Origin of the sequence: Desulfitobacterium sp. THU1, from assembly GCF_038181555.1 — a bacterium.
Taxonomy (GTDB): domain Bacteria; phylum Bacillota; class Desulfitobacteriia; order Desulfitobacteriales; family Desulfitobacteriaceae; genus Desulfitobacterium.
In genome coordinates this window covers 57,672-99,423 of record NZ_JBBWUA010000011.1, presented here as the reverse complement: position 1 = coordinate 99,423, position 41,752 = coordinate 57,672, and the positions used below count along the sequence as shown (strand labels likewise).

Below are 41,752 nucleotides of genomic sequence, written 5' to 3'. Positions count from 1 at the left end.
TGAAGAGTGATATTTCCTCACTCCAACATGATGTTGTCTCTATGAAGGACGATATCTCTTCCATGAAGAGTGATATTTCCTCACTCCAACATGATGTTGTCTCTATGAAGGACGATATCTCTTCCATGAAGAGTGACATCTCCACGCTCCAACAAGATGTTGGCTCCATGAAGAACGATATCTCTACACTGCAAAAAGATGTTGGCGACTTACATACACAGGTCGCGAAGAATACGATTACATTGGAAAAAACCCAAAAAGATGTCAGAATCATGGCTGAGGTTCAAAAAGCTCATTATGAACAAAATCAGCGAGACCATCAGGAGATGCTCTCTACTGTTAACTCCAGAACAAATGTTATCGAATTAGCTATAAAATCCGTTTCCACTACACTAAGCGATGTTCAAGAAGAGAGTCAATCCCTGAACACTCTTCTTGGTCAACACACACTCTCTATAGAAACCATGAGGCGAAAATTAGCAAAGACACCTTGAGCAACGTAAAGTGCACCCCAAATGTTAGAAAAAATTCTAGCGTTCAAGGTGCACTTTTTAACGTCCTTCTTATATGGCTATCTGTAGCTCTTTAGTAGTACCCATCCGATCTTGAGCCTCGTTACTCATCTGATCTTGTGCCGTTTCTCATTGCTTCTTACTTCTTCGTTCCGGTATAGACGAAGACGGCATCGCGAAGGAACTCTGCTGCCCCGGGTTGCTTCACGTCATAATAAGCTGTGAATCTTGAATCATCCACATACATCTGGGCCAACCCCGCATGAGCTTCCTTGGAGTAGCTTGGCCAGGAGAAGGTGAGCCATTGACGATGGAGATCGGCTGTTTTTTGAGCCAGCTCTCCTGCAGGGTCCCCTGTCTTAAAGGCTTCATAGAGGGTCGATAACACTTCTTCACCAAGCTTAGTGAATTCATCATACTGCTCTTGGGACATGTTCATGAACTTCTCGTTGGACTTAGCTACGGTTTCTTCACCGTATTTTTCACGGATTTCCTGACCATATTTCTCTTCATTTTCTTCAATCATCTTACGCTTAAATCCTGCAAACTTTTCTTTGTCGGACATAGTGATTCTCCCTTCTTTTTGGGCAATGGTCTTCTCAACATTTTCGATGAGCTGATCCAATTGCTCTCGTTTTTCCAGAAGCTTCTCACGATGTTCACGCAGTGCCTTATCCCCATCAAAATCCGCTGTGTTTATGATATCTTTAATTCCTTCCAAGCTCATCCCCAACTCTCTGTAAAATAAAATCTGTTGTAAGCGGTCAACCTCGTGTTGCCCATAAATCCGATACCCTGAGGAAGCGATTCTAGCCGGCTTAAGAATCCCGATTTCATCATAGTATCTGAGGGTGCGCGAGCTGATTCCCGCCAGATGAGCTAACTTCTGCACTGTGTATTCCACGTGATCACCTCCTGACGAGATTAAGAATACACCTTGACGCAACGTCAAAGTAAAGAGGGGAAGTAACATTAATTTAAAGAATTTTTCATGAAGGTTCTTAGAAAGGTTTTACTAAATAAAGGTTTTTGAAGCTTTGTATATAAGGGATTTTGTATAAAGCTTTTCGATTTTCAGCTAATAATATCAAGCAATTGATCAAAGTGATCAATTGCGGCCACATAGTTTTCCACCGAACCAAAACCATAGCGAGCATAGATAAAGGGGATCTCGGCGACTTGCGCAGCCTTAGCATCTCCTAGGGTATCTCCCACATAAACGGGATTCTGGAGATGGTTTCGTTCCATAATGAGCTTTATATTCTCGCCCTTAGAAAGGCCTGTTCTGCCTGGATTCTCATAATCAATAAAATACTTCTCTAGCTTATGGGCAAAGAAAAATGATTCGATATAGCCATCTTGGCAATTACTGACGATAAAGAGCTTATGCCTATGTGCCAGTGCTTCGAGAGTTTCCTCCACATGAGGATACAACATCCCCCCGTGAGTCCTGATCGTCTCAAACTCTATTTCTCCGCCGCGATCCATGATCTGACACCGATCCTCCTCGGACAAGTTAGGAAACAGCTTTCTACCGATCTCGGGAATTTGCAGCCCCATGACACTTTTGATCTGGTCCATAGAAACTTCTTCAGATTCATGCCCCTGTGAGCGTGCATACTCTGCCAAGGTTTGATTCCAGGACAGGCATACGAGCTTTGTGGCATCCCATAGGGTCCCATCTAAATCAAAGATAACACTATCTACATTCGCCAACTTTTCCATCACTAATTCCCCTTATCTGAGAATTTGACCAGCCTCTGATCATAGAACCTTAATGATTTATCTAGCTTCTGATCATCGTACCTATTATGTTTAAGATTAACTAGTAAAGTTAAGATTGTACCCTTATTTTTATAAAATTTCACTGAGATCCGCCATGAAGGAATCTACAGCCTCCTCTTGTGTAGCCCAAGAAGTCACCAAGCGAATAGCGGTCTGCGTGCCCACTTTCCCCCAAATTTCAAAATGATACTTAACCTTAAGCTGCTCAACGATCTCGTCGGAGAAAATGGGGAATACCTGATTAGAGCTGGATTCGGCAAGAAATTCCACCCCTACTTCTTTCAATTCATCGCGCAGCTTATAAGCCATACGGTTAGCGTGATCTGCTATCTCAAAATACAAATTATCCCGAAAAAGCTCAAGGAACTGAATACCGATTACCCTTCCTTTCGCCAAAAGGGCACCCTTTTGCTTCATATGATAGCGGAAATCCGTTTTTAAGACTTCATTACACAGTACCAAGGCTTCCCCAAGGAGGGCCCCATTCTTGGTTCCACCAATATAAAAAGCATCGACTAGCTTAGGTAAATCTGCTAAGTCCAGATCGTTCCCTTCGGCGCATAAAGCCGAACCGAGTCTGGCTCCATCCATAAATAAGTAGAGGTTCTCTTCCCGGCAAAACTGACTAAGAGCTTGAAGCTCATTTTTAGTATATACAGTGCCCACCTCTGTAGTATTGGAGATGTACACCAGCTTAGGCTTGACCATATGTTCATCAGTGTGAGCAGTCAACACCTCTTGAATCAGGACCGGAGTCAGCTTGCAGTCCTTGCTCTCCGCGGTGAGCACTTTGTGGCCTGTGGCTTCGATGGCCCCCGTCTCATGGACAAAGATATGTCCGGTCTGCGCAGCAATGGCAGCCTCGTGAGGTCTCAAAAAGGCCGAAATCGCCACCAGATTGGCTTGGGTTCCTCCCGTAAGAAAGTGAATAGCCAAGTCCTCATTTCCCAACCGCTTACGCAAAAGTTCACTGGCCCCTTGGCAAAAGGAGTCCTCTCCATACCCTTGCTCTTGAACAAGGTTCGATTTCAGCAGAGCCTCGAGAATCCGCGGATGGGCTCCTTCACTATAGTCATTCTTAAAGCTGATCATCTATTATCCTCCACTTCGCAAATCAAATATCTCTTTAAAAAAACTAACAATTAACTTAAGTAATTAAACAGTAATTACACCAAGGGGTATCCGGCCTCCTCAAGGCGCTTGCTAATCCGGTTTTGATGTTCAAAGCTTTGCGTTTCTAAAGTCATATAGACACGGGCAGAACGCATGGGAACCGTTAAGTCATAACGGGCATGCTCGATGGTAATGATATTCGCTCGTTCTTGAGCAATAATTTCGAGGACTTTCTCCAGGTTACCGGGCTGATCAGGCAAGAGCATCTGGCAAACCATGGCCCGGCCTGAACGTCTGAGGCCTCGTTCGATAATCTGCGCCAGGAAATTTACATCGATATTGCCCCCACTCAGTATAAGCACCGCTTTCTGACCTTTTAGATCGACCTTATGTTGAAGGGCGGCCGCGACACTCACCGCTCCTGCTCCTTCGGCGAGGGTCTTCGTGCGTTCCATCAGCATAAGAATGGCTTGACTGATCTCTTCTTCTTCAACAGTCACGATAGCATCTACAACCTGACGCACGGTGGCAAAGGTTCGCTCTCCCGCCTTTTTGACGGCAATCCCGTCAGCCACAGTATTGGCCCGGGCCAAGAGCTCAGGCTTGCCAACCTCCAGCGCATGAAGCATACTAGCCGCTCCCGCTGCTTGGACTCCGATGATGCGCACATTGGGTTTAAGGGATTTTAAGGCTACACCTACACCGGCGATCAAGCCCCCGCCACCAATCGGAACGAGAACGGTATCCACCTCGGGCAATTGCTCAAAAATTTCTAAGCCAATCGTCCCTTGTCCCGCCATGACCTCCCAATCATCAAAGGCATGAATGAAGGTCGCACCGGTTTCTTGTTGGATTTCTACAGCCTTTTGATAAGCATCATCGAAGACTGCCCCGGAAAGAATGACCTTAGCGCCATACCCCTCTGTAGCAGAGACCTTGGCCAAGGGAGCATTTTCCGGCATGACGATGGTTGAGGCGATTCCTAAGCGCGAGGCTGCCATAGCCACCCCTTGGGCATGATTTCCTGCCGAAGCAGCCAAAACCCCTTTTTTCTTCTCGTCTTCAGAAAGCTTCAGGATTTTGTTCATCGCTCCGCGGGCTTTAAAAGAGCCGGTTTTCTGCAGGTTCTCCATCTTCAAGTAGATATGTGCCCCGGTCAGAGCACTCATGGTACTTGAATGATCCAGAACCGTTTGGTGAATATAAGGTTGGATAGCGTTCTGGGCTTCTTGGATTTTTGCTAAAGACAGTTCTGTAGACATACCAACGCTCCTTACTCATCGCAATTGCTAATTCATTTGATCATCTCATTGCTGATCTCAATCGCTAATCTTGACAACTTATTAAAAACTTAAATACACCTTTTTCTAAGCTTTAAACAGATCTTTTTCTGAACTCTATTTACATCTTTTCCTGAGCTTTAGTATATACCGAAAAAGCTTTCCCCACCCCAAGATAGCCGACTGAACATGAAAATAGGCATCCCACGAGGGAATGCCTAGATATAATTCTCTATAATGCTCGCTGAATCCTTTTTCTTCGCCATCAGCAGAGCTTTCGTATTAGATTACATTTTGAGACCACGTTTGGAGATCCCGAAGGGAGACCATGTCAAGAAACATTTGATGGATTTTGCGATCTTCATTTAATTCCGGGTGAAAGGAAAGACCGATTTGATTTTTATAACGAACAGCCACGATGTGTTCATTGACCTCACCGAGAACCTCCACCCCTGCTTTGACTGATTCGATATAGGGTGCGCGAATAAAGGTCATGGGAACCTTACCCAAATCCCCAACTACCTCTTCGGTATAAAAGCTCCCCAGCTGCCTTCCGTAAGCATTCCGCTTAACCGTTACCGGTAAGGTACCAAAGTGATGGGCCGAATCGTTGCTGAGCTCTTCAGCAAGAAGAATAAGTCCCGCACAGGTGCCTAATACAGGCAGACCCTCGACGATCTTCTCCTGCAGAGCTTCAAACATATCCAACTCCCGGAGCAATTTCCCTTGGGTGGTACTCTCCCCTCCCGGCAGAATCAGTCCGTCAAAATTTTGACGAGCATCATTGCCATTGCGGAGCTCTAGATAATCGACACCAAGTTCCTTGAGGATTTTCTCATGCTCGGCAAAGGCTCCTTGAACAGCCAATACTCCTACGATCATCTTACTTGCCTCGTTCAGCCATAAGCAGCTCGATTTCCTGCTCGTTGATTCCGACCATAGCTTCCCCTAAATCCTCGGACAGATCAGCCAACACCTTCGGATCCTGGTAATTCGTTACTGCTTTGACAATCGCTTGAGCTCTTCGAGCAGGATCTCCCGATTTAAAGATACCGGAACCTACAAAAACTCCCTCCGCTCCCAACTGCATCATTAAAGCTGCATCCGCAGGAGTCGCGATACCACCAGCAGCGAAATTGACCACCGGCAGACGACGATGCTCATGGACATAAAGCACCAACTCATAAGGTACTTGCAGCTCTTTTGCTTCTTGGAAAAGCTCATCTTCTCGCATGCCGACCACGCGGCTGATTTGACGATTGATCATGCGCATATGGCGAACAGCTTGAACTACGTCTCCGGTGCCAGGTTCACCCTTGGTCCGAATCATCGTAGCTCCTTCGTTAATTCTACGTAAGGCTTCCCCCAGATCTTTGGCCCCGCAAACAAAGGGAACCTTAAATCTGGTCTTATCAATGTGGTAGACATCATCAGCAGGGGAAAGCACTTCACTTTCATCAATATAATCAATTTCGATCGCCTCAAGAATCTGAGCCTCGACAAAGTGACCGATCCGACACTTGGCCATAACTGGAATAGAAACTGCATTTTGGATACCTTTTATCATCTTCGGATCACTCATCCGGGATACACCGCCAACAGCACGAATGTCAGCTGGGATCCGCTCTAGAGCCATCACCGCGCAGGCTCCTGCCGCCTCGGCAATCTTCGCTTGCTCTGGGGTGGTCACATCCATGATCACGCCGCCTTTGAGCATTTGGGCAAGCTCCTTGTTCAGGTCATATTGTTTGTTGTTTATAGTATTCATAACAAAACCTCACTTTACTTGTTCATTAGTTTCGAGTATACTCAAATCTGGCTATATTCAAAATAACCAATTCCTTATTTTTTTATACGACCAAATCGAAAAGGAGTCCTCAAGATGTTGACCTATTCTTTTGAAAATATAGGGTCAGAGAGCATGTATGAATATCTCTACCATTGCATCAAAAAGGATATATTGGAAAAAAAATTAAAGCCTGATGAAAAGCTCCCCTCCAAACGGGCCTTTGCCAAAAACCTTGGGGTGAGCATCATTACCATTGAGAACGCCTATGCTCAATTGGCCGCCGAAGGCTACATTTATACTCTGCCTAAGCGGGGATACTTTGTCGCCAATCTAGAGGGACAAACCCTTCATCCTCTTCGGGAAAGACCGCAGGAAGCACAAGGCCAGAAGCAAAAAAAAGAGCCAGCTTATTATGCTGACTTCGTCAGAAATTCCGTAGCTCCCGATTCTTTCCCCTTCTCGATCTGGACTAAGCTCCTGCGTGACGTGACCGATACGGAAAGCGAGGCTGCTCTCTTATCCGATACCTCGGTGGGCGGCGTCACGAAGCTAAGGCAAGCCCTTGCTGAACATCTTTACCAATTCCGCGGGCTATCTGTGGAGCCTGAGCAGATCATTGTCGGTGCCGGTACCCAATACCTCTACAGCGTCCTGATCCAGCTCTTAGGTAGAAATCGCATCTATGCCGTAGAAGACCCCGGCTATCCTCGGCTGATGAGAATCTATGAGAGCAATGATGTCAAATGTTATCCGATTGCTATGGATGCTTCCGGGGTTATGCCGGACGATGTCAAGAGCCGTGGCGCCCAGATTCTGCACATTACGCCCTCTCATCATTTCCCGACCGGAATCGTCATGCCCGTCAGTCGACGCTATGAGCTCTTAAGCTGGGCAGCCCAACAAAATGAGCACTACATTATTGAAGATGACTATGACTGCGAATTCCGCCTTTTCGGCAAACCCATCCCCACGCTGCAAAGTATCGATATCATGGAAAAAGTGATCTACATCAACACCTTCTCGAAAAGCCTAGCTCCCACCTTTCGGATCAGCTACATGGTTCTCCCCAAGCATCTTGTAAAGCGGTATTATCAAAAGTTGGGCTTTTACTCCTGCACCGTCTCTACCTTTGAGCAATTCACTCTGGCCCGTTTCATCTCCGAGGGTTATTTTGAAAAGCATATTAACCGGATGCGAACCTATTACCGCAAGCAACGGGATACCATCCTCAAAGCCCTCCGCCAAAGCGATTTAAGCCCCTATGTTACGATTCGCGAAGAGGATTCCGGGCTACATTTCCTCATGAAAATTAATACCCAGGTGGACGACGAAAAGCTTATCCTAGCAGCCAAAAATACCGGCATTCGCATTTCCTGTGTCTCTCAATATTACCATGACAACCATGATCATCAGACCCATGAAATTATCCTGAACTATTCAGGCATTGAACCGGAAAAGATTAACACCGCCATCCAACGTCTGAGTCAAAGCCTCCTGGCTGAGATCTTGCATCCCGAGAAAGCTACTTGAAATTGAACCTAATGTTATTGCTCTGTAAAACAAGGGCATTATACAAACAAGCACGCTAGCCCTGGAGCGCCTGAGCGGTGCGGATGTATGGTATGGTAAGCTACACGACCCAGACATAACAATATAAAAACGCTACAAAAGCACACGGCCTTTGTAGCGTTTTATTATAGCAGATAATTAGAGTTGAGCTTTTATACTTTCCTTATCCATCGAGCACTCCAAGCGCTTTACTTCTTTACCCTGATCTAAGATAACCACTGCGGGTGCGGCTTGAATACTATACTTATTAGCCATACTTTTCTTGGTAGCCAAATCTACTTTGACGACCTTATATTTGCTATCCATTTCACTGTTTAATTCTTCTAATAAGGTGCTGAAGGCCAAGCTTTCATCCACCATAGCATTGAAGAACAACAGCGCAACTTTTTTATCACTTTGGAGAACCTCAGCGTTAAAGCTGTTAAGTTCATCAATATAGCGTCCCGCTGCAACCGCCGCTGTGGCACCATCACCGGCTGATGTCACTACTTGTCTCAAGTATTTGACACGATTATCACCTGCAGCATAGACTCCCTCCAAGTTGGTTTCCATCAATTCATTGACAGGGATATAGCCACGCTTGTCCATAGCAAGGCCACTATCCTTTAAGAAACCCGTGGCAGGGACCATCCCGACAAATAAGAACACACCTTGACAGGGGAAATCATAGGATTCTCCGGTCTTAATGTTCTTAATCTTTACAGCTTCTACATTGTCTTCACCAAGAATTTCTGAGACCGTGGAGTTCCAGATAAAATTCATTTTGGGGTGACAAGCAGCTCGCTCAGCACTTACTTTGTTGCAGTCGAGAGTACCTTCATCGTGTAATACGATAACTGTAACCTTACTCGCAAACTTAGCAATATACATACCTTCTTCGATAGCTTGGTCACCGCTACCAACGACAACAACATGTTCGCCTTCGAAAAACTCTGCATCACAAGTAGCACAGTAAGCTAGACCATTGCCCCGCAGTCTTGATTCTCCTGGAATGTTGAGCATTCTTGGCGCACTGCCACAAGCAATGATCACGGCTTTAGCGGCAATTTCCTTACCCTTCTTAGTCTTGATTACCTTTTCTTCTTGAGAAAAGTCAACACTAAGCACTTCTTCTCTGAGGAAATCTACCCCAAAGCTTTTCGCATGCTCATGAAAATCCTTCATCAAATCAGGCCCAGTCGTTTCTACGTAACCAGGATAGTTGACAATTTCGCGGGTCGTATCAACCATCCCACCAATAGTTCCCTTATTGATGAGTAAAGTCTTAAGCTTAGATCGACCACCATAAATAGCTGAGGTCAGCCCCGCAGGGCCCCCACCAATGATCACTAAATCATAGTTTTCCATTTCTACAACCTCTTACCTTGTCTATTTTATACGATTTAAGCACCTAGAACTTCAGAGATTTTTTCTTCAACCTTATCGTCTTCGACTAAACCAGCCATTTTCCCTTGGTATTCTCCCTCATTAAAGAAGAGAATTTGCGGAACACCTTTTAAAGAAAATCTTTGAAATAAAGCTTTTTCATCTTCGACATCAACATAGTAGAAGCCGAACTTACCTTCATACTTTGGTTGTAAATCTTCAAGCACAGGTACGACTTCCTTACATACGTGACATGTTTTTCTTGAGAAGATCACTAAACAAGGATCACCATTATCATAAATAATCTCCTCAAATCGGGTTGGGTTCAATTGTTCTAATGACATCTTTCACACTCCTAATCATAGTAATTCCACTACTTACTAACTAACTCGAACATATGAAGCAAGAATTGTGGCGCAAACTAATCGTCTTGCGTCAATGAAAAAATCTTATTAATAGCATACCACTCGTTTACTTTTTTTAAAATATCCTTGATTATAGAAAAATTCAATGCCAAACACCTAATTTGCTTATGAATACCCCTTAGTCCATTAAGTTAAGGCAAAACAGGCGTCTCAGTTAAAACTGAAACGCCTGAATTATATTTTTACTTGGTGCGCCACCACAGATTCGAACTGTGGACTTGCCGATTAAGAGTCGGAAAAATTGTCTTTATTATATTAGAAATTGCCGTCTTTTTTCATTTCATTGAGCAGTTGCTCAGCCATTCTTAGATAATTATCCCATGCGGTGTTGCGTGTGGTATAACCACTTGCTGCATAGTCGCCGGTATCACCTATGGCTGGAAGCGCGGATATATCTAAGAGGTTCTGTGTTTTAACCACTTGTTCGTTTAAAGCATCCATTTGAACATTAAATCCAATACGGGAAGGCTCTTCATATTCTACACTTTCATATTTGGATTGTCTGTAAAACTTCTTCAAGATTGGATTGTCAATTTCTTCTGGAGAGTCAGCAAAGATCTCATCATACTTTACGGAAACGATCTTTTTATCTTCGACAACTATTTTGAGAAGACCTGTAAGTCCACCTTCTAGTTTTTCAGCAATGCTGTAATATTTTTGCTTCGATGGTGCATTCAAAGAACCTTCCAGCTGCTCTGCCAGTGGAAGCATGGATTGCTTGACACTGTTGGAAGCACCAGAGATCATATCAAATTCTCCGGTAAGGTCTTGCTTTTCAATCATTTGCTTTTCCACCATAACTACACTTTGAATCCAAGCAGCTCCTTTGCGCTCTCCCATTGAGAAGTTATATTCAGACATCCGTTTGGGGACATCTTGATAATAACGAAGGTAGTAATTTGGACGTCCAGTTTCGTTAAATTCTACGTGAACTATTTTTCCATCATTTTTAACGACCTCTAGAGACCCTAGGTGTCCTTGACGGAAACGTTCTTCGATTTTATAGTAATCACCTTTAGTGATCCCTAGCTTTGGTTGAATACTCCATTCGAGATCAAATTTCTTTTCTTCCGGCTGAACACTTACATTTTGTGTTCCCTGAGTTTTGCCCGCCTCTGGCGCCGTACTCTCTTGGCTGCAACCTGTCATTGTTGTTACCATTGCTGCAAGTAGCACTCCTGTAAGCAAACTTCTTTTACCTATTACCATCCTAATCGCTCCTTTTTCTATATCGAGCTTGAGAAGCTCTTTGTGATGGTTTTATCATACACGAGCTCACCCATTATGTGAATGTAATTACTAAGGCTTAACCCCTGACAAAACACGGATTAGTATTTTACGTTCCTAACGCTCACCCTTTTTCATGGCCCTATACACCATCGGTGGCATCCCCGTAGATTTTTTAAATAATTTCCCGAAATACTCTGCATCACTAAAACCTAGAAGAAGGGCTATTTCATAGTTTTTTAATGAATCCTTTTCAATCAGTCTTTTTGCTCGTTCTATTTTGATAAAAGTAATATACTCTCCGACAGTTATTCCCGTCTCCTGTTTGAACAGATCACCGACATAATTCTTTGTCAAATAAAATGCTTCTGCAATTTTTCCGAGACTAATTTCATTTTCAATATGCTCAACACAAAAAAGACATACCTCTTTTACTAGGGCACTGCGTTCAGACCGCAAAACAAATCGATTCAGGGTGTCCATCAGCCTTTCAACATGCTCCATGAATCGCTCTTTCAGGACTTGGAGCTCAGCTTTCTGAGGGGAGGGATTTTCCAGATAATGCTCTACTGTGATGTACTTCTCGATCCAGGGATATGCCTCTTGTATGGACATCAAAACTTCATCATAAATTTTTTGCAATACCAGAGCCCCTTTAATCCGATCATGCCCTACCCCCTCACACACTTCATCAAGCATCATCTCTATTCCCCTTAAGGCTCCCTTTTCTCCTTGTTCCAGCTGCTTCAAAAGGCTTCTCAGCTGTGCCTCAGGATAATAGATGTCTACCTTTTCAATCAGCTGTTCCTCTAATGTCTTCACATATTCATTAGCCTTTTTCTTGTCCAACAGGTGCTTTTTCGCTTTTTCGAGTACCTGTTTTAGGTCATCATGGGCAACAGGCTTAATTAAATAATCAAAAACACCGTATTGAATCGCATGTTTTGCAAAGTTAAATTCACTGTGCACGCTCAAGAACACGACGCAAGAAGCTAAGCCCCGCTCTTGTACTTCTTTTAATAGTTCAATTCCATTGATGATTGGCATTTCAATATCTGTAATCAAGAGGTCTACAGGATGCTCCCGAAGCTTTTCAAGGGCTTCTTGACCATCCGATGCCTGTGCAACGATGCGAAAATCCGTCTCATCGCTCCATAAGGTTAACCGCTTAATCTGTTTTATCATAATATCCATATCATCGACAATCATTACTTCAAACATTTTTGCCCTCATCCATGTTGTTTTTTTCTAAGGGTAAAGCAAAATAAAGTTGTGTCCCTTCATTAACTCGTCCCTCAATCCAAACTCTTCCTCTATGTTTCTCAAGTACTTTTTTAACAGTAGCAAGTCCTATACCCGTTCCTTCAAAATCCTGCTTACGGTGCATTCTTTGGAATACGTGAAATAACTTACCGGCGTACCTCATATCGAAACCAACACCATTATCTTTAAAGCAGAATATCCATTCTTCAGCATGTTTGACACAGTTTACGTTTAGGATTGCCTGTTGACGCCCTTTTGTAAATTTAAACCCGTTGGAAAGAATATTTTCAAGAGCTTGCCGTAAGAGTACTTTATCCCCTGTTACGATCGGTAATTCATTCTCAATGACCAAATCCACGTTCCGATCAGGATGGGCTACCTTAAGTTCTTCATAAATATTGAGAATAAGGTCTGTTAGGTTTACTGGTTGGAGTTCCAATTCTTGCTTTGCTGTAATGGAATATTCCAACAGCCGATGAATCAATGTGTTCATATCTTGGCAAATCCCTTTAATGCTCCCTAACATTTCATTGGTTTCTGGATTAAGTTGTTTTCCATAATCCTCAAGAATAAAATTGCTATATCCTTCAATGGCTCGAATAGGCGCCCGCAAATCATGGGATATAGTATAGGCAAATCCCTCTAATTCGCTGACTGCATTTTGCAGTTCACCTGTGCGTAAGAGAACCCTTTGTTCCAGCTCGTCATTTAGCACCCGAATATCTCCTAACGCCTCCTCTATTTGGCTCTCTCGGATTCTCAGCTGCGATTGTGTCTCCACCACGCGCTGAACAAAGCGAATGGTGATCCCACCCATAATAAAAAACAAAATAGTTGCAAATAAGAAGGTGACTCGGGTTTCTTCACTGGGATTGAGAGTCCATGAAAAAAAGGGAATCTCATCAGATATATAGTTGTAAACCCCTAATACAGCTAAGGTAAAGCATAAACCGAAAAGAACAATAGCGGTCAAAATATACGTGTTATATCGTGCCCCACTAGAGATGGGTAGGTCAAAAAATTTGCGAACAAAAGGAAGGAGGAGCACTGCATCGCAAAAGCCTAATAAAATGGATTCGACAATGATTCCCTTGATTACGAATAAAAGAATAATCCCCATATCCATTTCCGTATAGGCTTGAGGATTCCAAAACGGTGTAATCACTTCATTCAATCGAATAAGTATTGGGAATAGAGTGGTATAAACCACAAATCGGATAACGACATATATCAACTGTAGAAAGTAGAGATTATAGACTCCCTTATTTGATTTCTGGCGCTTTTTACTCCCATATCCGTGAATAAGAATCCAAAGCAAAAGAGACAGGGAAGGAATCAGCGATGCCCAACCATTATAACTCCCTAGAATAAACGGATAAAAAATAATAGGGCTGGCTACAACACTAATAACACCATACTTAGTCCCCCAGGCTAATGCCACCAACAAGGGAAGCATCAAACTCCATGTAATGTTAATGGAAAACCCATTAAAATCAAATCGACTTGCAAAGAAAACCCCTACAAAGCTAATCAATCCAAAAGAAATCGATATGAAGGTCTTGTAACGTTTGCTCATCTTTATCTCCCTTAAAAAAGCACTCTAATTATCTTCTTAGTAATACCTCTATTTTCGTCGATTTATCACGGGATGACAAGCCTACTGTATGCCTATATCACTTTGTATGGACTGTATGCTTTTTATTGCCCATAGTTCTTCCTACATAACTAATATTACTAACATCTAAAAGGAGGACTTAACTTAACATGGTAGATTACACAAGAGAAGGGCTATGGGAGATCAGTCTTGAAAGACCAGATGGATATCCCCAATGCGGGAAGAAATAATAGTTGAAGAAAATAATTTTGGACATATAAGCCAAAAACAAATTGAAGTTATTCGAGAAATTACTAATAGATATTACTGGATATTTAATAATTTTCTATTTGCCAGTGATAGTGCTGAGTATTTCATTGACTGAACACAGTCATCTTGAAAATACAGATCAGTCGTCTCGTTATTTGGGAGCACTCGGCTTGGAAGAGAGTACAGTGACTGGAATAAACGAATCGCACACCTAACTCCGTCACTCTGGGGTTAAACTTGACATGGGACCCCACGGGATGTGCTTCAGTGGGTTGAGGGGTGAGGCTCAAATAAAGAATGTCTCTGGGGCAAGCCCCACCCCTTCGCTTGAGGGTAGCACATCCCATCCCCATATCAAGTTTTGCTATCGGGTTGAAGCAAAGAATTGATCGCTTTTATAAGGTGATCAGTTTTTCGTGACAGATGCTAAATATAACCGTGACAGGTGCTCTAATTCACCGTGATGCCTGCTCTATCCAAACGAAATATTCAAGTGCCAGATAAGTCACCCGGCTCTATTGGATCATAAAAATACCCGTCAGGTTCATTTTAACATCATAGATGATTCTGAACATCCCATCTTCAATCCTCAGCACTTCAAATGTCTCCCTTCCATCCAAATTTAGCAGCAATAATATTCCATGAAGTAATCACGTTTACTTCTATACAAAAATCCCTTAAACCACTCGGTCTAAGGGATTCGTCTTTTAGCCCAAAGCATCACTATGTGCCCCGCTTTAAGATGAACGAACAGAACAAGCAACCACTATAATTGCTTGTTCTGCTTGCCATAATTATTTTGTATTTAGTGCAGCATTTTTTCCTGCAATTCTTCCATGGACAATAATATCTGTTAGAGAAGAGGTTCCATCGTGTACTCCACCAGTAACCTCACCAGCAGCAAATAGATTTTTTATAGGTTGGTTTTCGCCATTTAACACATGCGTATCCCCATCAATTCTAATTCCGCCTGCTGTATGGTGAACGTTAGGTACCAGCTTAATGGCATAAAATGGAGCTTTCTCAATTTTATTATTCATACCTGTTTTTCTGCCAAACTCAGCATCATTTTTACTTTCAACAGCTTTATTCCAAGTATTGACGGTCTTTGTTAGAACGTCACCTTCAATATCAATCATCTTGGCTAATTCTTCAATGCTATTGGCTGTTGGAACTTCTGAATGGAAATAACTTTGCATTCCTGCCTGTTCATTACGAGCAGTGTCATCAAGGATTAACCATACAAATCGTTCTGCTTTACCCTCGTTTATTTTTACGAAATTATCCATATCTAACCAATCATATTCTTCTGCAAATCGTACTCCGTCTTGGCTTACAGCAATAACATCTGAAACAGCACTGGACAATGGGGACATAACATTAATTTTATGCATGTTTTCTAACACTGCCCCAACCTCGATTGCCATCTCAATTCCATCGCCAACATTTCCTGGTGAATTGGTTGTTCCTAATCCGGCTAATCGCTCATCGTATTTTGTAACCATCTCATTATTTGCACTGAATCCACCTGTTGCTATAACAACAGATTTTGCATTAATTTTATAATTTTTTCGATCAGTTTCAGAAGTTGCTTCCACACCTACTACAGCATTGTTCTCCACAATCAGTTTTTTTGCTGCTGTATTCGTAATAATCTTTGTGCCTTGAGACTCTACTTTTGCTTGCATTACTTTTGCAAAGGTAGCTCCTGGTTTTCCTTCTTTAGGTCTATGAGTCCGTGCAACAGAGTCACCATGAGCAGGAATGATAACAGAAACATCTGCACCTAACTCATGAAGGAATTCCACCGCACTCTCAGATCCATCAACAAGTTGTCTCAATAAAGTTGTATCCTTAAATGTTACTCCTTTGGACATTACACTATTATAAAACGCATCTGGATTATCAATAATACCTACAGCCTCTTGGTACTTGGTTCCCGCTCCATTTATACCACCACCAGCTCTTGCAGTATTGCCCCCAATAGTGCCTAACTTTTCTAAAACAATAACATCCGCACCTGCATTTGCTGCTTCTATGGCCGCAGATAAGCCTGCTCCACCACTACCAATAATAACTACATCTGTAGTAAGTTCAACACTCTCATATTCTGTATTGTCTTCCACAACCTTAGTTATATCTTTCTCAGTAGCCCCTGCCAATAACAACGCAGCTTTTACAGCTTCAAGAATTCCGTTACTCGTTACGGTTGCTCCTGAAATTGCATCTACAGCAACGGTTTTATTTTTAATGATGGTCTCAGGCAATTTTTCAAATGCAGGATCTGAAATACCTGGTGTTTCAGAGTGCTCTTTAAAATTAATGGACAAGATACTGTCCTCGGACACTTCTACCACCGCAACAATATCCCCATTTTTACCTTTACCTACACCCTCATATGTACCAGCTTGGAACATGGCCGAATCCATTTCAGAGACTGCCTTCTTTCCGTTACCACACCCTGACATAGTAACAACCATTATCAGACTCATAAAAAAGATAGCTAACCTTTTCTTCACGTGTCACTTCTCCTTTTGATAATAAATCTTTTAAAACTTGTTCGTAGAATTACATTGTCGATAAACAATAAACGCGCGCTATTTATGTCTTACAATGTAGTATTACATAGTCGTAATACAAGTTTGTTCTACATTAGTAGTATAAATGTATGTACTAACTTTTGCAATACTATTTTTTATGATTCAAATTCATTCGCATTTAAATAAAGGGAGTGTCGCAAAACTACATTTTAAAGTAGTTATAGCGACACTCTCTTTCCCTTTCGGCTAAGATTTTTCGATTGCTTAGTCAGTACTTTATTTATTTTTTACTCCTCACGAAATTTGGGTACACCAAAATAAGCCTATGATTTTTCAGGCCTTTTTCAATACTTTCTAGGCTGTTTTTAGTGGATGAAGAGGCTTCCCTATTCGTTCATTCTGTATTTGGCGTGAAGCTTATTCACGTTATAGCCCAAGCATAGTAGCATGAATTCTGTCTTTACGCTACTTTTTCCTCGTGTCAGAAATCGATTGAAGTTATAGTCGTTTTTTAAAACTCCAAATGCTCCTTCGACCTGGATTGATTGGTTAACTCTAAGCGAGGCTCCTTCTTCCGTTGTGATGTTTTCATAAGATACTTGTCGTTTTTCTACAAATGTTTTCGATACCTGAATCTTCCGATTCCCTTTAGCCTTTGTACAGCGGCTTTAATGCGTACATTCGCTGCAGTCTTCACATTCATAGACGGTTATTTCAGAACGATAGCCAGTTGCTGTAGTTCGGTGGGTAACCCCCACAGGCTTCAGCTGCTTACCGTTGTGGCAGGTATACTCATCTGTCTCTGGATTGTAAAACATATTTTCTCGTTTACTGATGTTCTTTTTAAAACTCCGCTTTTTCCATCGTTCATAGGTTTGGGGCTTTATGTAGGGGGTCTGTTTTTGTTCCTCGAGGTAAAGATATTTTCCTCGCTCTCATACCCAGAATCTGCGATCACATTTTCATAACGTACGTTTAATCGATACTCCATCTCTTTTAAGAAGGGGATCAGGGTAGCTATGTCGTTTCGATCCTGAAAAACTCCAACTCCCGTAATGCACTCACTTTCTACTCCGATTTGTACATTGTAAGCAGGCTTCAACTGAGCGTTGCGCATATGATCATCTTTCATATGCATGAAGGTCGCATCTGGGTCAGTCCTGGAATAGCTGTTACTTCCCTCAAACAACTGGTTATGAGCATTGTATTGTTCCTGGCGAGCATAGAATTCTTGCAATGTTTCGGTAAACTTTTGCAGTTTTGATTTCCGTTTACCGATTCCCTTAACAAATTCAATTTGCTCTTGCTGCTGTTTATCTTTCAAAAAAGCCAACACGATGTTGATGTCCTTGAGTAAGGTTTCGTAGACACTTTAAAGTCGATCTCCATAAGTGGCATTTATCTCCTCTATGCACGACTGAATTTTTTCAAACATCTTGGCTTTGTTTTTGTTAACGGCCTTTTTCCAGACAAACGTCTAACGGTTGGCATTAGCCTCAATCTTTGTCCCATCGATAAAGAGGTTTTTAAACGCTATTTCATGGATATTACGTAGATATTGAACCATTTGATAAAAAAGATAATCGATACATCCCTGAAGATAATCTTTTCGAAAGCGAGCAATGGTGCTATGATCGGGTGTTTTCTTACCTTCCAGTAACCACATAAAGTTAATATCTCTTCTGCAGGCGGATTCGATCTTCCGACTAGAATAGATATTGTTCATGTAGGCGTAGGTCAATACTTTAAATAGGATTTTAGGTTCAACTGCAGGTTTTCTTCCGGTGAAAGAGTAGGCCTTGTAAAGTGCTTTGTAATTTAATCCCTCCAAAATGTGGCTTAGCAGTCGAACGGAGTCATCCTTAGGTATTAACACTTCAAGATTAAGTGGTAAAACTAATTGATAGTGCCCCCTAATTGGGTATAATTCTTAGTGTGTAATTTAATTTGTAGCATAACTCAATTGTACAACTACTGTGGATCTTTCGGGATCTACAGTTTTATTTTTTACACAAAAAGGGGCGTTGCTCGAAGAACTTTCTGTTCGTTTTGCAACAGCCCCTTTATTTAAATGCTGAATCTTTATTCTTATAAATTGATTGATGTTTCTATCTTAGATTTATCATTTTCTTGAATTGCATTTTTAATGATATTTATAGCCTCAATATCATGTTCTTTCATAATAGCTTCCGCCAAATCTCCATCTCTTGCGTTTATAGCTTCAACCAGTTTTGTATGAGTATTAAAAGACCGAACCATGCGCACTTTCAATGGCATTAAAAACCGCATATTTCTAGATGCTAAGCTTAGGGGTTTAAGAATATCTACAAGAGTTTGATTACCCGATTCTTCTACAATTATGTCATGGAACCTATCCATTAATTTCAAATGAAGCATAAAGTCATCATCTGCTACTGCTTTAGCATCTTCTTTTACAAGATAATTTAACTCCTCTATCAATTTGGGATCACCATTTTCAGCAATTAGCTTAGCTGCAAGGCTTTCCAAATAGGATAGAAGGGTATATATCTCTATAAGTTCCTCTAAAGTTACTTTATGAACCACAATTCCCCGATGAGGTGTTTTTTCAAGAAGTTTGTCCCCAATAAGACGATGCATAGCAACTCTTACAGTTCCACGGCTGACTTTGAACTCTGTAGTTAAATCTGCTTCCACAATTCGAATACCTGGTGGATAGTAGTTGTTTAATATCCGATTTTTTATTGTTAAATATACATGTTCTAACACAGAACTATTTTCGTCGCTAATTTTCTTCACACCCTTTCGGTCGTTTACGTTCGCAGATTGTTTCGTCTCATGCTGAGTAAAGTTTAAGAAGTCTATGTCTGTCCCTTCAGACCTATATTATAGCAAAAAAGTAAGCAATATCATATAACCTTAAGCCTTAGATATTAAACTATATATAGTATTAAAAAGACTTAGAAAAATCATAACGTTTTTTTAACGATTTGACAGTCCTTTTGAACAGCTAGTATTGCCTTATTATTTTTCGCTATGATTTTTTTCACCGCTTAGAGCCCTGATATTAAAGACAGTACAGGCAGCTCAATTAACGGTCCAATGCTTAGGGCCAAAGCAATTAAGGGTTAAAGGTGGCTACAGCTATGGCCAAAGATAAAGGTGAGTTTGAGCTAGAGTAGTAAAATTCAAGGCCACTGTGTCCCGTTTAGGAAACTTCAGCAGCTTACCCATTCACTGAGCAAAAACAATCATTACCCCCAAAAAATCATTAGAGCAATGAATAACTCCACCAATAACATAGGATTGTCCAGCAGATTCTTCACTTCCTGGGCATACATCACCATCGCCGCAAGACACAAAAAGAGCAACTGAAGCGGATCTCCTTGTTCCAATATGAATGTCTGAAAACCTTCCTTAATCTTTGTGAGCCACTTGGTCACCACTGAGGCCAAGAAGGGAATCACCAAGACAAAGGCCACATGCCACAGAAAGTTGCCTACATCCATTCTAACTTCACTACCGATAAATACCGACAAATACGCCGGCAGGAGCACCACTTGAAAAATCAGGTTCAGCGGCAGAATGGACATTCCTAACTCCACATTCCCTCGCTTAATCCCGTAAACACCAAATACCAGTTACTAAACACAACAAAATAGGCATCTCAGTTAACTGAAATGCCTACTCAAATTCTATTTGGTGCACCACCACAGATTCGAACTGTGGACCTGCCGATTAAGAGTCGGATGCTCTACCAGCTGAGCTAGTGGTGCAAGCACTATACTATAATATACCTGTCGGTAAAGTTTTGCAAGCAAAAATTCTTGAATATCGTCAGTAACTCTGAAGCCCTTAACTGAAAAACTTATTTGTTACGATTGTTTCTTCTTCTTATTTCTAGCAAAAGAGCCGTTATGAGCCCTGCAATTGCGCCTATCGAGAGCATCATGCCCATTATAAAATTCCCTAAGTCCTCAAACCCTTCTCCTGCTTTCACAATATAGGCCAAGTAAAAATAGTAAAGGGCTAAAAGCAAGCACAAAACCCCTGGCAAGAATTTGATGGATTTGATACTAGGGACGAACCTATCCAAAAGGTATGTAACTCCCGCTATTATTATGGCAATGACCATTAAAACAAGGATTAAACGATCCATTGTACTACCTCTTTTCTATGCTCTAGTTCTAGCTTTAGCTTGTTTCTTCCATTTTATCCGATGAATTACAGCGTAGGAGATTTGGCTAGATTTAAAAATCTCTGGGTTAAATTCTTCTAATGAGGTACAATATATTAGATAAATAGAATTCACCATAAAGGAGAGAACCTTATGTTAACAGGTGCAGAAAAAATTACCGATGTTGTTGAGAAACATCCTGAAACCGTAGAAGTATTCCAAAAATACGGCATGCATTGCTTTGGGTGCATGGCAGCTCGTTTTGAGAACGTGGAACAAGGTGCTACAGCTCACGGGATTGATGTTCCTAATCTTATCAAGGATTTAAACAAAGCTATCTCTAAATAGCATTCACCAAAGCTTCATACATCGCTAGAGGAAAGAACGGTTCACATGATCAATATGTCATGTCACCGTTCTTTTGTTTTTGATTCTTAAAGTTGGTGGTATAATTTAACATAGAACATAATATGTAACGCAACAATACAAAACATGATTGAATCTGATTCAATCTTCTAAAGGCCGACTCTGATTTGCTAAGTTCATACAATATTCATAAAAAATTCAGCTCTTTTTCAGTTTATCATCAGTTTTGCCTCAGCGTCTATCTTTATACTGAATTTAGCACAAAACTAAATGCTTATTGCACCTAGTGCATAGTGCATAAGTCATAGTGCATGGTACTTACTATTTTATATGGAGGTTTCTCGTTATGAATGAAAATGATTATTATGCTGCCACACCTGAGCCCCCCCAAAGAAAACGGAGGCTGATCCCTTTAGTAGCCATCTGCCTTATCAGTGCCTTCATAGGGGGAGTCTCTTCCGTCTCCCTAGTGCAATATATCAGTCCCGAAACGTTGCGTACGATGGAGACCACAGGGTCGATACAGTCTACGAATAATGCAAACACTGTTTCCCTGCTTGCCAATTCTCTAGCTACTGAATCAAATTCCCCTGTCGTTCAAGTGGCTAAGAATGTGGGGCCCGCAGTCGTTGGCATCTCAAATTATCAGCCTTTCTCGAATATCCATAGCTATGGTTATGGTTTTAGCTTTGGCTCCCAAGGAAACGCCAGAAATTCCGAATTAGTAGAAGCAGGAACAGGTTCTGGCTTTATCATCGATGCCAAGAATGGCTATATCGTTACCAACAATCATGTGATTGAGGGCGCCCGAAAAATCACCGTCAGTCTCAGCGATGGACGCAACATCGAAGCAAAACTAGTAGGCTCAGATGCGAAGACAGATTTGGCCGTACTTAAGATTTCTGATACAAGTAATCTTACCCAAGTCACACTCGGGGAATCCTCGCAGATCGAAGTGGGAGAGTATGTGGTTGCTATCGGCAACCCAGGTGGTAACGAATTCGCGCGCTCTGTTACAGCAGGGGTTATCTCCGCTACCAATCGGACCCTTGCCATGTCCGGCGAATCCACCCTTTATAATATGCTCCAAACCGATGCCGCCATCAATCCCGGTAACAGCGGAGGCCCACTTGTTAATTACAACGGCCAGGTCATCGGCATTAACTCAGCAAAGTATGCAGAAAACGGCTTTGAGGGTATGGGCTTTGCCATCCCCATCACAGAAGCCACCTCAATTATCGAGCAATTGATCGGTACCGGAACAGCGAAGCACCCTGCCCTCTACGTCTCTGTTAGTGATCAATACCTAGCTTACGCGGAGGAAGAAAACCTCCCTCTGGGGGCTTATATCTACCAAGTTGACCCCAATGGACCCGCCGGTAAAGCAGGCATCCTTGAGAAGGATGTAATCACCCATATCGACGGAGTAAAAGTCGAGAACTCCACAGAACTCATCGGTGAAATTTATAAGCATAATGTCGGCGACCAAGTGACCCTTACCTTCGTTCGCAATGGACAAACCAAAGAAGTGAAAGTTACCCTAGGTGAAATGGCTTCCCAGTAAGCCTAAAGCGCGGCCTCGCCTCGTTGGCCAGTGCGGATGCGAACCGCTTGCTCTACTGGGTAGACAAATATTTTCCCATCCCCAACTTCGCCACTGCGAGCAGCTTTAGCAATGATGGTTATCAATTGTTCAACCAGTTCATCCTTTACAACCACTTCAATCTTCACCTTCGGGAGTAGAATCACTTTATACTCTACTCCCCGGTAGACTTGGTTGTGGCCCTTTTGATTCCCACAGCCAATGACTTGGGTTACAGTTAAGCCACTGACCCCAAAACCATCGAGTGCTAATTGCACATCATCTAGGCTGCCCGGTCGAATAATCGCTTCAATCTTCTTCATACTATCCCTCCTCTATACAGATTAATTTTTCGCCCTATGATCTGAAACTCCTTCCAGATAATTCCCAAAATTACAACTCCTTTGGCTTTTGATTACACCTCAAGCAATACCTATTTTCCTGGTTGACCACTAGCTGCAGGAACACCTACGGTTTTCACAACTGAAGCAAACGCGGGGAAATAACCACTGCCAATAAAGTCTGGGTAAGCTTGTTCACCGTGCTGGGAGATATCCAAGCCCATCTCTTCTTCTTCAGCCGTAACACGCAAGGGCGTGAATACACTGACCAGCTTCATAATCACGAAGGTTGCGACGACTGAAAGACCTATGGTGATCACAACCCCGATTGCTTGAATACCCACTTGTGCCGCGTTTCCATACAATAGGCCGTCAGTTCCCCCCACAGAGGCTGAAGCAAAGATACCTGTGGCTAAAGCTCCCCAAATTCCGCCGATCCCATGGCAACCGAAGGCATCCAAGGAATCATCATAGCCAAGTTTTGCCTTAAGAACACTGACGCTGAAGTAACAGATAGCTCCACCGATAAGGCCAATAACTAGGGAGGACATTGGAGTCACAAATCCTGCACCTGGGGTAATGGCTACAAGCCCTGCGATTGCACCACTGGCTGCACCTAGGATAGTGGGCTTGCCACGGTGAATCCATTCCGTAGCTGTCCATGCTAAGGCCCCTGCCGCTGCCGATGTATTGGTTGTGACGAGGGCCATGACCGCTAACCCATTGGCACCCAAGGCACTGCCGGCATTAAAGCCAAACCAGCCAAACCAGAGTAGGCCTGCACCTAAAACAGTCATAGGCAATTGGTGAGGAGCCATGGGCTCTTTCCCATATCCTTTACGTTTGCCAAGGATTAAAGCCGCCACTAGACCGGTAACCCCTGAACTAATATGCACAACGGTTCCACCGGCAAAATCCAGCGCTCCCATTTCACGCAAGAAGCCGCCGACCCCCCATACCCAGTGAGCGAGGGGGTAGTATACCATTAATAGCCAAAGCACGATAAATCCTAAAAAGGCGGGGAATCTCATCCGTTCCGCAATGGAACCCGAGATAATAGCCGGTGTAATTAGGGTAAACATCATTTGGAAGGCCATAAATAATAGGAAGGGAATCGTTCCCGAATAATCTACATTTGGTTCCATGCCGACTCCCCTTAGGCCTACCCACTGAAGACTTCCGATCATGCCACCATGATCGGTACCAAAGGCGAGACTAAAACCAACTGAGATCCATAATACTGAAGAGACACCCATGATAATAAAACTGTGCATCACCGTACTCAGAACGTTCTTTTTGCGAACCATTCCTCCGTAAAACAAAGCCAACCCCGGAGTCATAAGAAATACGAGTGCTGTTGAAATAATTATGAAGCTTGTGTCTCCTGAATCTATTAGCCCACTACTTGTCATGTTATCTTCCTCCTTGATTTTTATTAATAGTGGCATTTGTAAGAATTTGCTTACAAATGCGTATACCCTAAACCCACTCGACATCTCTCAGATAGAGCATGTAAGGAAGAACGTCCAAAGATGGCGATGGCGATCCAGTTTCGATTACTGGCAATCCCTACTTTAAGTTCATAATGAGTACAGCTATTATCCTGAACAAAAATTCCCTGACTCGCTTCTATAATGGCGTGGGTTATAGCGCATATAGCCTTCGGCTCCTTCTGGATTGCACCAGCATGGATTGCTTCTGCTATCACTGAATGAGTCAACTTCCCCGAGGGTTGTAAGTCATTATAGGTCCCACCTAATTCGGTTACTGCACAGTAGACATTTTGGGAAAGCAACAGCTTTCTTAACTCATTCATTTCTTCATGAGGTTCTGTTAAGGCTAAGGCCAGTGCAGTTCGTTCAAGAGAAGGCTTGGCTTGTCTTTGATTGTTTTCCGGCATTTTTTTCCTCCTTCCTAATTAAGCAAGGGCATTTGAGTTTCAGCGAAATGATTATCAAGGATCGATCGCGAAACTAAAAAAGGCGCCGTTTCAAGAAATCTACCCTAGATTCTTGACACGGCGCCTTTGCCTTATTGATTTGATGTTTATAAATTTATAGTAAATCAACAGAAATAACAAGAGGTTTTTGTGAAGAACACTGTATACATAGAGGACCTCATCAAGCATTAGGCTTGATGAGGTCCTCTACGGTTAAAATACTATTATAATGCTTTCTTAACGACCGTAACGGCGAGACTGACCAGACTCTCACGGGATTTTGCAGAATCAGCAGCGACCATCCCAGTCACAAAGCTCACTAATGTACATTTCAAGATATTATCTGCTAAGATTTGCTTCGGTTGAAACTTTGCCATAGACTCTCTAAATTGTTGCTTTGCCTCGACAACACTTAAGCTATTTTTTTCTTTGCGCAAAGAACCAACCCCCCTCCGAGGATTATTGCCACAAGGGCCACAGCAAATGCTGCCAAGAATGGTGGCATCAACAGACCTAAGCCGAGAAAACAGCCGTAAATAAACATTACGAAAGCTGTGATCGCTAATACCAGGGCGACAACAAGCAAACCGACCGCTATTAGTATCTTAAAAAGTTTGCTGCGGATATCTGCAAACTGCGCGTCAAATAAGTCGAGAAATTTTAGAATAACATCTGCTATAGTTTCCATAGCCTACTTCCTTTTCAGCAATTTCACGACGAGGAAACCCAATCCAAAGGCGATCAGTAGAGTTGCTAACGGATGTTCCTTTGCTGCTCCTACTCCTTTTTCTACGACCTTCTTACCTTCTTCACATGCTTTCTTAGCAACTTCTTCTCCAGTCTCGACTGGCTTTTGAACTACTTCCTTAACCACTTCGAATCCTAGATCAACTGCCATAAGGAGCGCTGCCTTCACATCGGATAAATCAATTGGATTTGCTTGTGTACTGGTTGTCGGTTCATTGGATTGCATCTTTTCTACCTCCTCTATTTTTGCTTACGACTGGCACTTTTGAGTCATCAGTGGGGTTGTCCAACAGCTTAAGGATTTTTGATCTTCTAGGTGACTAACTGTCAGACCGCTTGTCCAACTGAATAGTTCAAAATTTTGCCTTCCTTAGCGAATTCGGCAACGATGAAATCAGGCATCATTTCATCACCTACTAACGCTTGCTACTATTTTAGCAAAAATTCATATTATTTGCTACTATTAAGCTAAATTCTCTCTTGTAAAAATATAACTTTTACAAATCTCATCGATCTGCATCAGTTTCCCTGCTCACTAATTTTACGGATAGCTTCAATGCACGCATCGACCTCTTGGCTTGTATTAAAATAACCTAAGCTCAAGCGCACCGTTCCGTGTTTAAAGGTACCCAGGGTTCGGTGGGCATCAGGAGCGCAGTGTAGTCCTGGCCTTGAAGCAATGCCATAAAGCCTATCCAACAGATAAGAAACCTCCGAAGGCTCTCTTCCTTCAAGGTTCAGCGACAAGACGGGGGCTCTTTCTACCGTAGGCTCCGGACCATAGAGGATGACACTCGGAATCTTAGCTAAACCAAGCATGAGCTGGCGAATAAGGGAATTTTCCTTTTCGCGAATCTTTTCTAGCCCCTCTTGACGAATAAACTCTATTCCTGCCCCTAAGCCGGCTATGCCCGGCGTATTCAGGGTTCCACTTTCATAGCGTTCAGGGCTTTCCTCCGGTTGAAAGGGTTCTTCTGAGTTTGCGCCTGTCCCTCCCTCATTCAGAGTATCCAATTGCAAATCTTCCCTCAGATACAAACCTCCCGTGCCTTGCGGACCCAATAACCCTTTATGCCCGGCAAAAACTAAAAGGTCGATGCCCATAGCCTGCACATCAATGGGTAAAGAGCCTGCTGTTTGGGCCGAATCGACCATCAAGAGCACCCCCTTAGCCTTAGCAATTTTACCGATTGCCGAGATGGGTTGAATCACACCCAGCACATTTGAGGCATGGCTAAGCACAATCATTTTGGTATTCTCCTGAATGGCCGCCTCTACTTGCTGAGGATGCAGACCCTCATGTACTGAGGCCTGAAGCTTAGTCACTTCAACCCCTTTGCTGCGAAGCTTTTCCAGAGGCCGAGTCACCGCATTATGTTCAAGAGAGCTGGTAATGACATGATCACCGGGCTTGAGCAAACCCTTTAAACCAAGATTAAGTGCCCCCGTAGCATTGGGTGTAAAAACAACCTGTAGGGGATCCTCAATGTTAAAAAACTCGGCAATCTGCACTCGTGTTTCGAAAACGATCTGCCCAGCCAGCAAAGCCATCGTGTGTCCGGAGCGACTGGGATTCGCCCCTTTTTGACGCATACAGAGGTCTACTGCTTCATAAACAGACTCCGGCTTCGGCCAGGTTGTTGCCGCATTATCGAAATAGATCATATCTATACCACCTTCATCCGGTTAAGTATGCTAACTTCATATTATATATCATAATATGTTTAGCCCCTAAATGGCACCTCTATAGAAGAAAAACTTTGTGCTATCTAAATCAAAGTCTGCGTGCGAAAAAAAATGCCTCAAGCCCTTGCCCCGTCATGATTGTGTGATATAGTAATGTTTGGAGGTTTTTGTCACTATAAAACTAAGGAGGCGCATAATGAATTGGTTATTGCTTGCCCTAACCATAGCTGTCCTCATCTATCTCGGAGGCTTTCGACCTCAATGGCTCATCATTTTGCTGCTCGGAGCAGTAGCTCTCGACATCTCCAAGACATGGTATCCTGACATCCCCTTTCTCGGTAGTGCCCTAGGTATGATTACCTTGGCTCGCCTGACAACCTACGCTATCATTATTTCAGCCTTTCTGCATGTCCTGTTCAATAGTGATTACCGCAAACGCCTTGGTGAAATCTTTACTCAGCCCGTGACCTGGGCTATTTTGCTCTACTTCATCATTGCCGTGGTCAGCTATAAACATAGTTTTGATCAGTCAAGGACCCTTGTCGAAGGTCTCCGACTGTTAGTGTATATCGCCTTATACTTCTCGGTCGTCTTATTTACGCGTTTCCGATTTAATCCGTTATTTCCTTTGCATATTGTCCATCTCGTCGGCTTGGGACTGGCTCCGCTTACCTTCTATGAACGGCTGACCGGCCATCTTATTTGGCAGGATGTCAATGCCCTGGGCGATTATCTACGCGTTAACGCCACCTTTGTAGACCCCAATATCTTTGCTCGTTTTCTCGTCTTAGCTATTGTTGCCAATCTCATTTTGCAATATCTGGCCAATTCAGCATGGGAACGCCGCATTTATTTAGTCGGTTTATTTGTCCTGCTGGGTCAGCTCGTCATTACCATGTCCCGAGGAGGGCTTCTTACCTTAGCGGTCGTGATGGTCTTTATCCTCATTATGCTCCGTAGCAAGCGTATTGCGTTACCCGTGGGCATCACCGGAGGCCTTGGGCTTGGAGCCGTTCTTCTCAATCCGACCATGTTAGAACGATTCCTAAAGATTCAACAAGACCTTACTTCCGTCGGTTCCGAACGCCTTTATCTCATTAAAGTCGGAGTGCGCATGTTTCAAGATAATCCTCTTTGGGGGGTTGGGCTGGGAGCTTTTCAGACCCGGTTTCTGACCAATTATATTGATTATAAAACTGTAGGGGATGGGGTAAGCCTATCACACACTTCAGTGATTACCGTCATGGCTGAGCTAGGGTGGCTTGGTCTCATCAGCCTAAGCTTGCTGATGCTCAGTCTCATCTATGCCCTCTATAGCTTAAGCCAGAAGGTACGCCATACCTTTGTGCTTGGGATCGGTTATTTTGGTTGGATCTTGACCATCTTTGTCAGTGCTCAGATGGAAGCTCGCTTCTTTGAAGACCCTGTGCTCTGGGTGAGTATGGCTATGCTTGTTTCCTTGGTCATTAACAGCAAAGACGAGCATTTTATCTCCAACCGAAGCTTCCAGTATTACGATGCCCTCCGCTAAACTAGGTAATGGCCTGTAGTAAAACAGTGAAAACCATGGCAGAATAACAGTAGTCCTGATTTTGAACGGGGGATGCCTCTTGACTAGTGATGCTCAGCCGCTCGTATCCATCGTGATTCCGATGCGCAATGAAAAAGCTTATATTGATCGTTGTATTCAAACCTTTATCCAGCAGACTTATCCCCTCGAGCAGTTGGAGATCATTATCGTCGACGGTCAATCCACAGATGGTTCCCGGGAGATTGTGGAGGAGCTGGGCAAGCTCTATCCGGTTAAGCTATTAGATAATCCCACAGGGTTTACCCCCACCGGGATGAATATCGGCCTGCAGGCGGCCCGTGGAGAGATCGGGGTGGTCTTCAGCGCACATGCCACAGCTCATCCAGACTTTATTAAGAACAGCGTTCAAGCCCTGAAGAACACGAACGCAGCAGCTGTGGGCGGGCGCCTTATCAATCGCTCCACAGGAGAATTTGCCAAGCTAGCCGGCAAAGTCTTAGGGCATCCCTTTGGGGTCGGCAATTCTAAATTCCGCTACTCTGATAAGGCAGATTACGTGGATACTGTGGCTTATGGCGCTTACCGGATGGATGTCTTAAAGCAGACCGGTCTTTTTGATGAGCGTCTGATTCGCAATCAAGATATCGAACTGAACTATCGCCTCCGTAAGTTTGGCCACACCCTGTATTTTGACCCATCCATTGAATCCTATTATGCGCCGCGGGAAGATTTTACGCGCTTTGTGCAGCAGGGCTATGGCAACGGTTATTGGAATATCATCACTGCTAGGCTATGTGCACAGTCCCTTTCCTGGCGCCATTTCATACCCTTGGTCTTTGTGTTGGCACTATTGGGTGCGACACTCTTATCCATCCTTACTAGCCCCTGGTGGATCGCCCTCGTCGCCGGTCCTTATCTCCTCTTAGACCTTCTGGTCAGTATGCGCCTAGCCGGGAGCTTGCCGGAGTTTTTCCAACTCGTGTTGCTTTTTCCTAGCTTACATATATCTTATGGTTTTGGGTCACTGGTATCCTTAGTTAAACAAATTTTTACTGGAGTTGACAAACCATGAGTTTTAGCATCAGCCTTGCTCTAACGGTGATACTAATCCCTTTGGTAATTCGTTACCGAATTATTGATAAGCCTAATTATCGTAGCATTCACACCCGTGAAACTCCTAAAGCCGGAGGGATAGCCATTCTCCTCGGCTTACTGGGTGGACTCTTCATAAGCGGTCAAGGGACGGCTTTGCTGGCCTTGGTCCTGTTGATGGTGGGTGCCACTACCTTAGGCTTACTGGATGACCTAAAAAATTTAAGCCCCAATGCTAAACTCATTGCGCAATTAGCCCTCGCTTTGCTGACCACAGCCAGTGGCTATCAGTTTGTGCTCTTTGGCAACCTGCTGGACACGGCGATCACCGTCATTTGGATTATCGGGCTGATGAACGCCTTTAATCTCATTGATGGCATGGATGGTCTGGCCGGCGGCGTCGCGGGAATAGCAACGCTCATTTTCTTTGCCCTCGGAGTGCCCAGCCTAGAAACCATCGCTCTTCCGCTTCTGGGCGCAATCCTTGGCTTTCTTATCTATAACTTTCGACCCGCCAAAATATTTATGGGAGATACAGGCAGTATGCTCCTCGGCTATCTCTTGGCGGTGATGGGCATCCTTGTCCAGCGGAGCGCAGAGTCACCTTGGGTTGGTGGGGCAGTGACCTTACTTATCCTCGCTTATCCTTTATTCGATACCGCTTTAAGCATTATCCGCCGCAAAGCTAACCACAAGCCCATCTTTGCTCCCGACCGTAGCCACAGCTACAACCTGCTGATGGATCACTTGGGACTGGGTTATCTGACCACCGTTTTCACCGTTTATGGGGTGACGGCTTGCGGAGGCTTGTTAGGGTTCCTGACCTATACGCGTCAATCCCTTGCCTTAGCAGCAATCTCCTTGATAGTGGTCATTGCCACCATGATCATTTTCGTAGCTCGCTACCACCTTCTCGCTGAAAGCCGCTACGAAAAGCATTGAACTAAGAAGGTTGTAATTAAAAAGAATCTTAATCCACAAACCAAAACATATTTAATATAACGTAGTCTAAGGAATGCGTTAGGAGGAGAACACCTATGGAAACAGGAGCAGAACAACGAATTTACCTTTCATCCCCTCACATGAGCGGCGCTGAACAAGAGTATATCAGAGAAGCCTTTGCCACGAACTGGATTGCCCCTTTAGGCCCGAATGTGGATGCCTTTGAGCGCCAGGTGGCCGACTATGTCGGTACCCAAGGGGCTGTTGCCTTGAGTTCAGGGACAGCTGCTATCCATTTAGCACTTAAATACCTGGGGGTAACCCGCGGCGATTCTGTCATCTGTTCATCCCTCACTTTTTCCGCCAGTGCTAACCCCATCGTTTACGAAGGGGGAAAACCTGTTTTTATTGATGCTGACCCAGAAAACTGGAATATGTCAGCAAAGGCCTTAGCTCGAGCCTTAGAAGGACTTAAAAAAGAAGGCAAGCTGCCCAAAGCGGCGATTATCGTCGATCTTTATGGACAAAGCGCCCATCTGGAACCTCTTCTCGAGCTGCTCGAGCACTACCAGGTTCCAGTCGTCGAAGATGCCGCTGAAGCTCTCGGCGCCACCTATCAGGGTAAGCCCTGCGGCTCCTTTGGCGAATTCGGAGTCTTTTCCTTTAACGGCAACAAAATTATCACTACCTCCGGCGGAGGGATGCTTGTCTCCGACAATCTGAAGGCTTTGGATAAAATACGGTTCTGGGCTACCCAGGCCCGGGACAAAGCGCGGCATTATCAACATAGCGAGATTGGCTACAACTATCGCTTGAGCAATGTCTTAGCCGGTATTGGTCGCGGTCAGATGAAAGTCATTGACGAGCGCGTCAATACTCGCCGCGCCATCTTTGACCGTTACTATGCAGCCCTCAACAAGGTGGATGGCTTAGACTTTATGCCTGAAGCAAGCTACGGCCGCAGTAATCGTTGGCTGACCACCCTAACTCTCGACTCTGAAAAAACCGGTGTCACGGTCAATGATGTACTTATTGCCTTGGAAGAACATAATATTGAAGCTCGTCCTGTATGGAAACCACTCCATCTCCAGCCTGTCTTTAAAGATTGTCCTTATTATTCTCACGAAGAAGGGAAAAGCATCTCCGATGAGCTCTTTGCCAAGGGAATCTGTCTGCCTTCCGGGACGAATATGACCCTGGCGGAGCAAGACCGAGTCATTGAGATTGTGCGCGGGCTTTTGAAATAAGCTTCCTTTTGTAGATATCAATGCTCTGCTAATACACGCACTCTGACGATACGCATACTCTGATGATACACATAAAAAATAGCCAGCTGATTTTTATATCTGCTGGCTCTACTATTGCTCAAATTCACTATTGGATATACCTCTATTGCTTATGACCCATACGCAGCACTACCGCCTACAGTCTAACCTCCACAAAATCTCTGGCCTCGATGGATTCCTCCGTGACCAAGCAGTCCAGAGCCAGAATCTTCACCCCATGGTTCTTCGCCTGAATTAAGGCATCGGCAAAGGCCTGATGGGTCTTGGCATTGGGGGTAAAGTACTTGACATCCTTCATCTGGATGATAAACACAATATAAGCATCATACCCGGCATCGATTGCCTGACACAATTCGAGAATGTGCTTAACGCCCCGCTCCGTAGGAGCATCCGGAAAGAGTGCCACTCCCTCTTCCTCTAAGGTAACCCCTTTCACCTCGACATAGATCTTTTTTCGGGCTGTTTCCAAATAAAAATCAAAGCGGGAGCTTTGGAATTTGCTTTCAGGTTTCATCAACCGTAGATCTTGGAAATATTCCTTGGCTCCTAACCATTCCTGAAATACTTTATTCGGTACTTGGCTGTCCATATTGATCAGCCTTTCCCCCTTGCGGACCCCGATGAGATCAAACTTGGTTTTCCTATGCTCATAGTCCGCTTCCTGTACATAGACTTCGACTCCCGGAAGTAATAATTCTTTACAGCGTCCCGTATTCTTCACATGGCAGACTTCTTCCCTGCCGTTAATTTCTACCCTGGCGATGAAGCGATTTGGGCGAGAAATAAATTTTCCGGCTCTGATATTTTTGTAATGCATAGTTCTCCTTGTCAGTGTTCAAAAAATTTCGACAACATCCAACCTTATACTACTATATTTAGAGGAAATCAGGTATAATGACCCTAACTTGTTTGCAAAAAGTTAGGAGGAATCATTTTGGCGGATATAGGCTTGGCAATCCGCATGATACGCAAAAATCAAAAACTTAGTTTGAAAGATATTGCGGAGAAAACAGAATTAACCATCAGTCATTTAAGCCAAATCGAACGCAATTTGGCCAGTCCCTCCTTGGTTACCTTAGAGAAAGTCGCCTTTGCTCTAGGATTTCCCATCTCGAGCTTTTTCGTTAACCCCAAATTCACCTCAGAATACATACCCGAAGAAGCCCAGCGGACCATTCTCTTAAATGCCGGCATAACCCTGCGTTTTCTTATCAACAATAGCGTTCAAAATAGCCATTTAGGTGCCTATATTGCCAAGATTACCGAGCTTGGTGAGGATATCACAATTCACCATGGCGATAAATTCATCTTAGTCCTTGAGGGAGAAATGCGCTTTCACGTAGCACAGAGGGAATTTTTCCTTAGTAAAGGCGATACGCTTTATTTTAATAGCCTAGTCCCCCATTGGATTAGTGAGAAGTCTGAAGGAACTCTTAAACTTTTTGTGGTAACAACACCACCTGAAGTTTTTTAATACCCTACCTATCTAAACCTGGGAGGCGATCATTCTTGATTGAAGTCGGTGAATCCATTCGCGCCATACGTAAAAGACGCAATCTCACAACCACTCAATTAGCACAGCAATTGGAGTTGAGCAATGGCTATATCAGCCTCATCGAGAGAGATATCGTTAGCCCTTCCTTAGCTACCCTCAAAAGAATCGCTCAAATATTGAATGTTCCCGTAGAATCCTTCTTTCTCGACCCTGACTCCGAAGTGGTGTATAGTCATTTGAAAATGGATGAGCAAAAATTCCTGCATTCCGAAAATAAAAATTGGCGCCTACTCATCAACCCATCGCCGAAGGATCGGATAGGAGCCTATTGTGTGGATATGTCCGATTTGGATAAAAAAGTATACTCACATGAGGGAGTCGAATTGCTCTATGTCTTAGAAGGAGAAAGTCCCATCAATGTGGGAAAAGAGGATTACCACCTTAAAGCAGGCGATGCTTTATATTTCGATGCCTCGATTCTCCATTGGGATGCCAAGGACGTTGAGCTCCCGCGCAAACTGATTGTCGTGGTGACTCCTCCAGCGGAATTTCATTTTAACTCCACCAACATTTCAAACTGAGCCCTCTGCCTTGGTCACAACAATCCGCTCCCGGTGGGTATAAATATTCATGCAGTTTCTGCGAGCAAAGCCGATGACGGTAAGTCCCAACTCCTCAGCCAAGCGCAGGGCGAGGTCCGTGGGTGCGGACACCCCAACTAGAATAGGACAGCCCATCTTCGCTGCTTTAATCACAATTTCTGAAGAGATACGGCCACTAAAAACGATTATCTTTTGCGAAAGATCGACCTCATCCAAAAAAGCCTGGCCGTATAATTTATCCAACACATTATGCCGTCCGATATCCTCAGCATAATAATCCATCTTACTTCCGGAAGCCAGGGCACCACCGTGGACTCCTCCCGTAAGACGAAAAAGTTCTGAGCCCTCTTCCAGCAGATTAATATACTCGCTCACTTTTTGAGCAGAGACTTTTAATCCACTCTCAACCTTCTGGGCAAGTCGGGCATCGTTAGCAAAGTAAAATGTGCTTTTGCCCTTGCCACAGCAGGAAGTGATATAGCGTTTAAGAAAGAGGTCCTCACTTAAAGTACGCTCTGTCTTAGTCTCCACCCAGACAAAACCTTGCTTCGGATCGAAAGTAATCTTTTTAATTTGGTCAGGTTGATTAATTATACCCTCAGAGCAGAGAAAGCCTACTGCCAATTCCTTCCCTTGGCTGGGGGTGCAGACCATGGTCGCGAATTCTTTCCCATTGATATAAATGGTGAGCGCCTTTTCCACTGCAATATGCACTTGGGCTTCACACTGATCTGTTCCCACTATCTTAACAACAAGAGTTTCGCTTAAATTCCCCTGTTCCATAAAAAGCCCCCTCAAGGATAGATAACGTTCTGATTATTCTAACATAAATAAATATAGAATAGAAGAAAAGTACTCAATTGCACCAAGTATCTACTATCAATTATCATAAAATTTAAAATTTGTTTAAAATCCTGCTAACTCCTTGTTGAGAGAAAAATTTGCACTTATAATTAAGATATATATCATGCACGAAGCAGAAAACTGAAAATAAAGATCGACAATGGCAAACTTGGTGAAAACCAAGGACGCAAAGCTATGGGTCTTCCAGGAAACCCCTGATGATCGCCAAGCTACCGAACTCTTAAACTTTGAAGATTGTCGCCAAATTGGCGACTTTTAATTTGAAAGGAAGATAAAATGCGCCAGCTAAGCACCCACCGACTTCAAGAAGGAGATATTCTGGGTCGAACTATATATGCCAATGATGGACGAGTTTTATTAGGAAAAGGAATGGCACTTTCTGACTCTTACATCAATCGTTTAAATAAGCTTGGCATAAACATCGTCTACATTGACGATGAATTAAGTAAAGATATTGTGATCGAAGATGTTATTTCCGAAGAGCATCGTCGCGAGGCCATGTCCTCCTTAGATAACGCAGTACAAGCTGTTAAGGTCGGCAAGGATTTCGATGGCTTTTCGGCCAAAAAGTCCATTGATAATATCATTCAGGATATCCTTTTCCAGAAAGATATCTTTATCGGTTTAACCGATATGCGCACCTATGATAATCATGTTTTTGCCCATTCTGTGAATGTCTGCGTTCTCTCAACAGTACTTGGGAAGGCCCTCCAGCTTGACCACGAAAGTCTGCAAGGACTGGCGATCGGCGCCTTGTTCCATGATATTGGCACGGTAAAGCTACCAAAAGAACTCCTTAAGAAGCGAACGCCCTTTACCCCAGAAGAAGCCGAGCTTTACAAAACTCACACCACCCATGGCTTTGATATCCTGCGCACCAAGCGGGAGTTGAATTTGCTCAGTGCCCATATCGCCTTCCAGCATCATGAACATTTTAATGGCGACGGCTATCCCCGAAAATTAGAGGGGGATTCCATCCATCAATGGGCCCAAATTGTCGGCATTGCGAACTTTTATGATAACCTAGTCAATGACGGCCCCGGCCATACCCATATCGCGCCTTATGAAGCTTGCGAGGTTTTGATGGGCAGTGCCGAAAAATTCTTCCCTAAGGATCTGATTATTACCTTTCTTAAGCATATCGCAGCCTACCCGACCGGTTGTACCGTAAAATTAAGCACCGGTGAAATCGGCATCGTTGTGGATCAGAATAAAAGCCTCCCTATGCGTCCCATCGTCAGGGTTGTACTGGCAGATGACGACTTCTCAAATGCTCAAGCTAAAGAATACAATCTGGTGGAAGAGCGCACCCTTTTTATTGAGTCCATTTTGGAGTAATGCAAAAACGACCTTATCCTACTGTTGCAGTAAGATAAGGTCGTCTTTCTTATGGTTGTTTACAGCTTCCAAACACGCAGAACATAGCCACCGCAGCCGCATTGATCGATGAATTGATACTTAATGCGATCGCCAAATTGTTGGTCTAATAGTTCAGTCAAATAGTCAACCGGATTGCCAAAGCTGGCCGGTGTCACAACGTTGACGTAATAGCCTACACCCGTATCGGCTACCGCCGTTAAGGCATCCTTAATGACAAGGTCGCGATCATTTGCATAATCATCATGTTCCAGTCCCACCGAATAATTCATGTTTTTCATCATTATCCCCATCCTTACGTGAGTCTCCACTGCGTGGACATTGGAAACAAGTTAACTCATTAACTTCATATAAGAATGATACCATGAATGACTTGGGAGAACTGTGCTTCAAATCATAGTTTGGGATTAAATCGCATAGTTTGGATTTATTTCGCTTTCTTCATTGCATTAATCGCACTGATCAAGGCTTTCACCGAAGAAGTAAAGATGTCCATGTGGATGCCGCAGCCCCAGTGTAGCGCGCCATCGGGACCGGTGATGCTGACATAGGAAACCGCCTGTGATTTGGAGCCTACCTCCAGAGCATGCTCTTTATAGCTAAGGTTGGAGTAGGATAACCCCAGTTGGGTTTGGAGGACATTGCTGATAGCGTCCAGACGGCCCTCTCCTTTTCCTGATAACTCCAGAGTTTCATTATCATAGCGGATGGTGACGGTGGTGTAGAAATCTTCCTGTCCATTGAACCGGAAATTCACCAACTCAACGGGATGGTCGATATTGACATATTCCTTGACGAAAATATCTTTGATCTCTGCGGGCATCAGCTCCTTATGCAGCTGATCTGAGACACTCTTCACCTTATAGCCGAAGTCCTCACGCATCTTAGCCGGTAAGTCAAAAGCGTAATGCTGTTCCAGTAAGAAGGCAATGCCCCCCTTACCGGACTGACTATTGATGCGGATGACATCTCCCTCATACTCCCGACCAATGTCTTGAGGGTCGATAAGCAGATAAGGCACGGTCCAGTTGTTGCAATCGCGCTCTTCCCGATATTTCATACCTTTGGTAATGGCATCTTGATGGGAACCAGAGAACGCTGCAAAAACCAGCTTGCCGCCGTAAGGTTGACGTTCGTGGACCTTCATCCCGGTTAGCTTTTCATAGCCCGCGGTAATATCCAGCATATTTTCAAAGTTTAAGCCGGGGTTCACCCCATGGGAAAACATGTTGAGGGCCAAGGTCACGATATCTACATTACCCGTACGCTCCCCATTCCCAAACAACGTCCCTTCGATGCGCTGACCGCCGGCTAGCAAGCCCAGCTCTGCATCAGCTACAGCCGTGCCTCGGTCATTATGGGGATGGAGGGAGAGAATCACATTATCCCGATACTTGAGATGATCACTCATATACTCGATTTGACTGGCATAAACGTGGGGCATGGACATGGACACGGTTGCCGGTAAATTGATTATCACTTTATTCTCAGGGGTAGGTTCAAACACCTCAAGAACCTTATTGCAGATGTCCAGCGCAAATTCCATCTCCGTGCCGGTAAAGCTTTCCGGTGAATATTCAAACCGGAAGTTGCCCTCTGTTTTAGCCGCATATTGTTTCAGCAAGCGAGCACCACTCACCGCAATCTCGATAATTTCTTCCTTGGTCATCTTAAAGACCTGCTCCCGTTGGGCAACCGAAGTCGAGTTGTAGAGGTGGACCACGGCCCTTTTTGCTCCTTCTAAAGCTTTAAAGGTCTTCTCAATGATATGCTCTCTGGATTGAGTCAACACCTGAATGCTCACATCCTCAGGAATCAGATTCTGTTCGATCAAGGTGCGCAAAAAGGTATACTCCGTCTCCGAGGCCGCAGGAAAGCCCACTTCAATTTCCTTGAAGCCGACCTGCACCAGCAGTTGAAAGAACTCCAATTTTTCTTCCAAGCTCATGGGTACCACCAAAGCCTGATTACCGTCGCGCAGATCCACGCTACACCAGGTTGGAGGGGTCGTGATATACTCCAGTTGCGCCCATTTCAAAGAAGTTACGGGTGGCATAAAATAGCCCCGTTGATACTTATCACAATTTTTCATTGCCTATCATCCCTTTCTCATATCTTTGCTGTTGCAGAACAACACAGGGATTGTTCCCTACATATTCTGAATTGGAAAATAAAAAAATCCTTCATCTCTACAACCATAGAGACGAAAGACTTAACATCTTACGTGGTACCACTCTCATTCAAGCCTTACGGCCTGCGCTCCATAGATACGGATCGAAAAAGCTCGTCAGTTATCTTCACGCCCTTTGCGACCTTATATCCTCCTACTGTAACGGTTAGGCTCCGACTCCACCTACTCTTCTTCATTTCAGCGAGCTACTCCGAGGCGAGTTCGAATCCATCTCGGCCGCTGTTTTCCACCAACCAACAGCTCTCTAAACGCTCCGAAACATTCTACTAATCCTCATCAGTGTATTTACTATAGTATTATGATATTGTGTTTAATGTATTCTATAACAGCAACTTAAGCATTGTCAAGTAAAAAATATCTCCTTCTGTCCGAGAGGCTCTCATGTTAAAATGAAGATTGGATATCTAACAAAGATAGATAACATTGCGCATAGAAAACGACAGAGTATGGGGAGAATTGGGTAACAACGATGAAAAGAGTAAATGAAATTTTTAGCGAATACGAGGCTGGCTTTAACTTAAGCACTGCCCTTGTAAAAGCCGTGGTTTTAAAAGAAAAGAGCAAAGCGTTAGAGATGAGAATCAGCTCTGATCAATATATTGGCATCGAAGAAATTACAGCCTTGAATCAATTCATCCGTCAACGACTCTCCTTAGAGGATTCGGAGATCATCGTTGAGTATGTCGAGGGCACTTCAAAAAAACCCCTTGAGGCGGAGCTAAAAAATATATTGGGGATGTTGACTCGCAAACACCCTCTTCTCAAATCCGCCATCAATAACTGTGACTATGAAATCAGCGAACAGAGGGTTAATTTTAACTTTAAGATCGCGGTATCCTACTTACTTAAAGGTAAGGGTTACGACAAGATCATCCAAGAAGCCATCCAAAACCTTTATGGAGCAACCTATCAGATTCACTTTGTTGATCAGGTCAGCCCTGAAGAAGTCATTCGACTCCAAGAGGCCATTCAAGAAAGAGAAATGCAGCTGATCCAAGAGCAAGTGATGGTCTCCCCGGTTCAATCCGGCACCGCCTTTGGGGCTGTAGCACCTAAGGATGATACCGAAAAAAATCCAGAAGCAAGTGCCAAGGGAAAAGAAAAAACCAAGGCCAAAGGCAAAGCCGAAGCGGACAGCAAAAAAGGCGATCCCCAGCTGATTTTGGGCCGCAATGCAACCATTAAGGATAAAGTTATTAAAATCATCGATATTACCCCCGATGAGGGAAAAGTCGCTCTCCAAGGTGAGCTATCGAATATTGAGGCTAAGGAATTAAGAAGCGGCAAAACCTTGATTTCCTTTGACTTATATGATGGTTCGAGCTCCCTGACCTGCAAAGCCTTCCTCAAGCCCGGCGAAGATGGGGAGGTTTTAGCTCGCCTGCAAAAGACCAAAGGGGTCAAACTCTCCGGCAATGCCGGCTTGAGTAAGTTCTCCGGGGAAATCGAGCTAATTGCCAATACCATCGTCGAGATTGAAGGCCTCCGCAAGGTTGTTCGTCAGGACCGAGCCAAGGAAAAGCGCGTGGAGCTACACTTACATACCCAGATGAGTCAGATGGACGCCATGACCAGTGCCACCGACCTCATCAAGCGAGCCATGAGCTGGGGCATGAAATCCATGGCCATCACCGATCACGGGGTGGTGCAGTCCTTCCCCGAGGCCCATAAGCTCATCGGTCGGGATAATCCTGATTTCAAGGTAATCTATGGGGTGGAGGCCTATTTGGCTCCGGATAAAAAACCCGCCGTAGCACACCCCCTAGGCCAGTCCATCGATACGACTTATTGTGTGTTGGACTTGGAAACCACCGGTTTCTCTGCCGTAACGGAGAAAATTACGGAGATAGGGGCCATGAAGGTACAAGCGGGTAAGGTCATCGATCAATTCACCTGCTTTGTCAATCCTCAAAAGCCGATTCCAGCCCGGGTTGTCGAGGTAACCCACATCACAGACGATATGGTCAAGGACGCAGAGACCATCGACCAGGTCATGCCCAAGCTTCTCGATTTTCTGGAGGACTGCGTTTTGGTCGCTCATAACGCTGATTTTGATATGGGCTTCTTAAAGCATAATGCCAAGGTCTTAGGCTATGATTTTAACTACACCTACCTGGATACCTTAGCCCTGGCTAAGGAGCTTTTCCCCGAATATAAAACCTACAAATTAGGCCGGATCGCCAAAAATCTCGGTATTAATGTGGAGGTCGCCCATCGCGCTTTAGATGACGTGGATACCACGGTGAAAGTCTTCAATATCATGCTGGATAAGCTCAAGGAACGAGGTGCGGTCACTCTCGAGGATATCGACCTGATGGCAGCGGATGAAACAGCGAAGAAGGAAGAATATAAGAAGCTCAAAACCTATCATGCCATTATTCTAGCCAAGAACTATACGGGCTTAAAGAATTTATATAAGCTGGTCTCCTACTCCCACTTGGATTATTTCTACAAAAAGCCGCGAATCTTAAAGAGCCTTCTCAAAAAATACTCAGAAGGCCTCATCCTAGGCAGCGCCTGTAGCGAGGGCGAACTATTCCAAGCGATCCTTCTCGGCAAATCCACTGAAGAGATCGAAGCCATCGCGGAAGAATACGATTATCTGGAGATCCAACCCCTAAACAATAATGACTACCTAGTGCGCAGCGAACAAGTACCTAATAAAGAATACCTGATGGAAATCAATCGTAAAATCGTCGCTCTCGGTGAAAAGCTCCATAAACCCGTGGTCGCCACAGGGGATGTTCACTTCATCGATCCTCAGGATGAGATTTATCGGCGGATCTTAGAAGCGGGTCAAGGCTATAAGGACGCAGATGACCA

39 protein-coding genes, 1 tRNA gene, 1 pseudogene, 1 riboswitch and 1 other annotated feature (1 of these 43 running past the window's edge) are annotated in these 41,752 nt (G+C 43.9%); of the genes and pseudogenes, 13 read left to right on the top strand and 28 right to left on the bottom strand.

Annotated features, from left to right (window positions below; translation table 11 throughout):
* The coding region (locus AAC978_RS10705; RefSeq protein ID WP_341548023.1) for a hypothetical protein at positions 1-494 on the top strand (494 nt) is incomplete at its 5' end.
* A 157-nt stretch (positions 495-651) separates the two neighbouring features.
* Here the strand turns inward: AAC978_RS10705 and AAC978_RS10700 are convergent.
* The 6 genes from AAC978_RS10700 to pdxS form a co-directional block, all read right to left on the bottom strand.
* Positions 652-1,416 (bottom strand): MerR family transcriptional regulator, encoded by a 765-nt coding sequence (locus AAC978_RS10700; protein WP_341548022.1) that lies wholly within the window; start codon positions 1,414-1,416, stop codon positions 652-654.
* 170 nt (positions 1,417-1,586) lie between these two features.
* Positions 1,587-2,237 (bottom strand): HAD family hydrolase, encoded by a 651-nt coding sequence (locus AAC978_RS10695; RefSeq protein ID WP_341548021.1) that lies wholly within the window; start codon positions 2,235-2,237, stop codon positions 1,587-1,589.
* Between the two features lie 129 nt (positions 2,238-2,366).
* Positions 2,367-3,389 (bottom strand): threonine aldolase family protein, encoded by a 1,023-nt coding sequence (locus AAC978_RS10690; RefSeq protein ID WP_341548020.1) that lies wholly within the window; start codon positions 3,387-3,389, stop codon positions 2,367-2,369.
* 74 nt (positions 3,390-3,463) lie between these two features.
* Positions 3,464-4,672: a threonine ammonia-lyase gene (gene ilvA / locus AAC978_RS10685; RefSeq protein WP_341548019.1), complete on the bottom strand. Its 1,209-nt coding sequence runs from the start codon at positions 4,670-4,672 to the stop codon at positions 3,464-3,466.
* Between the two features lie 300 nt (positions 4,673-4,972).
* Positions 4,973-5,572, bottom strand: coding sequence for a pyridoxal 5'-phosphate synthase glutaminase subunit PdxT (gene pdxT / locus AAC978_RS10680; protein ID WP_341548018.1), 600 nt, complete (start codon positions 5,570-5,572; stop codon positions 4,973-4,975).
* 1 nt (position 5,573) lies between these two features.
* Positions 5,574-6,458 carry a pyridoxal 5'-phosphate synthase lyase subunit PdxS gene (gene pdxS / locus AAC978_RS10675; RefSeq protein ID WP_445900303.1) on the bottom strand — a complete coding sequence of 295 codons (885 nt, stop codon included), beginning with the start codon at positions 6,456-6,458 and terminating at the stop codon, positions 5,574-5,576.
* A 114-nt stretch (positions 6,459-6,572) separates the two neighbouring features.
* Here pdxS and pdxR point away from each other — a divergent pair, with 114 nt between their 5' ends.
* Entirely contained in the window at positions 6,573-8,009 is a 1,437-nt protein-coding gene (pdxR, locus tag AAC978_RS10670; RefSeq protein ID WP_341548017.1) for a MocR-like pyridoxine biosynthesis transcription factor PdxR, read from the top strand.
* Positions 8,010-8,186: 177 nt separating this feature from the next.
* Here the strand turns inward: pdxR and AAC978_RS10665 are convergent, their stop codons facing one another.
* The 5 genes from AAC978_RS10665 to AAC978_RS10645 form a co-directional block, all read right to left on the bottom strand.
* Positions 8,187-9,395, bottom strand: coding sequence for an FAD-dependent oxidoreductase (locus AAC978_RS10665; RefSeq protein ID WP_341548016.1), 1,209 nt, complete (start codon positions 9,393-9,395; stop codon positions 8,187-8,189).
* Positions 9,396-9,430: 35 nt separating this feature from the next.
* Positions 9,431-9,757, bottom strand: a complete 327-nt coding sequence (locus AAC978_RS10660) for a thioredoxin family protein (protein ID WP_341548015.1) — start codon at positions 9,755-9,757, stop codon at positions 9,431-9,433.
* Positions 9,758-10,093: 336 nt separating this feature from the next.
* The gene (locus AAC978_RS10655) at positions 10,094-11,047 is read right to left on the bottom strand and encodes an FMN-binding protein (RefSeq protein ID WP_341548014.1); all 954 of its coding nucleotides are present in this window, start codon (positions 11,045-11,047) and stop codon (positions 10,094-10,096) included.
* 135 nt (positions 11,048-11,182) lie between these two features.
* Complete coding sequence (locus AAC978_RS10650; RefSeq protein WP_341548013.1) at positions 11,183-12,286, bottom strand: response regulator transcription factor; 1,104 nt, start codon at positions 12,284-12,286, stop codon at positions 11,183-11,185.
* Positions 12,279-13,904, bottom strand: coding sequence for a sensor histidine kinase (locus AAC978_RS10645; RefSeq protein WP_341548012.1), 1,626 nt, complete (start codon positions 13,902-13,904; stop codon positions 12,279-12,281). The genes AAC978_RS10650 and AAC978_RS10645 overlap by 8 nt, the downstream gene beginning before the upstream one ends.
* A 253-nt stretch (positions 13,905-14,157) precedes the next feature.
* Between AAC978_RS10645 and AAC978_RS10640 the strand changes: the two genes are divergently transcribed.
* Complete coding sequence (locus AAC978_RS10640; RefSeq protein ID WP_341548011.1) at positions 14,158-14,307, top strand: hypothetical protein; 150 nt, start codon at positions 14,158-14,160, stop codon at positions 14,305-14,307.
* A gap of 679 nt (positions 14,308-14,986) precedes the next feature.
* On the opposite strand, the gene AAC978_RS10635 is transcribed toward AAC978_RS10640, so the two are convergent.
* The 6 genes and pseudogenes from AAC978_RS10635 to AAC978_RS10610 all read right to left on the bottom strand — a co-directional run bounded on the left by AAC978_RS10635 (position 14,987) and on the right by AAC978_RS10610 (position 20,870).
* Positions 14,987-16,711 carry a flavocytochrome c gene (locus AAC978_RS10635; protein WP_341548010.1) on the bottom strand — a complete coding sequence of 575 codons (1,725 nt, stop codon included), beginning with the start codon at positions 16,709-16,711 and terminating at the stop codon, positions 14,987-14,989.
* Positions 16,712-17,118: 407 nt separating this feature from the next.
* A pseudogene (locus tag AAC978_RS10630) lies at positions 17,119-18,650 on the bottom strand (IS1182 family transposase).
* A gap of 170 nt (positions 18,651-18,820) precedes the next feature.
* Complete coding sequence (locus AAC978_RS10625; protein WP_341548009.1) at positions 18,821-19,480, bottom strand: GntR family transcriptional regulator; 660 nt, start codon at positions 19,478-19,480, stop codon at positions 18,821-18,823.
* A 485-nt stretch (positions 19,481-19,965) separates the two neighbouring features.
* Positions 19,966-20,331: an arsenic resistance protein gene (locus AAC978_RS10620; RefSeq protein ID WP_341548026.1), complete on the bottom strand. Its 366-nt coding sequence runs from the start codon at positions 20,329-20,331 to the stop codon at positions 19,966-19,968.
* A gap of 80 nt (positions 20,332-20,411) precedes the next feature.
* Positions 20,412-20,487: transfer RNA gene (locus AAC978_RS10615), tRNA-Lys, on the bottom strand.
* 92 nt (positions 20,488-20,579) lie between these two features.
* Positions 20,580-20,870 (bottom strand): hypothetical protein, encoded by a 291-nt coding sequence (locus tag AAC978_RS10610; RefSeq protein WP_341548008.1) that lies wholly within the window; start codon positions 20,868-20,870, stop codon positions 20,580-20,582.
* A gap of 171 nt (positions 20,871-21,041) precedes the next feature.
* Between AAC978_RS10610 and AAC978_RS10605 the strand changes: the two genes are divergently transcribed.
* Both AAC978_RS10605 and AAC978_RS10600 read left to right on the top strand, forming a co-directional pair.
* On the top strand, positions 21,042-21,236 hold the full coding sequence (locus AAC978_RS10605) for a DUF1858 domain-containing protein (RefSeq protein WP_015261373.1): 195 nt from the start codon (positions 21,042-21,044) through the stop codon (positions 21,234-21,236).
* A 364-nt stretch (positions 21,237-21,600) separates the two neighbouring features.
* Positions 21,601-22,818 carry a S1C family serine protease gene (locus AAC978_RS10600; RefSeq protein ID WP_341548007.1) on the top strand — a complete coding sequence of 406 codons (1,218 nt, stop codon included), beginning with the start codon at positions 21,601-21,603 and terminating at the stop codon, positions 22,816-22,818.
* Between the two features lie 2 nt (positions 22,819-22,820).
* On the opposite strand, the gene AAC978_RS10595 is transcribed toward AAC978_RS10600, so the two are convergent.
* The 7 genes from AAC978_RS10595 to AAC978_RS10565 form a co-directional block, all read right to left on the bottom strand.
* Entirely contained in the window at positions 22,821-23,159 is a 339-nt protein-coding gene (locus tag AAC978_RS10595; RefSeq protein ID WP_341548006.1) for a P-II family nitrogen regulator, read from the bottom strand.
* 110 nt (positions 23,160-23,269) lie between these two features.
* Positions 23,270-24,589 (bottom strand): ammonium transporter, encoded by a 1,320-nt coding sequence (locus AAC978_RS10590; RefSeq protein WP_341548005.1) that lies wholly within the window; start codon positions 24,587-24,589, stop codon positions 23,270-23,272.
* 50 nt (positions 24,590-24,639) lie between these two features.
* The gene (locus AAC978_RS10585) at positions 24,640-25,077 is read right to left on the bottom strand and encodes a HutP family protein (RefSeq protein WP_341548004.1); all 438 of its coding nucleotides are present in this window, start codon (positions 25,075-25,077) and stop codon (positions 24,640-24,642) included.
* A 263-nt stretch (positions 25,078-25,340) separates the two neighbouring features.
* Entirely contained in the window at positions 25,341-25,553 is a 213-nt protein-coding gene (locus AAC978_RS10580; protein ID WP_341548003.1) for a hypothetical protein, read from the bottom strand.
* Entirely contained in the window at positions 25,529-25,804 is a 276-nt protein-coding gene (locus AAC978_RS10575) for a phage holin family protein (protein WP_015261367.1), read from the bottom strand. Before AAC978_RS10575 ends, AAC978_RS10580 begins: the two co-directional genes overlap by 25 nt.
* Before the next feature lie 3 nt (positions 25,805-25,807).
* Positions 25,808-26,089: a hypothetical protein gene (locus AAC978_RS10570; RefSeq protein WP_341548002.1), complete on the bottom strand. Its 282-nt coding sequence runs from the start codon at positions 26,087-26,089 to the stop codon at positions 25,808-25,810.
* A 293-nt stretch (positions 26,090-26,382) separates the two neighbouring features.
* Positions 26,383-27,528, bottom strand: coding sequence for an aminotransferase class V-fold PLP-dependent enzyme (locus tag AAC978_RS10565; RefSeq protein ID WP_341548001.1), 1,146 nt, complete (start codon positions 27,526-27,528; stop codon positions 26,383-26,385).
* A 217-nt stretch (positions 27,529-27,745) separates the two neighbouring features.
* Here AAC978_RS10565 and AAC978_RS10560 point away from each other — a divergent pair, with 217 nt between their 5' ends.
* From AAC978_RS10560 to AAC978_RS10545, 4 genes are all read left to right on the top strand, one after another.
* Positions 27,746-29,080 (top strand): O-antigen ligase family protein, encoded by a 1,335-nt coding sequence (locus AAC978_RS10560; protein ID WP_341548000.1) that lies wholly within the window; start codon positions 27,746-27,748, stop codon positions 29,078-29,080.
* Between the two features lie 79 nt (positions 29,081-29,159).
* Positions 29,160-30,152 (top strand): glycosyltransferase family 2 protein, encoded by a 993-nt coding sequence (locus tag AAC978_RS10555; RefSeq protein ID WP_341547999.1) that lies wholly within the window; start codon positions 29,160-29,162, stop codon positions 30,150-30,152.
* Positions 30,149-31,114 carry a glycosyltransferase family 4 protein gene (locus tag AAC978_RS10550; RefSeq protein ID WP_341547998.1) on the top strand — a complete coding sequence of 322 codons (966 nt, stop codon included), beginning with the start codon at positions 30,149-30,151 and terminating at the stop codon, positions 31,112-31,114. The genes AAC978_RS10555 and AAC978_RS10550 overlap by 4 nt, the downstream gene beginning before the upstream one ends.
* 95 nt (positions 31,115-31,209) lie before the next feature.
* Positions 31,210-32,361, top strand: coding sequence for a DegT/DnrJ/EryC1/StrS family aminotransferase (locus AAC978_RS10545; RefSeq protein ID WP_341547997.1), 1,152 nt, complete (start codon positions 31,210-31,212; stop codon positions 32,359-32,361).
* A gap of 175 nt (positions 32,362-32,536) precedes the next feature.
* Here the strand turns inward: AAC978_RS10545 and sfsA are convergent, their stop codons facing one another.
* Complete coding sequence (sfsA, locus tag AAC978_RS10540; RefSeq protein WP_341547996.1) at positions 32,537-33,217, bottom strand: DNA/RNA nuclease SfsA; 681 nt, start codon at positions 33,215-33,217, stop codon at positions 32,537-32,539.
* 117 nt (positions 33,218-33,334) lie between these two features.
* Here sfsA and AAC978_RS10535 point away from each other — a divergent pair, with 117 nt between their 5' ends.
* Positions 33,335-33,874 (top strand): cupin domain-containing protein, encoded by a 540-nt coding sequence (locus tag AAC978_RS10535; RefSeq protein ID WP_341547995.1) that lies wholly within the window; start codon positions 33,335-33,337, stop codon positions 33,872-33,874.
* Positions 33,875-33,909: 35 nt separating this feature from the next.
* The gene (locus AAC978_RS10530; protein ID WP_341547994.1) at positions 33,910-34,476 is read left to right on the top strand and encodes a helix-turn-helix domain-containing protein; all 567 of its coding nucleotides are present in this window, start codon (positions 33,910-33,912) and stop codon (positions 34,474-34,476) included.
* Here the strand turns inward: AAC978_RS10530 and fdhD are convergent.
* Positions 34,468-35,280 carry a formate dehydrogenase accessory sulfurtransferase FdhD gene (gene fdhD / locus AAC978_RS10525; protein WP_341547993.1) on the bottom strand — a complete coding sequence of 271 codons (813 nt, stop codon included), beginning with the start codon at positions 35,278-35,280 and terminating at the stop codon, positions 34,468-34,470. The genes AAC978_RS10530 and fdhD overlap by 9 nt on opposite strands.
* Positions 35,281-35,492: 212 nt before the next feature.
* A riboswitch (cyclic di-GMP riboswitch) is annotated at positions 35,493-35,578 on the top strand.
* A gap of 59 nt (positions 35,579-35,637) precedes the next feature.
* Between fdhD and AAC978_RS10520 the strand changes: the two genes are divergently transcribed.
* Positions 35,638-36,699: an HD-GYP domain-containing protein gene (locus tag AAC978_RS10520; RefSeq protein ID WP_341547992.1), complete on the top strand. Its 1,062-nt coding sequence runs from the start codon at positions 35,638-35,640 to the stop codon at positions 36,697-36,699.
* Between the two features lie 59 nt (positions 36,700-36,758).
* Here the strand turns inward: AAC978_RS10520 and AAC978_RS10515 are convergent, their stop codons facing one another.
* Positions 36,759-37,022 carry a CGCGG family putative rSAM-modified RiPP protein gene (locus AAC978_RS10515; protein ID WP_341547991.1) on the bottom strand — a complete coding sequence of 88 codons (264 nt, stop codon included), beginning with the start codon at positions 37,020-37,022 and terminating at the stop codon, positions 36,759-36,761.
* 143 nt (positions 37,023-37,165) lie between these two features.
* On the bottom strand, positions 37,166-38,830 hold the full coding sequence (locus tag AAC978_RS10510) for a 2-isopropylmalate synthase (RefSeq protein ID WP_341547990.1): 1,665 nt from the start codon (positions 38,828-38,830) through the stop codon (positions 37,166-37,168).
* 104 nt (positions 38,831-38,934) lie between these two features.
* Positions 38,935-39,218 (bottom strand) — a binding site (T-box leader).
* A 180-nt stretch (positions 39,219-39,398) separates the two neighbouring features.
* Here AAC978_RS10510 and polC point away from each other — a divergent pair.
* On the top strand, positions 39,399-41,752 hold the 5' portion of the coding sequence (polC, locus tag AAC978_RS10505) for a DNA polymerase III subunit alpha (RefSeq protein WP_341547989.1). The gene runs 2,038 nt beyond the window's last position; 2,354 of the gene's 4,392 nt are visible here — the first part of the coding sequence; it begins with the start codon at positions 39,399-39,401; its stop codon lies beyond the right edge, outside the window.

What these genes read in the sequence shown, in the direction of transcription:
- AAC978_RS10695 (WP_341548021.1), bottom strand. Translation starts at nt 2,237, where the DNA reads ATGGAAAAGTTGGCGAATGTAGATAGTGTTATCTTTGATTTAGATGGG.
- AAC978_RS10690 (WP_341548020.1), bottom strand. Translation starts at nt 3,389, where the DNA reads ATGATCAGCTTTAAGAATGACTATAGTGAAGGAGCCCATCCGCGGATT.
- ilvA (WP_341548019.1), bottom strand. Translation starts at nt 4,672, where the DNA reads ATGTCTACAGAACTGTCTTTAGCAAAAATCCAAGAAGCCCAGAACGCT.
- pdxT (WP_341548018.1), bottom strand. Translation starts at nt 5,572, where the DNA reads ATGATCGTAGGAGTATTGGCTGTTCAAGGAGCCTTTGCCGAGCATGAG.
- pdxS (WP_445900303.1), bottom strand. Translation starts at nt 6,458, where the DNA reads ATGAATACTATAAACAACAAACAATATGACCTGAACAAGGAGCTTGCC.
- pdxR (WP_341548017.1), top strand. Translation starts at nt 6,573, where the DNA reads ATGTTGACCTATTCTTTTGAAAATATAGGGTCAGAGAGCATGTATGAA.
- AAC978_RS10665 (WP_341548016.1), bottom strand. Translation starts at nt 9,395, where the DNA reads ATGGAAAACTATGATTTAGTGATCATTGGTGGGGGCCCTGCGGGGCTG.
- AAC978_RS10660 (WP_341548015.1), bottom strand. Translation starts at nt 9,757, where the DNA reads ATGTCATTAGAACAATTGAACCCAACCCGATTTGAGGAGATTATTTAT.
- AAC978_RS10655 (WP_341548014.1), bottom strand. Translation starts at nt 11,047, where the DNA reads ATGGTAATAGGTAAAAGAAGTTTGCTTACAGGAGTGCTACTTGCAGCA.
- AAC978_RS10650 (WP_341548013.1), bottom strand. Translation starts at nt 12,286, where the DNA reads ATGTTTGAAGTAATGATTGTCGATGATATGGATATTATGATAAAACAG.
- AAC978_RS10645 (WP_341548012.1), bottom strand. Translation starts at nt 13,904, where the DNA reads ATGAGCAAACGTTACAAGACCTTCATATCGATTTCTTTTGGATTGATT.
- AAC978_RS10640 (WP_341548011.1), top strand. Translation starts at nt 14,158, where the DNA reads ATGCGGGAAGAAATAATAGTTGAAGAAAATAATTTTGGACATATAAGC.
- AAC978_RS10610 (WP_341548008.1), bottom strand. Translation starts at nt 20,870, where the DNA reads ATGGATCGTTTAATCCTTGTTTTAATGGTCATTGCCATAATAATAGCG.
- AAC978_RS10605 (WP_015261373.1), top strand. Translation starts at nt 21,042, where the DNA reads ATGTTAACAGGTGCAGAAAAAATTACCGATGTTGTTGAGAAACATCCT.
- AAC978_RS10600 (WP_341548007.1), top strand. Translation starts at nt 21,601, where the DNA reads ATGAATGAAAATGATTATTATGCTGCCACACCTGAGCCCCCCCAAAGA.
- AAC978_RS10595 (WP_341548006.1), bottom strand. Translation starts at nt 23,159, where the DNA reads ATGAAGAAGATTGAAGCGATTATTCGACCGGGCAGCCTAGATGATGTG.
- AAC978_RS10590 (WP_341548005.1), bottom strand. Translation starts at nt 24,589, where the DNA reads ATGACAAGTAGTGGGCTAATAGATTCAGGAGACACAAGCTTCATAATT.
- AAC978_RS10585 (WP_341548004.1), bottom strand. Translation starts at nt 25,077, where the DNA reads ATGCCGGAAAACAATCAAAGACAAGCCAAGCCTTCTCTTGAACGAACT.
- AAC978_RS10575 (WP_015261367.1), bottom strand. Translation starts at nt 25,804, where the DNA reads ATGGAAACTATAGCAGATGTTATTCTAAAATTTCTCGACTTATTTGAC.
- AAC978_RS10570 (WP_341548002.1), bottom strand. Translation starts at nt 26,089, where the DNA reads ATGCAATCCAATGAACCGACAACCAGTACACAAGCAAATCCAATTGAT.
- AAC978_RS10565 (WP_341548001.1), bottom strand. Translation starts at nt 27,528, where the DNA reads ATGATCTATTTCGATAATGCGGCAACAACCTGGCCGAAGCCGGAGTCT.
- AAC978_RS10560 (WP_341548000.1), top strand. Translation starts at nt 27,746, where the DNA reads ATGAATTGGTTATTGCTTGCCCTAACCATAGCTGTCCTCATCTATCTC.
- AAC978_RS10550 (WP_341547998.1), top strand. Translation starts at nt 30,149, where the DNA reads ATGAGTTTTAGCATCAGCCTTGCTCTAACGGTGATACTAATCCCTTTG.
- AAC978_RS10545 (WP_341547997.1), top strand. Translation starts at nt 31,210, where the DNA reads ATGGAAACAGGAGCAGAACAACGAATTTACCTTTCATCCCCTCACATG.
- sfsA (WP_341547996.1), bottom strand. Translation starts at nt 33,217, where the DNA reads ATGCATTACAAAAATATCAGAGCCGGAAAATTTATTTCTCGCCCAAAT.
- fdhD (WP_341547993.1), bottom strand. Translation starts at nt 35,280, where the DNA reads ATGGAACAGGGGAATTTAAGCGAAACTCTTGTTGTTAAGATAGTGGGA.
- AAC978_RS10520 (WP_341547992.1), top strand. Translation starts at nt 35,638, where the DNA reads ATGCGCCAGCTAAGCACCCACCGACTTCAAGAAGGAGATATTCTGGGT.
- AAC978_RS10515 (WP_341547991.1), bottom strand. Translation starts at nt 37,022, where the DNA reads ATGATGAAAAACATGAATTATTCGGTGGGACTGGAACATGATGATTAT.
- AAC978_RS10510 (WP_341547990.1), bottom strand. Translation starts at nt 38,830, where the DNA reads ATGAAAAATTGTGATAAGTATCAACGGGGCTATTTTATGCCACCCGTA.